Origin of the sequence: Paenibacillus sp. N3/727 (assembly GCF_022637315.1) — a bacterium.
Taxonomy (GTDB): domain Bacteria; phylum Bacillota; class Bacilli; order Paenibacillales; family Paenibacillaceae; genus Paenibacillus_AQ; species Paenibacillus_AQ uliginis.
Genome location: NZ_CP093336.1, coordinates 603379 through 661049 on the forward strand (window position 1 = coordinate 603379; position 57671 = coordinate 661049).

49 protein-coding genes, 1 pseudogene and 1 riboswitch (2 of these 51 only partly in view) are annotated in these 57671 nt (G+C 46.3%); of the genes and pseudogenes, 19 read left to right on the plus strand and 31 right to left on the minus strand.

The window, feature by feature from the left end; translation table 11 throughout:
* Nucleotides 1-1123, plus strand: the 3' portion of a protein-coding gene (locus MNQ98_RS02710) for an acyltransferase (protein WP_241931808.1). Its footprint begins 44 nt before the window's first position; 1123 of the gene's 1167 nt are visible here — the last part of the coding sequence; its start codon lies beyond the left edge, outside the window; it ends in the stop codon at nucleotides 1121-1123.
* 83 nt (nucleotides 1124-1206) lie between these two features.
* Here MNQ98_RS02710 and MNQ98_RS02715 read toward each other — a convergent pair whose 3' ends face one another.
* A complete protein-coding gene (locus tag MNQ98_RS02715) occupies nucleotides 1207-2184 on the minus strand; it encodes a ring-cleaving dioxygenase (RefSeq protein ID WP_241931809.1) in 978 nt (325 codons plus the stop codon).
* A gap of 222 nt (nucleotides 2185-2406) precedes the next feature.
* On the opposite strand from MNQ98_RS02715, the gene MNQ98_RS02720 reads away from it, so the two are divergent.
* A complete protein-coding gene (locus MNQ98_RS02720; RefSeq protein ID WP_241931810.1) occupies nucleotides 2407-3246 on the plus strand; it encodes an aldo/keto reductase in 840 nt (279 codons plus the stop codon).
* 83 nt (nucleotides 3247-3329) lie between these two features.
* Here the strand turns inward: MNQ98_RS02720 and MNQ98_RS02725 are convergent, their stop codons facing one another.
* From MNQ98_RS02725 to MNQ98_RS02730, 3 genes are all read right to left on the minus strand, one after another.
* Nucleotides 3330-4847 (minus strand): MDR family MFS transporter, encoded by a 1518-nt coding sequence (locus tag MNQ98_RS02725; RefSeq protein WP_241931811.1) that lies wholly within the window; start codon nucleotides 4845-4847, stop codon nucleotides 3330-3332.
* Nucleotides 4848-4961: 114 nt separating this feature from the next.
* Nucleotides 4962-5084, minus strand: a complete 123-nt coding sequence (locus MNQ98_RS29585; protein WP_277883722.1) for a hypothetical protein — start codon at nucleotides 5082-5084, stop codon at nucleotides 4962-4964.
* A 58-nt stretch (nucleotides 5085-5142) separates the two neighbouring features.
* Nucleotides 5143-5391, minus strand: coding sequence for a hypothetical protein (locus MNQ98_RS02730; RefSeq protein WP_241931812.1), 249 nt, complete (start codon nucleotides 5389-5391; stop codon nucleotides 5143-5145).
* 161 nt (nucleotides 5392-5552) lie between these two features.
* Between MNQ98_RS02730 and MNQ98_RS02735 the strand changes: the two genes are divergently transcribed.
* A complete protein-coding gene (locus MNQ98_RS02735; RefSeq protein WP_241931813.1) occupies nucleotides 5553-6902 on the plus strand; it encodes a Tle-like phospholipase domain-containing protein in 1350 nt (449 codons plus the stop codon).
* A 43-nt stretch (nucleotides 6903-6945) separates the two neighbouring features.
* On the plus strand, nucleotides 6946-7224 hold the full coding sequence (locus MNQ98_RS02740; RefSeq protein ID WP_241931814.1) for a WXG100 family type VII secretion target: 279 nt from the start codon (nucleotides 6946-6948) through the stop codon (nucleotides 7222-7224).
* 169 nt (nucleotides 7225-7393) lie between these two features.
* On the opposite strand, the gene MNQ98_RS02745 is transcribed toward MNQ98_RS02740, so the two are convergent.
* Nucleotides 7394-9859, minus strand: a complete 2466-nt coding sequence (locus MNQ98_RS02745; RefSeq protein WP_241931815.1) for a UvrD-helicase domain-containing protein — start codon at nucleotides 9857-9859, stop codon at nucleotides 7394-7396.
* Nucleotides 9860-10292: 433 nt separating this feature from the next.
* On the opposite strand from MNQ98_RS02745, the pseudogene MNQ98_RS02750 reads away from it, so the two are divergent.
* Nucleotides 10293-12442 (plus strand): annotated as a pseudogene (locus MNQ98_RS02750) (heavy metal translocating P-type ATPase).
* A gap of 175 nt (nucleotides 12443-12617) precedes the next feature.
* Here MNQ98_RS02750 and MNQ98_RS02755 read toward each other — a convergent pair.
* From MNQ98_RS02755 to MNQ98_RS02770, 4 genes are all read right to left on the minus strand, one after another.
* Entirely contained in the window at nucleotides 12618-13592 is a 975-nt protein-coding gene (locus MNQ98_RS02755; protein WP_241931816.1) for an aldo/keto reductase, read from the minus strand.
* Between the two features lie 80 nt (nucleotides 13593-13672).
* Entirely contained in the window at nucleotides 13673-14821 is a 1149-nt protein-coding gene (locus tag MNQ98_RS02760) for an ArnT family glycosyltransferase (RefSeq protein ID WP_241931817.1), read from the minus strand.
* Nucleotides 14822-14990: 169 nt separating this feature from the next.
* The gene (locus MNQ98_RS02765; RefSeq protein WP_241931818.1) at nucleotides 14991-16844 is read right to left on the minus strand and encodes a bifunctional diguanylate cyclase/phosphohydrolase; all 1854 of its coding nucleotides are present in this window, start codon (nucleotides 16842-16844) and stop codon (nucleotides 14991-14993) included.
* A gap of 256 nt (nucleotides 16845-17100) precedes the next feature.
* Nucleotides 17101-17721, minus strand: coding sequence for a DUF5317 domain-containing protein (locus MNQ98_RS02770; RefSeq protein ID WP_241931819.1), 621 nt, complete (start codon nucleotides 17719-17721; stop codon nucleotides 17101-17103).
* A 349-nt stretch (nucleotides 17722-18070) separates the two neighbouring features.
* Here MNQ98_RS02770 and MNQ98_RS02775 point away from each other — a divergent pair, with 349 nt between their 5' ends.
* The 4 genes from MNQ98_RS02775 to nfsA all read left to right on the plus strand — a co-directional run bounded on the left by MNQ98_RS02775 (nucleotide 18071) and on the right by nfsA (nucleotide 21057).
* On the plus strand, nucleotides 18071-18271 hold the full coding sequence (locus MNQ98_RS02775) for a copper ion binding protein (RefSeq protein ID WP_208916083.1): 201 nt from the start codon (nucleotides 18071-18073) through the stop codon (nucleotides 18269-18271).
* A 176-nt stretch (nucleotides 18272-18447) separates the two neighbouring features.
* Entirely contained in the window at nucleotides 18448-19620 is a 1173-nt protein-coding gene (locus MNQ98_RS02780; protein WP_241931820.1) for a YhgE/Pip domain-containing protein, read from the plus strand.
* A 94-nt stretch (nucleotides 19621-19714) separates the two neighbouring features.
* Nucleotides 19715-20317: a TetR family transcriptional regulator gene (locus MNQ98_RS02785; protein ID WP_241931821.1), complete on the plus strand. Its 603-nt coding sequence runs from the start codon at nucleotides 19715-19717 to the stop codon at nucleotides 20315-20317.
* Nucleotides 20314-21057 carry an oxygen-insensitive NADPH nitroreductase gene (gene nfsA / locus MNQ98_RS02790; protein WP_241931822.1) on the plus strand — a complete coding sequence of 248 codons (744 nt, stop codon included), beginning with the start codon at nucleotides 20314-20316 and terminating at the stop codon, nucleotides 21055-21057. Before MNQ98_RS02785 ends, nfsA begins: the two co-directional genes overlap by 4 nt.
* A gap of 157 nt (nucleotides 21058-21214) precedes the next feature.
* On the opposite strand, the gene MNQ98_RS02795 is transcribed toward nfsA, so the two are convergent.
* Complete coding sequence (locus tag MNQ98_RS02795; RefSeq protein WP_241931823.1) at nucleotides 21215-21358, minus strand: hypothetical protein; 144 nt, start codon at nucleotides 21356-21358, stop codon at nucleotides 21215-21217.
* Nucleotides 21359-21592: 234 nt separating this feature from the next.
* Between MNQ98_RS02795 and MNQ98_RS02800 the strand changes: the two genes are divergently transcribed.
* Complete coding sequence (locus MNQ98_RS02800) at nucleotides 21593-22345, plus strand: exodeoxyribonuclease III (RefSeq protein WP_241931824.1); 753 nt, start codon at nucleotides 21593-21595, stop codon at nucleotides 22343-22345.
* Nucleotides 22346-22386: 41 nt separating this feature from the next.
* Here MNQ98_RS02800 and MNQ98_RS02805 read toward each other — a convergent pair whose 3' ends face one another.
* Together MNQ98_RS02805 and MNQ98_RS02810 are read right to left on the minus strand one after the other, a co-directional pair.
* Nucleotides 22387-23850, minus strand: coding sequence for a sensor histidine kinase (locus MNQ98_RS02805; protein WP_241931825.1), 1464 nt, complete (start codon nucleotides 23848-23850; stop codon nucleotides 22387-22389).
* Entirely contained in the window at nucleotides 23835-24524 is a 690-nt protein-coding gene (locus MNQ98_RS02810) for a response regulator transcription factor (RefSeq protein ID WP_241931826.1), read from the minus strand. The genes MNQ98_RS02805 and MNQ98_RS02810 overlap by 16 nt, the downstream gene beginning before the upstream one ends.
* Nucleotides 24525-25363: 839 nt before the next feature.
* Between MNQ98_RS02810 and MNQ98_RS02815 the strand changes: the two genes are divergently transcribed.
* Nucleotides 25364-26575, plus strand: coding sequence for a DUF418 domain-containing protein (locus tag MNQ98_RS02815; RefSeq protein WP_241931827.1), 1212 nt, complete (start codon nucleotides 25364-25366; stop codon nucleotides 26573-26575).
* Between the two features lie 137 nt (nucleotides 26576-26712).
* Here the strand turns inward: MNQ98_RS02815 and MNQ98_RS02820 are convergent, their stop codons facing one another.
* The 6 genes from MNQ98_RS02820 to MNQ98_RS02845 all read right to left on the minus strand — a co-directional run bounded on the left by MNQ98_RS02820 (nucleotide 26713) and on the right by MNQ98_RS02845 (nucleotide 31339).
* On the minus strand, nucleotides 26713-27543 hold the full coding sequence (locus MNQ98_RS02820; RefSeq protein WP_241931828.1) for a TatD family hydrolase: 831 nt from the start codon (nucleotides 27541-27543) through the stop codon (nucleotides 26713-26715).
* Nucleotides 27544-27642: 99 nt separating this feature from the next.
* Nucleotides 27643-28446: an ABC transporter ATP-binding protein gene (locus MNQ98_RS02825; protein WP_241933824.1), complete on the minus strand. Its 804-nt coding sequence runs from the start codon at nucleotides 28444-28446 to the stop codon at nucleotides 27643-27645.
* A gap of 77 nt (nucleotides 28447-28523) precedes the next feature.
* Nucleotides 28524-29285: an ABC transporter permease gene (locus MNQ98_RS02830; RefSeq protein WP_241931829.1), complete on the minus strand. Its 762-nt coding sequence runs from the start codon at nucleotides 29283-29285 to the stop codon at nucleotides 28524-28526.
* On the minus strand, nucleotides 29282-29575 hold the full coding sequence (locus MNQ98_RS02835) for an MTH1187 family thiamine-binding protein (RefSeq protein WP_241931830.1): 294 nt from the start codon (nucleotides 29573-29575) through the stop codon (nucleotides 29282-29284). The genes MNQ98_RS02830 and MNQ98_RS02835 overlap by 4 nt, the downstream gene beginning before the upstream one ends.
* A 45-nt stretch (nucleotides 29576-29620) precedes the next feature.
* Entirely contained in the window at nucleotides 29621-30652 is a 1032-nt protein-coding gene (locus MNQ98_RS02840) for an ABC transporter substrate-binding protein (RefSeq protein WP_241931831.1), read from the minus strand.
* Nucleotides 30653-30755: 103 nt separating this feature from the next.
* Nucleotides 30756-30866, minus strand: a riboswitch (TPP riboswitch).
* Nucleotides 30867-30955: 89 nt separating this feature from the next.
* A complete protein-coding gene (locus MNQ98_RS02845; RefSeq protein ID WP_241931832.1) occupies nucleotides 30956-31339 on the minus strand; it encodes a VOC family protein in 384 nt (127 codons plus the stop codon).
* 377 nt (nucleotides 31340-31716) lie between these two features.
* Between MNQ98_RS02845 and MNQ98_RS02850 the strand changes: the two genes are divergently transcribed.
* Nucleotides 31717-33234: a GGDEF domain-containing protein gene (locus MNQ98_RS02850; RefSeq protein ID WP_241931833.1), complete on the plus strand. Its 1518-nt coding sequence runs from the start codon at nucleotides 31717-31719 to the stop codon at nucleotides 33232-33234.
* Nucleotides 33235-33318: 84 nt separating this feature from the next.
* Nucleotides 33319-34365: an EAL domain-containing protein gene (locus MNQ98_RS02855; RefSeq protein ID WP_241931834.1), complete on the plus strand. Its 1047-nt coding sequence runs from the start codon at nucleotides 33319-33321 to the stop codon at nucleotides 34363-34365.
* A 103-nt stretch (nucleotides 34366-34468) separates the two neighbouring features.
* On the opposite strand, the gene MNQ98_RS02860 is transcribed toward MNQ98_RS02855, so the two are convergent.
* The 3 genes from MNQ98_RS02860 to MNQ98_RS02870 form a co-directional block, all read right to left on the minus strand.
* On the minus strand, nucleotides 34469-36772 hold the full coding sequence (locus MNQ98_RS02860) for a glycoside hydrolase family 65 protein (protein ID WP_241931835.1): 2304 nt from the start codon (nucleotides 36770-36772) through the stop codon (nucleotides 34469-34471).
* Nucleotides 36773-36866: 94 nt separating this feature from the next.
* Nucleotides 36867-37517 carry a beta-phosphoglucomutase gene (gene pgmB / locus MNQ98_RS02865; RefSeq protein WP_241931836.1) on the minus strand — a complete coding sequence of 217 codons (651 nt, stop codon included), beginning with the start codon at nucleotides 37515-37517 and terminating at the stop codon, nucleotides 36867-36869.
* Between the two features lie 96 nt (nucleotides 37518-37613).
* Nucleotides 37614-38645 (minus strand): LacI family DNA-binding transcriptional regulator, encoded by a 1032-nt coding sequence (locus tag MNQ98_RS02870; RefSeq protein ID WP_241931837.1) that lies wholly within the window; start codon nucleotides 38643-38645, stop codon nucleotides 37614-37616.
* Between the two features lie 474 nt (nucleotides 38646-39119).
* Here MNQ98_RS02870 and MNQ98_RS02875 point away from each other — a divergent pair, with 474 nt between their 5' ends.
* Nucleotides 39120-40793 (plus strand): alpha-amylase family glycosyl hydrolase, encoded by a 1674-nt coding sequence (locus MNQ98_RS02875; protein ID WP_241931838.1) that lies wholly within the window; start codon nucleotides 39120-39122, stop codon nucleotides 40791-40793.
* A gap of 353 nt (nucleotides 40794-41146) precedes the next feature.
* On the opposite strand, the gene MNQ98_RS02880 is transcribed toward MNQ98_RS02875, so the two are convergent.
* The 7 genes from MNQ98_RS02880 to MNQ98_RS02910 form a co-directional block, all read right to left on the minus strand.
* Nucleotides 41147-41932: an endonuclease/exonuclease/phosphatase family protein gene (locus MNQ98_RS02880; protein WP_241931839.1), complete on the minus strand. Its 786-nt coding sequence runs from the start codon at nucleotides 41930-41932 to the stop codon at nucleotides 41147-41149.
* 18 nt (nucleotides 41933-41950) lie between these two features.
* A complete protein-coding gene (locus tag MNQ98_RS02885; RefSeq protein ID WP_241931840.1) occupies nucleotides 41951-42778 on the minus strand; it encodes a carbohydrate ABC transporter permease in 828 nt (275 codons plus the stop codon).
* Nucleotides 42775-43656 carry a carbohydrate ABC transporter permease gene (locus MNQ98_RS02890; RefSeq protein WP_241931841.1) on the minus strand — a complete coding sequence of 294 codons (882 nt, stop codon included), beginning with the start codon at nucleotides 43654-43656 and terminating at the stop codon, nucleotides 42775-42777. Before MNQ98_RS02890 ends, MNQ98_RS02885 begins: the two co-directional genes overlap by 4 nt.
* 81 nt (nucleotides 43657-43737) lie before the next feature.
* Entirely contained in the window at nucleotides 43738-45024 is a 1287-nt protein-coding gene (locus tag MNQ98_RS02895; protein WP_241931842.1) for an ABC transporter substrate-binding protein, read from the minus strand.
* Nucleotides 45025-45154: 130 nt separating this feature from the next.
* On the minus strand, nucleotides 45155-46675 hold the full coding sequence (locus MNQ98_RS02900; RefSeq protein WP_241931843.1) for a response regulator transcription factor: 1521 nt from the start codon (nucleotides 46673-46675) through the stop codon (nucleotides 45155-45157).
* Complete coding sequence (locus MNQ98_RS02905; protein ID WP_241931844.1) at nucleotides 46653-47375, minus strand: sensor histidine kinase; 723 nt, start codon at nucleotides 47373-47375, stop codon at nucleotides 46653-46655. Before MNQ98_RS02905 ends, MNQ98_RS02900 begins: the two co-directional genes overlap by 23 nt.
* A gap of 36 nt (nucleotides 47376-47411) precedes the next feature.
* On the minus strand, nucleotides 47412-48488 hold the full coding sequence (locus MNQ98_RS02910) for a hypothetical protein (protein ID WP_241931845.1): 1077 nt from the start codon (nucleotides 48486-48488) through the stop codon (nucleotides 47412-47414).
* Between the two features lie 183 nt (nucleotides 48489-48671).
* Between MNQ98_RS02910 and MNQ98_RS02915 the strand changes: the two genes are divergently transcribed.
* From MNQ98_RS02915 to MNQ98_RS02935, 5 genes are all read left to right on the plus strand, one after another.
* A complete protein-coding gene (locus MNQ98_RS02915) occupies nucleotides 48672-49346 on the plus strand; it encodes a response regulator transcription factor (RefSeq protein WP_241931846.1) in 675 nt (224 codons plus the stop codon).
* Nucleotides 49343-50743 (plus strand): sensor histidine kinase, encoded by a 1401-nt coding sequence (locus MNQ98_RS02920; protein ID WP_241931847.1) that lies wholly within the window; start codon nucleotides 49343-49345, stop codon nucleotides 50741-50743. The genes MNQ98_RS02915 and MNQ98_RS02920 overlap by 4 nt, the downstream gene beginning before the upstream one ends.
* A 70-nt stretch (nucleotides 50744-50813) precedes the next feature.
* Nucleotides 50814-51728 carry an ABC transporter ATP-binding protein gene (locus MNQ98_RS02925; protein WP_241931848.1) on the plus strand — a complete coding sequence of 305 codons (915 nt, stop codon included), beginning with the start codon at nucleotides 50814-50816 and terminating at the stop codon, nucleotides 51726-51728.
* A complete protein-coding gene (locus MNQ98_RS02930; RefSeq protein ID WP_241931849.1) occupies nucleotides 51725-52441 on the plus strand; it encodes an ABC transporter permease in 717 nt (238 codons plus the stop codon). Before MNQ98_RS02925 ends, MNQ98_RS02930 begins: the two co-directional genes overlap by 4 nt.
* A 1-nt stretch (nucleotide 52442) precedes the next feature.
* Nucleotides 52443-53171 carry an ABC transporter permease gene (locus MNQ98_RS02935; protein WP_241931850.1) on the plus strand — a complete coding sequence of 243 codons (729 nt, stop codon included), beginning with the start codon at nucleotides 52443-52445 and terminating at the stop codon, nucleotides 53169-53171.
* A 111-nt stretch (nucleotides 53172-53282) separates the two neighbouring features.
* Here the strand turns inward: MNQ98_RS02935 and MNQ98_RS02940 are convergent, their stop codons facing one another.
* The 3 genes from MNQ98_RS02940 to MNQ98_RS02950 form a co-directional block, all read right to left on the minus strand.
* Complete coding sequence (locus MNQ98_RS02940) at nucleotides 53283-54200, minus strand: DMT family transporter (RefSeq protein ID WP_241931851.1); 918 nt, start codon at nucleotides 54198-54200, stop codon at nucleotides 53283-53285.
* Between the two features lie 309 nt (nucleotides 54201-54509).
* Nucleotides 54510-56258 carry an alpha-glycosidase gene (locus tag MNQ98_RS02945; protein WP_241931852.1) on the minus strand — a complete coding sequence of 583 codons (1749 nt, stop codon included), beginning with the start codon at nucleotides 56256-56258 and terminating at the stop codon, nucleotides 54510-54512.
* A 178-nt stretch (nucleotides 56259-56436) separates the two neighbouring features.
* On the minus strand, nucleotides 56437-57671 hold the 3' portion of the coding sequence (locus MNQ98_RS02950; RefSeq protein ID WP_241933825.1) for a CoA-disulfide reductase. 415 nt of this gene lie beyond the right edge of the window; the window shows 1235 of its 1650 coding nt (coding positions 416-1650); its start codon lies off the right edge, out of view; the stop codon is at nucleotides 56437-56439.

The window sequence follows — 57671 nt, forward strand, 5'->3', positions numbered from 1 at the left end:
GGTTAGAGCTATGGCGATCATCGGCGTTCTGTCAGTACACGCTACATCATTCGCAACAATTGCGATGAAGGAATCAAATTTTTATTTAGCGTACAATTTTTTTAACATTTTCATGAAGATAGGTACACCGGTATTTTTGTTCTTGAGCAGCTTCGTGTTGTTCTATAGTTATTATTCTCGTCCGTTGGACAAGAAGCTGATCAGTAACTTTTATAAAAAGAGATTACAATTTATTTTAGTTCCGTATGTATTATTTTCGGTGTTTTACTTCTTAATATCACATTTTACGTATTATCGAGATCGTTCTCTGGAAGAGACCATTGAGAAGTTTGTGGTTCAGTTGTTTACCGGCAAAGCCCATACGCATTTGTACTTTATATTCATTAGTGTTCAATTTTATTTGATGTTTCCGTTATTTTTATGGCTATTCAAACGTAAACCTAATCTTGCAAAATGGGCCGTACCTACGGGGTTTGTGATGCAATATGCCTTTATCATTCTGAATAAATATTACTTATTTACTGGAAGACCTAGCAGCTGGGCATTGCACTATATGTCTTACTTCATGCTTGGGGCAGTTCTAGGAATCTATTATCCTAAGCTGAAGGTATGGTTCCAGATCCAAAAGGAAAATGTGACGGCAGCCCGCCTTACGGGTTGGATTATGTTGTGGGTGATATGGCTGTCAGCATCCCTTGGACATGTGTATATTTATCATACCGCCCGCTTGAATGGTGCAAAGTATGATTCTCTGTTGTACCACTTTCTCTGGAATATACAGACGATTACGGCTGGACTTGTGGCCATCCAGTTATCTCATATATTGCTCCGGCATGCATGGCCATGGCTAACGAAATTTATGACAAGGCTTGGAGAGCTGTCGTTCGGTATTTATCTCATTCATCCGTATTTTTTGTTTATATACCGGAGATTCCCGCCGGAGACAGGCTTTTCACCTCTCATTCATCTGTGGTACTTGGGAGGATTCGTGCTTGCCCTTGCAGCATCCTGGATTGTCGTATCTTTGACCGTGCGCTGGTTGCCGATGTCTTGGGTCGTATTTGGCAAAGTTCCTCCGGCGAGGCGGAAATCACGCGTATCTGAAACAATAGTCTCTACTTAGCTTCTCAGAAAAGTGCAAAAGCATGCCACCCGAAGATTCATCTTTGGGTGGCATGCTTGGTTTTGTAGTCCAGAATGTGCTGTTTATTCCTTCACTAATGGTTTCGTGCTGCGCACCGTATCAATCGGCCGCACCATACTCTCAATCTCCTCCCGCTTCGATTCCAGGAATGGAGGCAGAGATAATTTCTCGCCAAGTGTTTCATACGGCTCATCCCCCATAAATCCTGGTCCATCGGTAGCGAACTCAAACAATATTTGCGGCGCAACTCTTGCATACAATGATTCGAAGAAATAGCGGTCTACATATCCTGAGTTATGAAGCTGGAAGCTGTCCAGACGATTAATCCACTCCTTCAGTACAGACCGGTCTTCCACGCGGAAGGCTGCATGGTGAACCGTACCAAAGCCCTGCCGTGCTCTAGGAAGAACAGCATTATATTCAACGATGACCTGCGCCCCGTTGCCCCCTTCACCTACCTCGAACAGATGGAGGGAGCCCGCTTTGTCGATCTCGTTAAACAACAGCACTTTCTCCATGATCTCTTTGAAGTTTTCAAAATTGGACACCCGTACGAAGACTGGACCTAATCCCGTAATCGCATACTCTAAAGGCACCGGCCCATTCTGCCATGGTGTACCGGACGCTACACCTTCATTGTGTTCATCCGAGATGAGCTGGTAATGCTGGTCATCGAAATCAACGAAGGACAGCGTCTTTTTCCCAAACAGCTCTTTAATCCCATGGTGCTTAACATTCAGTCGGTCAAATCGCTTCACCCAATAATCTAATGCGGCATCACTTGGCACACGGAACGAAGTCTTGGATATCTCATCGGTACCATGAATCCCCTTCGGAATGCCCGGGAAGTCAAAAAACGTCATATCTGTGCCTGCACTACCCTTATCATCAGCGAAGAATAAATGATACGTCTGTATATCATCCTGGTTTACGGTCTTCTTAACCAGCCTCATGCCGAGAACATAGGTGAAGAATTCATAGTTTTTCTCCGCACTGCTGGTGATTGCTGTTACATGGTGTATTCCTTTTAATCCATTCATTGGTTAATCCTCCACATCCATTATTTATAAAGTGTTTACGTGGCAACTGAAATTTATTATTCTCATATTAAATATCTTTAAGTTAAGATAATAATAACACGCTGTTACATTGCCGTCAATCTGAAGGTCTGACTAACATTGAGCCTCTTCCAAGGAATTGCTATACTATAACTACGGCCTGAAAAACCGTAAGAAGTTTACATAAATTCAGGAGGGATTCGTATGACAAATCCGGCAAATCAAGCTTTTACCGATGGGCCTACGTTGCATGACGGTATCAAAATGCCTTGGCTGGGCCTCGGCGTATACAAGACCCAAGAAGGCGAAGAAGTCATTCAATCCGTAAAATCGGCCATTGCAGCCGGCTACCGCAGCATCGATACAGCGGCTATATATGGCAATGAGGAAGGCGTGGGACAAGCCATCAGCGAGTGCGGCGTGCCCCGTGAAGAGTTGTTTATTACAACGAAAGTTTGGAATGAAGACCAAGGCTACGAATCAACGCTTAAGGCGTTTGAAACAAGCCGTAAGAAGCTTGGACTCGACATGCTCGATCTGTACCTCGTTCACTGGCCTGGTAAAGATAAATATAAAGAAACGTGGAAGGCACTGATTCATCTGCAAAAAGAAGGTCTCGTGCGCTCCATCGGCGTCAGCAACTTCCATATTCACCATCTGCGTGACATTATTGAAGATTCCGGTGTGGTGCCAACCGTTAACCAGGTGGAATTGCATCCTCTGAACAACCAGAAGGAACTGCTTCAATACGCGCGTGAGAACAACATCGTTCTGGAAGCATGGAGCCCGTTGATGCAAGGTCATCTCGACCAACCGGCTATTGCCAAAATCGCTGAGAAATATGGCAAGACGCCAGCCCAAGTTGTGCTTCGGTGGGATCTCCAGAATGGCATCATCGTTATTCCGAAGTCCGTGAAGGAGCATCGTATCCGTGAAAATGCCGATATTTTCGATTTCGAGCTGTCGGCTGAGGATATGTCAGCGATTGATGGTCTGAATGAGAACAAGCGCTTTGGTCCGAACCCGGATGAGTTCCTGTTCTAGATCTGTTTAACTGTATTTAAAAAGGCAAGATCCCAGCACTCTGCTGAAGGATCTTGCCTTTTGTTGTATAACATAACTTATTACTACCCTCTAGCTTGCTCCGGAGTCTTCGGTTTCACGACAACCCGTTCATTGCCCATCATGAGTACAAAGACAAAGGCCAGTACTGCCGGCACGAGAGCCCACGTAAATGATTGGGAGATGGAGTCAGCCAGTGATGAAATGGCATGCTCACGTATAGCAGGAGGCATTTTGTCCAAGACATCGGATGAAAGAGCGGCGTCTGCATCGAACGATACACCTGCGGGTGCGTTTTCACCAGTCATTCCGGCTGCCAGCTTATCGGTGAACACGTTACGCTGGATGATACCAAAGATTGTAATACCGACGGTCATCCCGAGAGCGCGAAGAAAGGAATTTGTCGACGTTGCCGCTCCCCTTTGGCGGACATCGAAATTATGAATGGAAGCCATGCTGAGTACCGAGAAGGAGAATCCAACCCCGACTCCAGTAAGAATCATGAATAGGGTAAGCATCGTTCTGGACGTCTCCGGCGACAGTGTGCTTAAGCTGAAAATACCGGCAATAAAGCAGATGGAAGAGACAATCATAATATTGCGGAAGGACGTTTTGGTTGTCATTATCCCGCCAATCTGGCTCCCAAACACACTCCCGACCATCATTGGCATAAGAATCAGGCCAGAGTTCGTCGCTGTGCCTCCGTAAACACCGGACACAAAGATCGGGATATACACGGTTGCGACAATGAAAGCTGCGCCATAACATAACGCTACGGCGTTACTGGAGGCAAATAGCCGTTTTTGGAACATTTTAAACGAAATAATCGGCTCTTCCGCCTTGGACTCGGTAATGAGGAAAATGAAGAGAAGGACCAGAAATCCAACGAAAAGACTGATAATCTGTGGCGAATCCCATGCATAAGTTTTTCCGCCGAGCTCCAGACCGAACATAAGGCAGATAACGGCACCGACAAGAGTGGCCGCACCAGTCCAGTCGATTTTTTGCTTCACATGGGACAGCGTCTCTTTATAGGCAGTAAGGATGAATATAAAGGAAACAATGCCAAGCGGCAGATTGACGTAGAATACCCATTCCCAGCCGATATTGTCCGTAATAAACGCGCCGAGTAGCGGACCCATAATGCTGGAAGTGCCGAATACCGCCCCGAGAAGTCCCGTCATTTTGCCCCGTTTCTCCGGTGGAAATAAATCGAATACGATGGTAAACGCAATTGGCATAAGGGCGCCGCCACCGATACCCTGAATGGCCCGGAAAATAATGAGCTGCAGCATTGTGTCAGCCATACCGCATAGCATGGAACCTGCCAGAAAGACGACCAGACCGAAAATGTAAAACCGTTTGCGGCCATACATATCTGAAAGCTTGCCGAAGATCGGTGTGCCTGCCATGACAGCAACCATATATGCCGAGGTTACCCACACGATCTGATCAAAACCACCGAGGTCTTTTACGATAGTGTACATGGCCGTAGCCACAATGGTGTTATCCATTGCCGACATGAGAATGCCGAGGAGCAGTCCGGCTACCACGAGCTTGATGTTGCTTTTCTGAGCATTCATGAAATGGGAGCTCCTTTTCTATGTATATTTTTGTATAAACAGTGGTTCTATTTTAGCCTCAACGGACCGGTAATAGCAAGAGAAATGAGGGAAGATATGGAATTGAAAAGCGTATTAACTATTCATCTGGGGAGAATCCGGATGAAGCTGCATGAATTCGATCCGGTTGCCATCGGGATCCTTGGCCCCATCTTTGCCGTCCATACCAAAAAACCAGCCGCCTGCGTCAAACGACATAGGCACAGCTGGCTTGAAGGCGGGGCTCAGGACTCAGACAAAGGATGCGAAATCCGGCCTATTTTTTAGGGGGTAAGTCTTCCGGCACACTTGCCGCTTCAATCGTGTAGTCGTCATAATTAACAAGAATAAAGACTTGTTCTTCTTCATTATTTTTGATATGCCCGTTAAAGCCTACGGTGTGCGCAAGGTCAGGCGGTGATAGTTTATGCTTCGTAAACTCCACTTCAACCCCGTATTTCTCGTGAAAATACGCTTCGGCAGCTTCCTGCGTTAAACGCAGCGTCTCTTTTTCCTGATCTGTCATTCGATTACAACCTCCTAAAATGAGCAGAATCATTCCGACTAGCAGCAGATATGTAAATAAAGACCTTTTTCTCATTTTTTCTCCTTATCATATCCTAATGATTACCATTCATATTATAATTGATAATAATGATTCCTTACTATGGTAAAAAGGGTGGAATTATGGGCGATAAATATATCTCGGATAAAATATACAACAAAGCCTCCCAGATTGCTTACAATGAGGTACCTCCCGGAAAGCTTACCGAAGACGGCCTGGAAGGATGGAGTGTGGTAGAGCCTGACGGTGCCGATCTGCACCGCTTTTCCGGCTTTGATGCCTTGGTGCTCCGTAACGATACGACAGATCAGGTGATTATTGCTTACCGTGGAACAGAAGCAGGCGGCATGAGTATAGGAAAAGTGAAGGATATTTATACGGATGCCGTGGATGTTGTGGGCGGCCGGCCGAAGGATTTGGAGAATAGTCTGGATCATCCCTGGAAAACGCTGTGGAATGACGGACCTGTCAAGTTGGTCAGTGATAAAATTCAATACGAGAACAACCAGTTTCATCAAGCAGAAGAGCTGTATGATGCGGTCAAGAAAGCTTATCCCAATTCGGATATCTCATTAACCGGACATTCTTTGGGAGGAGGTCTGGCACAGTATGTTGCGGCGCGGCAGGATCTGCCGGCGGTAACCTACAGTGCGCCGAGCACGCTGAATTCGCTGTCGGATGAGCTTGTGGCCAAGGTGGAGCATGGGGACTTTGACAATCAAATCATTAACTATGTTCATCCTAGTGATTCTGTTGGTGCCGGTGGTCTGGAGGAATATGACCGACATATCGGATCGACCTATTATCTGGGAACCAACTTTGAAACGGCCAACGCAAAATACAACCAGATTTTGAACGTTCCGATTCCGCTGCGCGGAACGGGTCTTTTGGGAGTGGTCATGCCTTATTACAATCTGGAGATTGATACCGGAAAATATTATATCGGCGATCTTCGGCGTTTTTACGACTCTGTCTTAAATGGCGAAACCAATTACCATTCCCCCTCCCAGTATAAGTTTAATGGGGATGGAAATCTGAAAGGACCGCTAGTGAACCGGTTAAGTGGAGAGACACTGGACGGATCTCCGCGTGGAGCGGCGTATGCTGCAACAATGGCCGCTTTGGCGAGTCTGATAAACTTCGGGGGTAATAGTCTGAAAGCGATGTTGGCTAACGGATTGCCTGGAAGCGGCGGGGCACACGGTTTGATTCAGCTGACACCAGCCGAATTGCTTGAGGCTGCGAAACAGATGCGTCAGAGTGCCGAAGGTTTTTCCAGTGACAGCCGCAGTGCGGTTCAATTTATTGAAAACAACATCCGTACTAGTGAGAGTCGTTCCCTGACGCCTATTGCTGAGAATACAAGCGTAAGCCTACACGGTATTCAGCAGTGGTACGAAGCGGCCATGCTGGAAATTGCGGACTATATCGACCGGAAGGCACAGGATTTCATTCTGGCCGATGAGGCGTAAAAGAAGGCGTGATCATAAACAAGCAGGCGGGAGTTGAGGGCTAATGAGTCGAATTTCGGTACAGGTTGAAGATTTAAGAAGGGCCATCCAGCAGTGTGAACAGCTTCGGCAGCGATTGCTGCAGCAGGTTGCAACGGTAAAAGGCATCTCTGCCCGCCTGCAGGAATGGAAAGGGAAATCTGCTGAAGAGCTCCGCATGAAGATGGAACGTTTCGTACAAGGAGCCAACGCAAAAATCAGTGAGCTAGAACAGCGTATTCGGGAGTTAGAGGCCTATATCAGCAGAATGTTGGAAGCTGACAGGAACCTAGGCTGGGGATGATGGAAGAGGGGAAAGATTCCAGATTGAAAAGTTTTAAATTGGATGAAAATGGATATATAAAAAGAAGCGGTTCTCAGATTTGAGGACCGCTTCTTTTTTGAAGTTTCAGAAAATGAATATAATCGCCTGAGGTTCATCATAACAAGAGACGCAATTAACCTATACTGTCTTACCGCCTACCTTCAGGAACAGTGGCCTCTTTCATCCCCGTTTTCATAGGAGATCCACATAACGGACATTTCTTAACATTCTTCGTTCCGGATTTACCGGAATCCAATCGCTGCCAGCCCTTGCAGCCTGTGCCGGTACAGAGCCATGCGTGCACGGACTCGGTATGGACGGCTGATACCTGTGCTTCCTTATTGCCGGAAGGGCCGGATTCAACCGTTACACGAAGACGCTCACTCATTGAACGGGTGCCTGAACGGTCGCTAGGTCTACGGGACGAGCCAGGCCCTGAGGCTGTCCCTCTGCCCGAACCAGCACTGCGAGCAGAGCTTTCTCTGCCTGCTCCTCTCCAGTCTCCACGGGAGCCAGAGGTTCCATCTTTGTGTTTCTTCTCATTTAGGGTCGGGATTGAGGATTGGAACACACTTTGAAGGAAGCGGGACACCTCCACCTTCCGGCCACGGTAGTAAGCCGGAGAGCTAATGATCAGCTCGTCTCTGGCGCGGGTGACAGCAACATATGCCAATCTCCGTTCTTCTTCCAGCGCGTCGGTCCCTTTTTCCTGCCTGGAGGTAAGCGGATGGTTGTCGTCCATATGCTCCGCCTCGAGAGAAGACGTATGCGGTAGAATGCCCTCGGAAGCCCCGATCAGGCAGACTGACGGGAATTCCAGCCCTTTCGCTTTATGGATCGTCATCAGTTTCACGGCATCAGCTGAGTCATCCTTTTTCCGTGCAGCCATTTCTCGGTGGACTTCAATTAGTCGGTCCACGAAGCCAATAAAGGATGCCATATCCTTAAACCGTTTGGCTGAAGCCTCCAGTTCGTCGAGCCCCTCCTGAATAAACTCCTTGTGCATCGTCAGATCCTGCGTGTTGTCGGCTTCTAAGTATTTGTCGTAGAAACGCAACCGGATTTCGCGGACGGCATCTGCCGGTTCCAGGGCTTTCAGTGATTTAATCATTTTTGACCGTTCCCGGATTTGCTCGATCTGAAAATCTTTAAGTCCGGGATAGGAGATCAGGTGGGAAAGAGGTCCTTTCTTGGGCCGTGGGGCGTCTTTTTCACGGATAAAGGACATGCCTTTGTCCCGGTTGATGTACAGCGTATTCAGCATGCCTTCCATCGCCTTGAAATCCCGGCGGTCGAGTGAAAGACGAAGGTGGTCCATGACCGGCTTGACCATCCACTGCTCGTAGAACAGATCTCCTTGCTCATAATGAATAAACGGTATTTCCTTCATGACAAGCTGCTCGAACACCGCCCGGCTGTTATTGGACGTACGGTAAAGTATCGCATAATCGCTGTAGCTCTTCTTACCCTCGCTTACTTCTCCGGTGATATGCTTTAGCAACAGCTCGGCTTCCTCATCAGGATCGCCGGGCCGTAGATACAGCGGAACGTTTCCGCTCTTGCGGGTGGACTGAAGCTTCTTGATGCGCCGGCGTTTGTTCTCACGTATGATCTCGTTGCCCAGGCCGACGATACTGGAGAGGGAACGGTAATTGACGTCGAGTGTCACGACTTTGGCGCCAGGAAACGTCTGATCGAACTCCAAAATAAACTCATTTCGCGCTCCGTTAAAACTGTAGATCGTCTGGTCGTCATCTCCGACAACCATCAGGTTGGCGTGAGGACGCACGATCATTTTCAGCAGTTCATAAGGAAGAAGTCCGGTATCCTGGAACTCGTCCACCATGACATAGCGGTAGCGCCGCTGCAGAGACGAGAGCAGTCTGTCTTCCGAAGTCAGCAGGCGGTAGGACAGCACGAGAATATCGTCAAAATCCATCTGGCCGTTCTCTTCCTTCCACGCTTCATAACGGGCAAAAATCTGTCTCTGTTCAATTTCCGCCGGCGTGCGAACCGGAAGCTCATCCAGACCGGTCATATTCATGCGGTAGGCGGACCATAGCGACAGCAGCGTCTCTGCTTCGTAGCCATCCTGAAGCCCCATTTCCCGCAAAATTCTCTTTATAATAAACTGCTGATGTCTTGAATTGCTCAGAATTTCCTGCCGGAATCCGCGCGTCCGTAGCAAGTATAGGAAAAAGGAGTGAAACGTCCTGGCAGTCACCTTCGCACTTTCCTTAGGGTGGAGGTCTGGCAGACTCATAATCCGCTCTTTCATCTCCGCTGCTGCCTTTGAAGAAAACGTAACAAGCAGGATGGAGGCGGGATCGGATTTGCCGACGGCCATCAAGTATCCTGCACGGCTAACGAGGACGGACGTTTTGCCGGACCCTGCCCCCGCCAAGGTCAGAAGGGGGCCGTCTGTGTGCCTAACGGCCTCGATTTGAGCCCGGTTCAGATATAACCCCTGCGACTCCAAACTGCGGAAAAAAGCCGCATCTGCGGCTTGGTCGCCCACCAGCTCCCGGCTGCTTCTGGAAGAGGCGAGCTCGGCGAACGGGAGATCCTTGCGGTCACTTCCGAAAGGGCGTTTATAAAAAGGTATGGATGTCATATAACTCACCAATCGCAATTGAAATAATAGTGCCTACCCAGTTTACCGGATTACTGGCGCCGTGGCAAAGGAAATACACTCCCGCGGGGCTGTAAACCCCTTTGTAACCAAACCTCAATATGAAAAGAAGCGTTCTCCAATAGCAAAATACCTTCGCGATCCCCGAGGGATTGGGTAGAAGAAGCGCTCGAAAGGGACCGGAAAGCGAGAGAGGAGCGGGAGGCTAAAGGTGGCAAGGGAATCCTTTAATGGAGGCTTCGGAAATAGTTCGAAGTCTTTTTTTTATGGTCAAATAAACTATACCTACCTATAGTATACAACGTCAGATCCTAACTATGTTAATTTTACACTTGCATAAAACGAGACTTTACAATATATTAGTATATGAACAGTTTCTCATATATAAATATAATATAATTTGGAGGTAATTATTATGAAAAAAGCATTTAAATTAGATGGACTGGACTGCGCAAACTGTGCTGCTAAGTTGGAAAGAGCGGTCGCAAAAATTGATGATGTTACCAAAGCAAGCGTAAACTTCATGAGCAGTAAGCTAGTGCTTGAAGCAGCTGACGACAAATTTGATAGTGTTGTGGAACAAGCTAAAGCTACGATCAGAAAAATCGAACCAGGTGTTGTAATAAAAGCTTAGTCATAAGCAGTAATATCAGTGGCTGTGGGTTTAACCACGGCCACTGATATTATGCAAGTAGATGGAGTGGAGGTTAAATTATGAGAGAGAAAAAACGGTTAATCCGTACCATTACAGCCTTAATTTTATTTTTTGCTACAATGATATTACCTATTAATGATTCGTGGAAACTTTGGGTGTACCTCGTCATCTACCTGATCGCAGGTGGTGATGTTGTACTGAAAGCTCTTAAGAACATTTTGCGCGGAAAAGTATTTGATGAAAACTTCTTAATGAGTATTGCAACAATTGGTGCATTTATTATTGGAGAGTATCCTGAAGGCGTTGCAGTCATGTTGTTCTACCAAGTAGGTGAATTGTTCCAATCATACGCTGTTGATAAATCACGTAAATCGATCGCTGGGTTAATGGATATTCGTCCTGATTATGCCAATGTACAACGAAACGGAAAACTGGTAAAAGTCGACCCAGAAGAAGTAGCTATAGGCGATATTATTGTAGTAAAAGCCGGTGAGAAAGTTCCACTTGATGGTAAAATCATTGATGGTATATCGATGGTAGACACATCTGCTTTAACAGGCGAATCTGTGCCGCGTGAGGTATCTACAGACAATGATATTTTAAGTGGTTTTATTAATTTAAATGGTGTATTAACGATAAAAGTGACTAAAGAATACGGAGAATCTACGGTCGCCAAAATTCTTGATTTGGTGGAAAATGCCAGCAATGAAAAAGCAACCACTGAAAACTTTATTACTAAATTTGCTAAATACTACACTCCGATTGTAGTCATAGTTGCAGCACTGCTCGCCGTTATTCCACCACTCGTTATTAGCGGAGCTACATTTAGTGATTGGGTATACAGAGCATTAGTATTCTTAGTTATTTCCTGCCCATGTGCATTAGTTATTTCCGTTCCATTAAGTTTCTTCGGAGGTATCGGTGGTGCCTCAAAAGTTGGTGTGTTAGTTAAGGGCGGAAATTATCTGCAAGCATTAGCTGATACCGAAATTATTGTATTTGACAAAACAGGTACCTTAACTAAAGGAACATTCAACGTAACCGATATTCAACCTAAAGGAATGTCAAAAGACGAATTGTTGGAAATTACTGCTTATGCCGAAAGCTACTCCAATCACCCTATTTCAATGTCGCTTAAGCAAGCTTACGGACGACCGATTGATAACTCAAGATTAGCCGATGCTGAGGAAATTTCAGGACATGGTGTTAAGGCATTTTTTGATGGTCAATCCGTTATGGCGGGCAATGCTAAGCTGATGCAACGAGAAAACATACGGTACTATAAAGGTGAAATCATAGGAACTGTAGTTCATGTCGCTGTAAATGGAGACTATGCAGGTTATATTACGATTTCCGATGAGATCAAAGAAGATTCGCAGCAAGCCATCAGAGATTTGAAAGCAAATAAAATTCGCAAAACAGTAATGCTGACAGGTGATAGTAAAGCGGTAGGTCTTAAAGTAGCGGATCAGCTCGGATTAGATGCAGCATATACAGAACTACTTCCGGGTGACAAAGTTGATAAATTAGAACAATTGCTCAGTGAAAAATCAGCAAAAGGCACACTTGCCTTTGTCGGTGACGGTATTAACGATGCCCCTGTGCTAGCAAGAGCTGATATCGGTATTGCCATGGGGGGACTAGGTTCTGATGCTGCAATTGAAGCGGCAGATGTTGTCATCATGACGGATGAGCCTTCAAAAATCGCCACAGTCGTAAAAATATCACGCAAAACATTAAGAATCGTTAAACAAAATATCATTTTTGCTTTAACCGTAAAATTTGCTGTTCTTATTCTAGGCGCATTTGGAATCGCAAGTATGTGGTCAGCCGTATTTGCAGACGTTGGTGTATCCGTTCTTGCTATACTTAATGCGATCAGAATGTTAAATGTCAAAAATATTACGTAATAAATCGGATCGATATTAACGCCATTATTAAAAAACAAGAGAGCCTCCATCTTTATGGAAGTTCTCTTGTTTTTTCTGTGCTATATTTGACCGGACTGAAGTGCAGAAAACGCATGTGGACGACCGATGCCATGCGAGTCGTACTCGTGTATTGGGAGCTTCACGCGGTGAGAATTTAAGGTAGTGCGACTCCACGGGAGCTGACATACAGCGAATACCATTCTTCACGGGTGAGCTCCACAAGCTCGGCACCGCTGCAAGCACGGATACGATCCGGATTCTTGGTGCCGATGACCGGCTGAATCCCTGTTGGATGTTTCATGAGCCAGGCAAGCAAGATGGCTTCAGCAGTTGTCTCTTTCTCATTGGCTAATCGCTTCACCAATGCAGCTGTCTCCTGAATGGATTCCGGCAAGTCCTGAACCGGACGGCCCGTGTACACGCCCTGGGCAAGCGGACTCCAAGCCTGGATTTGAATCTTGTTCATCTGGCAGTATTCAAGCGTTCCCTCAGGGAACATGTTCTCTTTGGCGTCATCGCGGTTCACATGAACGCCAGCATCGAGCCATCCGATATGTTGCAGGCTCATCTGCAGCTGGTTCACGATAAACGGCTCATTGGTATAAGCCTGAAGCAGAGCAATCTGTCCGGCTGTCATGTTGGACACTCCGAAATTCCGAACTTTGCCTGATGCCTTCAGCGTTTCCAGCGCCACAGCCACTTCTTCGGGGTCCATCAATGGATCCGGACGGTGCAGCAACAGAATATCCAGATATTCTACACCCAACCGCTGGAGCGATCCGTTTACGCTGGACAAAATATGTTCTTTGGAAAAGTCATATCGACCGGGTATTCCGTTAGGCTCCGCAAATCGGATCCCACATTTGGATTGGATAATGATCTGCTCCCGAAGGTCTGGACGTTCCTTTAGAACTTGTCCGAAGACACTCTCAGCCTTGCCCCGGGTGTAGATATCCGCGTGATCAAACATATTGATTCCAGCAGCCAGTGCGGCATCTACCGCATCGTGAGCTTGGCGGACATGTTCTTCGGTAATCGGACTATCATCCCAACCTCCGCCGAGTCCCATACATCCCAGCACAAGTCGGCTAGCCGGTATGTTCCGGCGGCTTAATGGCATAATTGACATTGGATGAAATCCCTCCTATATGTAATAAATGCAATATGATGTGATTTCATTGTAGCACGTTGTCTTTGTGAAATATATTTTTACCTTACATATTTCCGCTGGCGAGACGACCCTCTGTGGAGACTGGATTTATGGGCGTATATGACGGCCTTATTTGTTAGAAATGCAGTGTATAGAAGAAGAAAAACCCCGTATGGAAAACCCGTTCCATCCAGGCTGGGGACGAGCCAGTCAGCCGCTATGAAATACAGAAGAGTTAGCAGTGCAGGAAGCTGTCTCTTTAACCGGTATTTCCAGACGGACCAGACAAGGCCAACGACGCCAGCATACAGCAAAATCAGACGCACAAAATCTAAAGCAGATTGAACGACCCTCCGGGCTTCTTCATTACCAAAACGTCCGGCGTATTTCGTAGAGAGTCCGCCGAATATACTACGGTACAAGTGGGCCAACGGATTTCCTTCGATGAAGCGGGCATCCAGCCAGAGCGGTGCGATATTCCATGGGCCTGGAAGGTACATCAGCTTCTCAAAGATCGGTATGCTGAGCCACCAAGGCGACATGACCAGAAGATATCCGATTGTTATCAGCAGAGTTCCGCTGATGATGACTCGCCATGGACTGTAGTATTTCCACCAGAGGATGACAAAGACAATCGGATATAGCAGAGCTTGCAGGTTGAAGTAGGCCACGAGGGCTGTAAGCACACCTGCGGCAGTATACCAGCCCGCCTGCTTGAACTCGAGCGCTCCGATCACGGCGCACACGAGCATCAGCATGAGCATCTGCATTGTCGTATCCGGTAGTATGAGGCGGACAATGCCATAGGCTGGCCAATAAAGAGCATATATGAGACATGATAATAGTGCTGTTGATGTATTAAACATATATCTGGACAGAACAAACACCAAATAGACGGAGAAGGCGTGAAAAAGGGCTTGGATGAGGCGATATGCCGTGAAAGCATGTCCTTCATCCCCGAACAGCTTTGTCAGCCCGGCAATCATAAGCGGTACACCCGGCATAACGACAGATGAACCGTCTGCATCATCAGGATGGCTGATCATAGCCGCACTGGTTATATATTTTTGCTCCATTTCAATAATGGCGCCCTGTGGCCCGTTCTTGCCGCCGGCAATGATTAACAGACACGACATGAGGAATACCCCGGCGATTATCGCGAGCAACAGTTTTCGATTCATACGACTCAAGGACCAGATGGAAAACAAATTGTCCACTCCACTCTATGTGTTTTAATCTAATATCTCATCCTCTATATTAAATAAAACCTAATCAAATAAAAAGACTCCGTTGTAACCGGAGCCTTACAGCGGATACTCTCTTTATACCTGTTTTTGGTACGTATCAAACCTAGGGAGGAGATCAGTGGAGGAAGATTCATGTCTCGAATCCAGCGGCAGGCTGTTGTTGCTCCAGCATACGCTGCTGCATGTAGCCAATAAACAGCTCAACCAGCTCAGGATCGAACTGGCTTCCGGCACATCTTCTCAACTCGGCAATGCCTTCTTCGTAGGTTTTGGTCTTTTGGTAAGGCCGTTCCGTTGTCATCGCATCAAAAGAATCTATGATCGTGAGCATACGACACAATCTTGGAATTTGGCTGCCCTTGAATCCATGTGGATATCCGCCCCCGTCATACCGTTCGTGGTGAAGCTCGATATACGGTACCAGCTCTATAAGTTTTTCATTCGTTTCGGCAATCCGTTTTCCCCAGCTGACGTGGCGTTTTACCGTTTCCCATTCACCAGGAGTGAGCTTATCCTTCTTATTTAATATTCCCCAAGGAATTTCCAGCTTTCCAATGTCATGAATGAGTGCACCGAGCACAAAAGTACGTCTTTCTGTGCATTCCAGACCGAGTACTTCGCTCATATCAACGGCGTACCGGAAGACGCGCTTGGAATGCTTGAAGGTGTCCACATCTTTATAAAGAAATAACTTCAACTGCTGCTCAATATCGCGTACATCTTCTGCAAAATCAATTTCATACTCCTGGACTGAACCGCTGCCGTATACATGTACGTTGTTCTTTCCCTGCTTCTTGGCGTAATAAAGTGCCTGGTCCGCGAGGTCGACCATCTGTGCTTTATCATGGATGTCATCCCGGGAGTTGGCAATTCCCGCTGAGAAGGAGAGACAACCGGCAGGAAAAATTTCGACCCCTTCAAAATAAGTATCATTCAGCTTTTTACGGAGGCGGTTTATAAAATGGCGAGCTTTTTTCTCATCATAACCCGGCATCAGGATTGTAAATTCCTCACCCCCAAAACGGGAGGCGATAACCTCTGCAGGATCACATTCAGTTTTCAGAAAATTGCCCAGAAATGCGAGCAGCATGTCTCCTTTCAGGTGACCGAACTGATCGTTGTATTTTTTGAAATCGTCTATGTCAATCATCGCTAGGGACAGTGAGGTTTCCGCTGCCTTCGATTTTTCAATTTCTGTATCCAATAAGTTCTCAAAATAACTGTGGTTGAATAACCCGGTACGCTGATCCTTGATCGCTTTTTCCTGAATTTCGTTGTACATCGTGAACAGCTGCTTAAACGAATAGGAGAGCATTGTACTAAGCGCAATGAACAATGCTAAGCCAAATACGCCATTGCTTGAGATGAGGATAGACAAGGCAAGAGAAAGGATAAGGGTACTAAGATATACAACGATAATATCTTTGAAAAATTCCTTCAAAGCTTCAAATAGCGTACTTTTCATCAGAATAACATAGTAGAAACCAATCAATAACACGTTTATTGAAAAATAAACAGACAGGGCTATCACATATGAAATGATGTTTTCGTTTTGGATGGGCCCGATTTCTCCTCCTGATGCAGAGAATACGATTGAAGAGCCGGTAATCATCAAGACGTATATAGAAAAGTTGACGAGGTTTTTCCAAAATGGAGTTTTACGGTTATAAAGTGATAGGATGATTAAAGTCAACAGACAGACGGATAAAGCAAACGGGGCACCATAGATGAAGACACAAGCTAAATAGACCGATGAGTCCATAGATTGTCCATTTCCTTGTGGAGGAAGGCGAAAGGTAAAGTGATCTAAAATTAATGTGGCGCCGACGAGAGCATATAACCAAATCCAATTATTTAGGGAATAGTTTAGGAAGTCCGCCTGATTGATAAAGATAAAGACGGTGATTCCAATGATAGGTATGATTAAGAAGTACCATTGGCGTGCATTTAACTTCATGGTGCGAGCCCGTTTCAACATGGACATAAATTATTTTCTCCTTGGCTAACAATGATGGTATCTCCACATTTTAAGGTATAATACAGCACAAAACAACGAGGATATATAAAAGAACTGGCTATGAATAGCCAGTTCTTTTATATCACAATTAAACGAATTTGAAACCAGAGGTCAGTGCTACGAGTACGGACGCTACGATTACAGCGTTGAAAACAATGCGGGAATATTTAACTTGTTCTGTTTTTTTCATGTATTTCCCCCCCTTTCAAGGCATTTGATGTATTTAAACTTTTTGTGGTTCTACATGGTCAGAAGTTTCTAATTGTTCATCACTAGATTTAGAGGCTTTCCTGTGGCCATTACTCATCAAATGTACAATATACATAAAAATGCCTATGTTCATCACGATATCGCCGATGCTGATGGCTTGGGTTCTCGGATAAGGTGCAGACAGTGGGATAATATCACCAAGGAATGGAAGTGCGGTTGAGTCATCAAGCAAGAAGTGCTTGGTTATGATAGCTCCTTCTTTAAGCATATCCACATAATAAGGATCCAGCACCGAAGCTGCTTGAAGCGATACCGGCATTCTGCCGCCATTGACGGCCATAACAAGGAAGTTAAGAAACACACCTGCTAAGATAATGCCAAAACCTCTCTGATCGCGGTTCATCCATAGGAACAGCATGCCTACTATATAGATGGTCATAAACACATAACTGCTTGCCGCTGCCAGTATATCGGAGTTTTCCTGGAATCTGAAGATGATCAGTTGGATGATCAGCAGCACCGGAAAGATCCAGCCGCCCTTCAGCCGAATTTTACTGAACTGAAGCAAGCCGTGACGAATGCCTCCCCGAATCAGCCCGACAATCAGACCAATGATAATGCCGTCAAAAACCATAGCTGTTTCCTACTTTCCTGTTTCGTCAATTCCTTTAAATTACATATTCGACGTAAAAATGGAAATTCCTTCTCTACTTCTCGAAAAAAAGAAAAAGTTGTATAACAAGGGAATTTATTGGTCTATCTCAACAATTATAGATTATTATACCAGCAAAATTAGAGGTTTTGTATCACAATTCGGGGAGCTGCAACAAAATATTTTTGAGGAAATTCCATTATAGCTACTAAAAGAAAACAACCTTTACATACTTATGGGGGGTATAGTACAATGCGGGTATATTTACTGTTAATAAACTCATTAAATAACCGGCACATCAGCCGGCACAACAGCCAAGGAGGAATTACGAATGAAACAAGTTACTATGAACGTCGAAGGCATGTCTTGCAACCACTGTGTGAATTCAATTGAAGGTGCTTTGAAAAACGCGGGTTTGTCCGGTAAAGTGGATCTGGCTTCCAACACGGTGACCGTGGAATATGACGAAACGAAGGCAACTGTGGAACAAATTAAAGAAACAATCGAAGAACAAGGATATGATGTCGTTTAACCATTAAATATTTATCCAAAACCGTCAGGCTGCATAATACAGCCTGGCGGTTTTTTGTCGTATTAATTGGGCTTTTTCAATATCTATTGACAATTACCGGAAACCGACCTATGATTTAAACGATTGTTTAATTAAACGTTTGTTTAAGAAATTTAATTGTAGGGGAGAGATGGAATGTGTTCAAAGGTGTATTCATTTTATTGAAAAGGCCGCAAATGATGTTGGGCATCGCTACAGCTCTAGCATTTCAGATTATATTTAGTGTCATTTGGATGACGGGGTATCAGGGGGCAAATGAACGGATAGGGGATTTTCGCATTGCGATTGTTAATGAAGACAAGATTATGGGAGTTCAGGTTCTTCAGAAATTGCAGAAAAGTCTTCCATTTGAAATCAGTAATGCTAATCAGGATACAGCAAGACAGCAACTCATAAACCGTGAGGTGCAAATGGTGATGACCATTCCTGCCGATTTCACGGCAGATCTGCAAAATCCAGCAGCGCAAGCTAATCTGCTGTATGAGATCAATGAATCCAATCCTGCGCTTGTGAAGAGTGTAATGGATAGTGCGGCAGCAGCGATCACTGGAACCGTCGACCGTGAGGCTTCGGCTGCAGGTATCCAAAATGTGCTAGAGCGTTCATCGATTCCTTCAGAACAGGCTTCGGTTGCAGCAGCAAGCTTGGCGGAACGGGTAAAGTCTGAAATCAGCTACATCTATCCTGTGGATGGATTGAATAATCAGATGGTTCCGATGATGATGGTCCTTTCTTCTTTTGTAGGGGCCATGATTATGGGAATGAATATGCAGCAGGTATCTTTGACACTTGGTAACGACATCACCAAATGGCAGGCTTTTACGGCACGGACGATAATCAATATCGTCTCTGCTCTTGTGATCTCCTTGCTGGGCTCATCGCTGGTTATGGCATTGGGCGGACAGTCTGCTGAAGGATTTATGACCCTTTGGTTGTTCCAGAGTCTGATCGTGTGGGTGTTTCTTGTGTTTTCCCAAATGTTCCTTATTTTTTTTGGAATGGGGGGCATGTTGTTTAATATTACGCTTTTATCCTTGCAGCTAGTTACCTCGGGGGCGATGATTCCAAGACAGATGCTTGGTGCAGGCTTTCAGACTACGGGAGATTTGCTTCCTGCCACCTATGCTGTTGAAGGTCTGATGAACATTTTATTCGGCGGCGTCCATCTAGGGAAAGACTTACTTGGGCTTGCAGTGACAGCTATTATCTCTCTTGTCATTTCAGCAGCAGTTACAGCTCTAAGAAAAAACCGGCACTCTAGTCGAAGCGGTGAATCCGCACAGCATATCCCAACGCTGACCTCTGCTTGAACGTAACCTTTCACTTATTGCTGTTTTCCGCACCTTGCGCTGTCCAGGCTGAAGTTCCATAATAGATGGAAGAACGTTTAAAGGGGACAGTCGGATGGAACAGGAACAGCCTGAGCTGGATGTGAAAACGCGAATATTAATGTCTGCCAAAAAGCTGTTTGCCAAGCAAGGGTTTGAAGGAACTTCCGTTCGGCAAATATGCGATGATGCCTCCGTCAATATCGCGCTTGTATCCTATCATTTTGGTGGCAAAGACAAGATGTTTACAGCGATTTTTGAACAGTTATTTCCGGGCTATGATATGGATCAATATAAGGAACGCATGGATGAGCCGGTGAGCGGTCTTGCTTTTGCTATCCATGAGATCGTAAAGTATACGCTAATTGATACAGAGCTAAGCGATATCGTTCAGCAAGAGCTGACGATGCGCACGCCACGCAAAGAGGTTGTACTGTCTTTTTTACGTCCCGTATGGAGTACGGTAAAGCAGCTGCTGGATCGTGGAAAGTCCCAGGGTAAGTTTCATTTTGAATCGTCAGGGGAGGCATTGCTCATGGTAATGGGTGTGTGTTTATCTCATAAATTGATGATTAACAACGAGCCTTTGCTAGGGTTTAAAGATGCTGATCCGGAGCTTATTTCACAGCAAGCGATACAATTTATATTCAGAGGACTGGGAGTTGAGGATACCAAGTGAATGAAACATTATCTCTGTTGATGAATCACCGATCCATCCGTAAATATACGGACAGGAAGGTTACCGAGGAACAGCTGGAGATGATCATCGCGGCGGGGCAGATGGCTTCCAGTTCTAGCAGTGTGCAGGCATACAGCGTCATTGCCGTAACAGATCCGGAGTCGAAGCGGGCTTTGTCCGCTTTAGCCGGTAATCAGGCATATATTGTAGAGTGTCCGGTTTTTCTCGTATGGTGTGCAGATTTATATCGTTTGCAAAAAGTGAGTGAGGCGCATTTGGGCGATCAACCGAGTTATGTGGATTCGACTGAAAATTTCATCGTGGCGACAGTAGATGCCGCGCTGGCTGCACAAAATGCTGCGGTTGCTGCGGAATCAATGGGCCTCGGGATCGTATATATCGGCGGAGTACGGAACCACATCGCGAAATTTGCGGAACAGCTGAAATTGCCGGAACTTGTGTATCCGGTGTTCGGCATGTGTGTCGGCTATCCGGATCAGGATCCAGGTATTCGCCCTCGTCTGCCCCTTGAAGGAGTGCTTCACCATGGAACTTACGATAAGGCGAGAGCCGTGGAGGAAGTTAAAACCTACGATAACACGTATGCGGAATACATGCGTGCCCGGAGCGGCGGTAAACCTGCAGCAGCTTGGTCACAGTTTATGGCGAAACGTCTATCGGAGCCGGTGCGCCTTCATATGAAGGATTTTTTGCAGAGCAAGGGATTCATGAAGCGGTAGAGATAACCGCGACCGATTTTGGCGTATCGATTATCGATTGTGTCCGCTCGACTGGCGGAATGATTCGTATTCGAAGCGTCTTACAACAAACATAGGGGCGTCCCAGGTCAATGGACCTTTTGGGAGAGCCCCGTTTTGTTATAGGTAGCTGTTCCGGTTACTTTTCCTCCCGGCAGTGCTCCTCGGTAGCAGAAGTGAATTCCGCTTCGTTATGGGATGCGAGCTTGTCTCCGTACTGATCCAATCTATCCGGGCTGCTTGATGGCCCGTCTTTTTTCGGTTTGTTATTTCTTCCTGTCATGATCAAGGTCCTCCTTCGGTGGGCTGATTGCTTTAAATTGAAGCTTACAGCGGAAATACCGCCAACCTTTATGTTGTTACTGTTCACGCCTGACTATTCATATAAATATGTATTTTTAAGGTAGGACAGGTGAGATTGTCAGCATGGGACACCCATGATAAGATAATAGAATTTGTGAGACTCATAGGATCATAGAATTTCTTCTATATATATATTCGATTGGAGGTTAAGATTTTGAAGTTGGTATCCTGGAATGTCAACGGCTTGCGGGCCTGTGTAACCAAAGGCTTTATCGATTATTTTAAACAGGCTGATGCCGATATATTTTGCGTGCAAGAAACGAAGCTGCAGGAAGGGCAGATTGAGCTTGATCTTGGCCCTGAATATGATCAATACTGGAACTATGCTGTAAAGAAAGGCTATTCCGGAACGGCTGTATTCACCAAAATACCACCTTTGTCTGTTCGGTACGGCATTGAAGAGGATAACGAGCCGGAAGGAAGAATCATCACACTAGAATTTGAGAACTTTTATCTCGTGAATGTATATACACCGAACGCGAAGCGTGATCTTAGCCGATTGGATTACAGAATCGAATGGGAGGAGCGGTTTCGCCGCTATTTACTGCAGCTGGATGAACTCAAGCCAGTTATCGTATGCGGGGATATGAATGTAGCGCATCAGGAGATCGATTTGAAAAATGCGAAGGCCAATATGGGCAACTCCGGTTTTACTCTGGAAGAGCGGGGGAAGATGACGGATCTGCTGGCAGCTGGATTTATTGATACCTTCCGCCTTTTGTACCCAGACCGCACGGATGTGTATAGCTGGTGGTCTTATATGGCGAAGGTGAGAGAGCGGAATATCGGCTGGCGTATCGATTATTTTCTGGTGTCCGCCCGTTTGGAAGAGAAGGTGAAGGATGCAGAAATCGACTGCCATGTGATGGGAAGTGATCATTGTCCGGTTTCGCTGAGCTTAAGTTAATAAACCAAAATCCATGGCAATCATGCCATGGATTTTTTTGATTATTTTTTAATAGGAAATGTAAATCGTACGGTGGCCCCGGCATGAAGGTTGTTTTCTGCGATAATATGCCCGCCGTGATGCTGGACCAACAATTTTGCGATATACAATCCAAGTCCGGAATGACCTTTTTGTCTTACGGATCGGGCATGCCCTTGATAGAATTGCTCAAACACTTGCTCCAGATCTTGTTTATGAAATCCTGTTCCATTATCGGTTATGGCCATGGAGACCTGCTGTTCAGTCACCTCCACACTCCATAGGATTCTACCTAAATCCGGGGTATATCGGATGCTATTAGCAACAAGGTTGTCCAAGACCTGAATGATCCGATAAGGATCAAAGGAGATGTCCGAATTGGCACTGCGCCTATCAGTTAGTTCCGTTTGAAAGGTAATATTTTTTTCTCTGCATAAGGCCACATATTCAGCCTCTTTATCATCAATGAATTCATCTATATCCATAGGGATGGGATTTAGTTGAAAGGACACTTTTTCGATTTCTGAAATTGTGTTCATATCCTGAAGAAGATTAGATGCCCGATTTGTGTTGCGTTTGATCACTTGAAGGTATTGAGGGAGTCGTTCCTCACGGATGTCCCCGTTCATCTGCATAAGGCCCTCCACATGCCCCTGAATAATCGTTAGCGGTGTGCGTAAATCGTGAGCTAGTGCGGCAAACATCGTGCTTCTCTCTTGCTCCAGCTTCCATTCCCGTTCAATGGATTGTTCAAGCTCCTGGCGCATTTCTTCAAAAGCAAACGTAAGTTGATTCACTTCGGCTATGGAGGATTTCTCGGTCATGGAGAAATGCAAATCCCGTTCCTTAATACGCTCAGCTCCGTGTAATAACTGCTGTAAAGGAGTGTTTATCTTTCGACTAAACCGTCTTCCGAAAATGTAAGTAAAGATGATGATATACAGAAAAGGCGACAGAAAAAAGGTTAGAAATCCGAAGGTGACCAAGGGGGAGAACATTGGATTTGCCGTTGTTACCTTGAGTGAATACCCTAGCAAAAGTGCTCCTAATAGATCTCCCTGATCGGATTGAACAGGAATATATCTAATGACTTGATTTATTCCAGAGAATGTTTGATTTAAGCGTTCAAGGATATCGTTTTTGTTCAACGACTCATGGAACTCCAGATCTCCATACAGGAATTCACCGGATAAAGAGACTACACGATAGGACATTCCTTCAGAAGGAATGAGCCTTTCCAATGCCGGTTGTCCCTGCTTGCTGATGACGGAATCTCCCTCCATTCGCACATACTCTGAAATTACGGGGATCTGCCCTTCGTAATGATTAGCTGGCAATAGGATAGCATGGTTAATGGAGTAGATGATTAACAGAACTAGCAGTCCCCATGTGACGAGTGTCACCAGTAAGCTGCACAAGATGATCAAGGAGAAGTGGCGGGCAAACGTGCTTTTGATCGAACGCTGTTTGGTCATTTCACGTCCCATTTGTAACCAATACCCCAAACCGTCTGAATATAGTTCTTGTCTTGAGCATACGCAGCCAGCTTAGCCCGTATTTTTTTGATATGCTCTGTTACAGTCGAGTCGTCTCCTTCTGCGTCAAAACCCCAGACTTTTTCATAAATTTGTTCCCGTGAAAAAACCTGTCCTTGATGCAAGGACAGCAGCTCTACAATCATAAATTCCTTGTTCGTGAGGGCAATGTTCTGCCCGTTATAGCTTACAGAATGGCCTTTGCAATCGATCACCAGGGACTGAAAACGCAACATTCCTTGTTCCCTCTGTGTGTGCACTCGCTTTTCCCGCCGCAGATGGGCATGAATTCTAGCTTTTAATTCGGCCAGACTGAAGGGCTTTAACAAATAGTCATCACCGCCAGCCGCCAGGCCCTGAATTCGATCCGTTTCACTTTGGCAGGCACTTAAAAATACAATGGGACAATCGGTGAATTCCCGCAGCCGCTCACAAACCTCAATGCCATTCATTTCAGGCATCATGACATCAAGAATAATAAGTGTAGGCATAAGCCTGCTCTGTATAAGAGCCTCTTGTCCGCTTCCTGCGGTTAATACTTCATAGCCTTCAAGCTCAAGGGCATCTTTTATAAAACTAATAATTTCTTCTTCATCATCAACCAAAAGAATCGTTTCCTTCGACATATAAATCCTCCAAGACATAGCGATCAATAAAAAAAGCCTACTTAAAACATAGTGCTGACAATTGTAGCAGTCTATATGATTTATGACACATCAGTACTTGAATGAACTCCCTTACGCGTGGCGACTACTCATATTATCCAACAGGACTTAGTGTACGGTGGCGGTAGACGACTGACTGTCAACATGTTTTAACCTCACCAGTGTTGTATAAGGTACAACAAAATCCCGCGATAGAGCGGCGAAGGACGGATTGTTGCACTCAGTACAACAATAGGGATAGGGAATCGCTTATCTAGCTCTTTCCAGAGGGATTGTTGTAGAATCTACAACAATTTCAGTAGTTTCAGGTATTCTGCCCGTCCAATGATGTAAAAAATACAACAATACTCAACATTACTCATCCTATCATGCTCTCGTATCGTAATTTCCAACGTTTCGTAATAAAACTTGCCAGTCGAACGGTTCATCAGTGCTTTCGTTGCAATAATCAGCGTCTCAATACGATCCATGTTTGAGCATTGCAGCAGCCCTTTTAGGCGTTAGACATTTCATAAATTCATATAGAATGCTGCAATTATTCCATTTAATTATCGTTAACTTTGGCGGTGAGCCTAAAAAATAGCATACACGTAATTTCTAAAGAAAGAATAAAGAAATCTGGGTAACCAGAAAGAATGATCTGCATTCACTCAATTGCAGCGTAGCGTTATGTAACGACGTCGAGATAGTATGCAAAGGCATCTATTGTTAATCAAGAGTACAGACGGTTATATTAAAACTTTATACTTTCTTTATTATTGTACCTTAACCTGAAGGCACAATGATAAGGAGGTACGAACATGGCAACCGTTCAGCATCAAAGAATTACACTCATTGATAGTTTAAGAGGTTTTGCTTTATTCGGTATATTTTTGGCGAATATTAGTTTTTTTACGACGTCGTTACAAACGATTTCTTTTGGGGTCGAGTTATGGTCAGGGCGGTACAATGAGATCTTTTTACTGTTTCGCGGCATTGTTATTGATGGGAAATTCATGTTGATTTTTTCCTTTTTATTTGGCTTTGGTATGGTGCTGTTACAGGAGAGCAGCCTGGCAAAAGGCAGGAAATTCACCCCAATCTATATACGGAGACTAATTGCCTTACTTTTGTTTGGTGTCATTCATGGGATATTTATTTGGTATGGAGATATCCTGACACACTACGCAATTCTAGGCTTTTTATTATTACTTTTTCAGCGCTGTAAACCGAAAACACTCTTGATCTGGTCACTGTCTCTGTTATTGATAGTTCCGGTTCTTCTTACTGGAGCCAGTCTGATTTCTTCTACAGGAGGGAATGCATTTGAACCTTTTAGTAAAGCGGATGCTCATCAGATGGGCGTTTATTTTCAAGAAAGGGACGCCGCGATCTATGGAGAGGGCACTTATCAGCAGATTATCGTTCAACGACTAAATGATTACATATCGTCTCTCTTTAATATGCTGGTCTTCTACCCGCAAATATTAGGGATGTTTTTAATGGGGGCCTATTTCTGTAAACGTCGAATACTACACGAAGTACGGGAGAACCGTAGGATCATTATGAGGCTGATCATTTTGGGAAGTAGTGCGGGTCTTGCTCTTCAACTCATCATGGTATTAATAGAGGGACTGCCATCTTGGGGTGAAGCTCTGGCATTGTTTGTTGGTGCGCCTATGCTGACTTTAGCTTATATTGGCATATTTGCTTTGGTTTATCAGAAGAGAGCTTGGCAGAACGTGCTTCACATTTTTTCTTATCCGGGAAAAATGGCCTTTACCAACTATCTTCTTCAATCGATCCTTTGTGGCTTAATCTTTTACAGCTACGGTCTTGGATGGTATGGAACGATCGAGCCAATTTGGCAGATGCTGCTGGTCATTATCATCTTTGCACTACAGATTGTATTCAGTAAAATATGGCTAAAACGTCTTCCGTTAGGACCCTTTGAATATATTTGGCGTCTGTTTACATATTGGGGAAATCCGGTGAAAAAGGGACAAAGGTTCAATAACCAGCTAACAAAATAGCTTAGGTTTTATTCACTCCATGATAAAGGGGCTGCCAAGTGTAACTTTTGGTTCAGCCCCTTTTATTCCTATATCTATGTTAGTGGAGTTACGCTCTGACTATCGCATTTGACCGTCAGGCAATCAGCTCTTTAGATCTACCTCATACGATAAAACCGCCGGGCATTGTCATACAAAATACGGCGTGCCTCCATCAGACTGAAGCCTTGAATATCGGCCCAGGCTGATGCGACGTCGGTGGTCATGCGAGGGTGTGTTACCTGGCCTTGAAACGGTCCTTCGAACGGCCATGGCCCATCCGTTTCGGACATAACCTGACCGGCGGGGTACAGGCGCGCCAGTTCACGAATTTCCTGCTCGTAGAGCAGGTCCGGGGTGAACGAAATGCAGTAGCCCGCATCAGCCATCCGCTGGATCGTTCCCAGCGACCCTTTGAACCAGTGAAAGTGAGCTGATGTTACGCTATGTTTCTCCAGCAGGTCACAGGCGATATCAGCGTCCTCGTAGACGGCATGAAGGATGACCGGCTTGTCATGCTTTTTGGCAAATATAATGAACCGCTCCAGCAAGTCCTCGTAAGGGCGGTTGTCCCAATCCTTACCGTTGGATTGTGCTTCGATCCGGGAATAGTAAGGAAGCCCGACTTCTCCCACAGCGATCATCTCATCCAGATGGCTTTCCATAAAGGCGAATAGGGAGTCAATATCGGCTGGAGACGGCATTTGTTGTTCAGGGTGATAGCCAAAGGCGGGTTTCACGCGGTCAACAAATCGGAGTGCCAGTTCGAGATTGCGCTGGCAAGATTCCAGATGCATGGATACGGAGATAACGGATTCCACACCGTATCCGGGCAGGCTTTCAACAATGGAAAGCTGCTGATCTATTGGATATGTATCCAGATGGATGTGAGCATCGATCAGGGGATAATTCAAGGAATCCATATCCGGTATTGTATGAACAGATGCCATTTTTTCATCTCCTTATCTTATACAGCCGTATTCCCGCTGTGGCCGACCTCTGTCATGCAAAGCCACACGCACGGTGAGAGCTGCGCGCGGCGCAAAAGTTCAGCGCTTCCGCAGTTCTTCACGCATCATAGCAGAAATTTCGTGTTTCAAGTCCAAGAAAGCCGGATCTGACAGAATATTTTCCCGACGGGGACGAGGGAAAGGCACCTCGATTTTTTGCAAAATGGAGGCAGGACGGCTCGACATGACGTACACCGTATCAGACAGAAGCAGCGCTTCTTCAATATGGTGTGTAATCATCAGAACGGAGCGACGATGCTCCTCCCATATATCGAGCAGCCAGCGCTGCATGTCGCTGCGGGTCAGCGCGTCGAGTGCGCTGAACGGCTCATCCAGGCACATCACCTCCTGCGGGCTCATCATCGCTCTCAGAAAAGCGGTCCGTTGCTGCATGCCGCCTGATAGTGTGTGCGGATAAGCCTTTTCAAATCCGGTAAGTCCCGCCCGTTCAATCCAGAGGCGCGTTTCCTCCAGTGCTTGTACCTTGGGCATACCGGCGAGTTCACGTGGAAGGAGCACGTTGTCCTCGACCGTGCGCCATGGGAAAAGGGCAGGTTGCTGTGGCATATAGGCGATCAAGCCCTTTTGCCCGGTTACATCTGCGCTGTCCATCCAGATGCTGCCGGCGTCCGGCGCAGTTAGCCCGCCTATAATGTGAAACAGCGTGCTCTTCCCGCTGCCGGATGGTCCGATGATGGAGACGAATTGTCTAGGTTGTACGGCTAGTGAAAGACCATCCAGTACCCGGACCTCCTGTTTGCGATCCCGGAATGACTTAGTGATACCACGTGCTTCCAGCACAGGCGGAGAGGAGAGCTCATTCGAGTTTTCAGGATGATCCATTTGGTGTTGTTGGCTCGCAGGGTTTAATTTGACCTTCACCTGAAAACACCTCCCTTATTTGTAAATTGGTGCGAAGATTATTTTTCCTGCTTCGGATTCCAGCGGGTGAGCCGTTGCTCCAGCAGAGTTATGAGCGCAACCATGAGCAGGCTTAACAAGACAATGATAAAAATAGCGACAAAAACGCGGTCCGTACGGTATGCGGATTTCTGCAGCATCATGAAATATCCGATTCCTTTGTCCGAGCCGATCCACTCCCCAATCACCGCACCCATGACCGAATACGTAGCGGCAATCCGGACGCCAGAGAAGATGGAGGGGAGGGCATGAGGTAGCTCCAGCTTGCGGAACGTCTGCCATTTGCTTGCACCAGCCATCTCCATGTAATTCATCATCGTCCGGTCAGTACGAGCAAGACCATCCATGGCTGAGACGGCGACCGGAAAGAAGCACACGAGTGTAATGACAATAACCTTAGGTAAGATTCCAAACCCGAACCAGATCATGAGCAGTGGAGCCAGCGCAATTGTCGGCACATTTTGGCTTACGACGAGAAGCGGGTATAGTGCGGTTTTCATCCAAGGGACCAGATGGAGAAGTAGCGCGATAACCAGACCGACAGTTGTTCCGATGGCGAAGCCAATCAGTGTCAGCTGCAGGGTGGCAAGTATATGTCCGAGCAGATCTTCGGCTCCGGCAGCGGCTTCCCTGACGATGTCCGAAGGCGGAGGTAGGATCCAATCTTCCACATGGAACAAGGAGACAGCCAGCTGCCACACTGTTAAAAAGAAGAGGACCGCCACAAAGGGCGGCCATAGACGATTCCACCAAATCCTCATGGACGATATTTCTCAGTCAGCCGGTCCATGCTGATTCCTTCAGGATTTTGCGCGATTTTCACTTGGGATATGACGCTCGGACAACCAGCCTGGAAAAGTGCTTCGTGCATATCATTCACAATCTTCAGCAGCTCTGGCAGTTCTCCTTCCAGTGTCGTTTCCAGCGCGTTCACCTCATATTTGACGCCTGATTCCTGAATGACTTTGATCGCTACGTCTACATAAGGTATGCTATCCCGACCGTCGGGCGTCTTGGGAATCACTTGAATGCTGAGCAGTGTACTTGCCATGGTCCATTCCATCCTTTCGTTATATCGGATCTATGGTTCTGCGATTTATGGGCTATCCGGTAAAAAATCGTTCGTGAACGCGCTGCTTGCTTCGAGCGGCTTATCCAGCAGTTTACGTTCAAACATCCAATCAGCATAGCCCTTCCATACGCTTTCTTTCTGTTCTCCCCAGCGGGGAGCATCGTCTTGATAGAGCGGGCTGAGCCACTTCTGGCTAGCCAGCACCAGATCTTTGTCCAACTCGGGTACCGCCTTGGAGAGGAGTGCAGCTGCTTCTTCCGGCTGTTTAATGGCGTAGTCATAGCCTTTAGCCGTGGCGCGCATGAACGCTTTTACCAGTTCCGGATCTTCATTGATCATTTTCTCGCTCGTGACCAGTACAGGTGTATAATAATCCAGCGCTTCTGAATAGTCTTTTACATAAATCATATCCAGTTTCTCTCCGCGAAGCTCGGCTTCAATACCGGTCCAAGCATAAAAGATCCAGGCAAAATCAATATCGCGCTTCACGGCAGTGAAATAATCCGCATCTCCCATATTAATCATTTTTACCTTGCTTACGTCGGCATTATCCTTCTCCATGATCGATTTCATCACAGCCTCTTCTACAGGGGAACCCCAGCCGCCGTAAGATTTTCCTTCAAAATCGGCTGCTTTTTTAATATTCCGGTCAACCGGAGCGGCAAACCCGGACGTATTGTGCTGGATCACGGCTGCGATCGAAACGAGCGGCACGCCTTGAGTCCGTGCCAGAGTGACACTTTCCTGGTAGCTGACACCGAAGTCAGCCTTGCCTGAGGCGACCAGAGCATCACTGCCACCAGCACCAGGCTGTATGATCTTGACGTTGAGCCCTTCCTCCTCGTAATATCCAAGATCTTTTGCAGCGTAAAGCCCTGTATGGTTCGTGTTTGCCGACCAGTCCAGCATGACCTGAACGTCCCGCAGCTCAGCAGCAGGTTTGTTCGAATCACTAGCTCCTTCATTGTTCGGTTTTTCTTTGTTTCCGCATCCGGCAACGACAAGCAGCACCGTGCAGAGTATGACCAAGGACATCCATCTTTTATTCCGTACCATGTTCTCTCTCCTTCTGAACAATTACTTCTACTTACCTAATCACAAAAAAAGCGTCCCGAAATTCGGGACGCATACGAGCGCAAAGGTTGATAGCGGTATAAAGAGACCGCTAGATACACATTCCTACGCTGGCATTACCCAGATCAGGTATAAGGGTCAGTATGTTAAGGTATACAATCTCAGCCGGCCAATTCCAGCACCCCGGTTCTTATGAAGTTGTTCACATAATTTATGATTAACTACGTGTATTATAGTCCGGCGTTCAACATCTGTCCAGTGAAGGCCTGAAAGCTATGGATATCCTCAGCGCTGGAAAAATTCAATATTCTCCCCTTCGGGACCGTGAATAAAGAAGTAGCGATGCCCGTTTGGCAGAGTAACGATTTCTTCATCTAAATGCGGTACATTCAGAGCTTTTACCCGGGCGTATTCTTCTTCAATGTTGTCTGTGCTTACAGCAAAGTGATGTACCGTCCCTTCAGCCGGAAGGGAATCGCTGTACCCTTGAATAAGCTCGACTTCGGTCTCATCTGCACCGTGAAAGCCGAGGAATGCCAGCTCTATGACTCCGTTCGTATGTGTAAGCCGTCCTTTTAGCTCAAGTCCGACAACTTCCGTATAAAATGCAAGCGTCTTATCCAGGTCCCGCACCACAATACCTACATGATCCAGTCGTCTCTGTGACATCCTTTAGGCACTCCTTTAAAATGAAAGTTTAAGAAATTAAAAGAATCATAGCATTTAATTCCTAGTTGTCAAGTGGGGTTACACGAATTTCATATGAAGCATGTAAGCTACCAAACTGATAAGAGTTAGGCCCGCGGCAGCAACGGCAAGCATCCAAGGGGGTGATTAACCGTCGGCGTCGGGTCTTTTTATGGTTTCATTATACTGTAAAAGGGAGAAGATCTTCCACAGGTAGGTTCAAATCTTACACTTTTGCGTTCTATTCTTTACTTCCTGGTGGGTAAAAAGTATCATTACAATAGATAAATATCATAATTCTTTAGGCCTACTACATACATCATGTCTACACAAGCTAACCTTTTACAGGGGGAACGCTTATGAACTGGAATATAGCACGAATGGCACCGCTGAGGCTGGCGGTCATATATTTGTTTGTTCAATTTATGGTTGTGCTTTGGGTTCCGGAAGCCGTGGCTGTTCAGAGGGTCCTGACAGTTATCGCGCCGCTCACCGCTTCAGGATACCTCGCTTTAGCTGCCTTGCGGCATATGGGATCGCTGCGGATTTTTTGGCTGTTGGTCATGCTGGGGCTGATCTGCGAAGGCTTAGCCCAGTTCGTATGGGCATATCCGATATGGACCAAGGGAGAATATCTGGCTGAACTGAGCGCCGCGGATTGGCTCTGGACCATGGAGATGGTGTTGTTTACCACAGGGCTAGTCTATTTGTTCGGACACGAACAAGGACTGCTTAGAGGTCTGCGGTTTATGTTTGATATCGTTATTATATTTATCGTCTTTATTACGGTAAGTTGGGAATATCTCTTGAAGCCTCAACTGCAGGGTTACCTCCTAGAAGGAGAAGGGACCTTGCTCTGGGTAAACCTGATGTATCCAGTGTGCGGCATTATACTGATATTTTTCACACTTGTCTTGTATGCTAATGCCAAGCAAGTTCAGGCAATGGTTGCAGTGTATCTTTGTTTTGGTGGCTTGGCTTTTGTAATCGGTAATCTATTTTATTTAGTTACTGTCGATTTGGTGGGGGCTGTTCCGAACCCTTATTTGGATCTGCTCTGGACAACAGCTGTGTTCCTTATCGGAATGGCGGGCGTACGTTCGGTTTCTGGAATGCGGGAAAAGGACATCGTGAAGGACAAGCAGCCTGCATTTGGGACGTTTTTGGTAAAGTATCTGCTGCCGTACGGTGTTCTCGGGTGGCTTTTTTATCTGATCACGGAGCGATTCGAGGGATGGAGCGGACTGTTTACAGGCTTGTCGCTTAGCGTATTGTTTATTCTGGTTCGTCAGGTGCTCATCCAATTGGAAAATGACCGGCTGATGGAGCGTCTGCACGTCAGCTTGAAGCAAAGTGAGTATCTCGCCCATCATGACGATCTCACAGGCTTGTACAACCGTCGTTATTTCAATACCCAACTGATGGAGAGCATTGAGGATGCTGACCAAAAGGGGAGTAGGCTGGGTCTGCTGTATATGGACCTGAACCAGTTTAAATCCGTGAATGACAGCTACGGTCACCGGACCGGTGATCTGCTTATCCAAATGGTAGCACGAAGACTGTGTTCCTTGGACAGCGGACGAATGATTGTTTCCCGTCTGGGCGGGGACGAATTTACCGTTATGGTCTATCCTGCCGTGGACGATAGAGAACTGGCGGAACTAGCTGACCAGATTAGCGCGCTCTTGAGTAAGCCCTATGAGCTGGAGGGAGTCGAGATCCAGACGGGGGCTAGCATTGGACTCGCGGTATATCCGGATCATGCCGCGAATGATCAGGAGTTGATCGGACGAGCTGATTCTGCGATGTATGCAGCCAAGGAAAATGGGGTAGACTGGCAATTTTATGCCCAATCTTCACCTACAGTTTCATCATAAAAATGTTAAAAATTGCAAAGATTTTGTAAGCTATATGCCGATAAGAAGTATAGATAGTGAGTGAGTTTGCTGAGGAGGACAATCATGTTTTGCAATAACTGCAGCACCATTGAACCGATTGAGGACCAGGGAACCATTCATATACGTCCGGTATTTGCCGAGCTGATTTTGATGTTCCGTGAGAACGGCCGTGCTGTGGAAGAGACACCGGAAAGCTGTGCCGTCCATTACAGTGATCGTGAGGAAATGCTCTTCTTAATGCAGCTTATGCAAGATCTTCCCCCGTTCATCCGGCAGCAATTGAACTTTTACGTGACTGGAGGAGCTGTACCGGATGTTCAGCATAAGTGGATACCACTACGTGAATTTGAGGAACGCATGAAGCATTTTGATGTTGTTAACATGATTTTGGAAAAGCAGTTTACGAGTTTTATGCAGCCGATTGTGGACGGTTCTGAACAGATTGTAGCTTATGAGTTTTTGTTGCGTTCGAGCGAGAACGGCGTGCCGTTTCAGCCCTATGAGCTGTTTGAAACTGCGCGTAAGACAGGGCTGCATTCGTTCTTGGATCGTGCAGCCAGAATATCAGCAATTGAGACGAGTGCTCTTTGGCTACCGAAGGGTGTTAAGCGTTTTGTGAACTTTTTGCCCTCTTCCATATATAATCCGGAATTTTGTCTCACTCATACCTTTGATACGATTGAACGGCTGTCGCTTGAACCGACGGATTTTGTGTTTGAGGTGGTTGAGACAGAGCGTATGGATGATGTGAAGCATCTTCAATCCATATTTGAGGTGTACCGACGAAATGGGATCTCCGTAGCGATGGATGATGTTGGAGCCGGCTATTCCACGCTCGAACAGATGATCAGGCTGAAGCCGGATTATGTGAAGATCGACCGGAGTCTAATTGACCATTGTGATGTGAACCCGGCGCAGCAAAAACAGCTGTTGACCATTACGGACATCGCCCATGATTTTGGTGCGAAGGTGCTGGCTGAAGGCATTGAACGACGTGAAGAATTTGAATTTTGCTGCGGAATCGGCATAGAGCTGGCCCAAGGTTATTTGTTCGGAAAGCCGGACAGCCGCCCGCCACGTGACTATGAACGCAGTTTGATATGTTCGTAAGGGACGATGTGAGGCGCAGATATTCTACAAAAATAAAAAGGGTACCGTCTTTGAGACAGTACCCTTATTCTTATACCCGTCAGACTTCATTTTGTATATCTAATTATCTGGCCACTTTTACGTCACCCATACCGCTGATGGTGTGCTCTTTGCCGTTTAGACTGATAACAGCTGGAATATCAGTCTCGTTCAAGACGATAATTTCCTTGTCTGTAACGTTCACCTTCAGGCGGGAGCCACGGAACATAACCTTAAAGGAGAAAGAAGTCCAGTGTCCAGGAACAAACGGATTCAGGTGTAGCACACCGTCTTTGACGCGCAGACCGCCGAAACCGTGAACAACAGACATCCAGGTGCCCGCCATGCTGGTCGTATGGCAGCCGTCTTCCGTATCATTGTTATAGTTGTCCAGATCGAGACGTGAGGTCCGAAGGTACATTTCATACGCTTTCTCCTGGTATCCCAGTTCGCATGCGAGAATGGAATGCACGCAAGGGGAGAGAGAGGACTCGTGCACGGTGAACGGCTCGTAGAAATCAAAGTTGCGTTTCTTGGTGTCCAGATCATAACGGTCACCCAGGAAGAACAATCCTTGCAGCACGTCGGCTTGCTTAATGTAAACCGAACGTAGGATGCGGTCCCATGACCAGTTTTGGTTCAGTGGGAGATGCTTCGGATCCAAGTCTTTAACCTGTACAAGCTCTTTGTCAAGGAAGCCGTCCTGCTGCAGGAAGATACCGCGCTCAGTGTCCACTGGATAGTACATTTTATTAATAATGTCCTGCCATTTTGTCGTTTCTTCTTCCTGAAGATTCAACTTGCCAACCAGCTCCGTATAACGCTCTGGCTCGTTTTGCTCCAGATAGTTCAGCACATCCAGTGTATATTCCATCGTCCAGCAAGCGATCCGGTTCGTGTACCAGTTGTTGTTAACGTTGTTCTCGTACTCGTTCGGGCCAGTCACACCAAGCATTACATATTGGTCCTTGGCAGGAACGTAGTTGACACGCTGTTCCCAGAAGCGGGATATTTCCGCAAGCACTTCAAGACCGTATTGACCGAGGTAAGCGAAGTCACCGGTGTAATTCACATAGTTGTAGATGGCATAAGCAATGGCCCCGTTACGGTGAATTTCTTCAAACGTGATTTCCCACTCGTTGTGGCATTCCTCACCATTCATCGTCACCATCGGATACAGTGCGCCTTTAGTGAATCCGAGCTTTTTCGCGTTTTCCTTTGCCTTCTCCAGATGCTTGTAACGGTAAATGAGCAGGTTACGGGAGATACTGGAGTCCGCTGTGCTCAAGTAGAATGGGAGGCAATAGGCTTCTGTATCCCAGTAGGTGCTACCGCCGTATTTCTCACCTGTGAATCCTTTAGGCCCGATGTTCAGGCGGTCGTCCTCACCGCTGTACGTTTGGTTCAGCTGGAAAATATTAAAGCGGATCGCCTGTTGTGCAGCAACGTCACCTTCGATGACGATGTCGCTTTCTTTCCATTTGTCACTCCAAGCAGTCGCTTGTTCACTAAGAAGTGCATTGAATCCTGCCTGTACGGCTGTATTCAACACCTCGCGGGCAGCTTCGACCAATTGACCAAGGCCATGGTTACGGGAAGTAACGTTTGCGACATATTTATAAAGTGATACTTCTTCGCCTTCGTTAACTTGAACGGATACCCGGTTTCCAACGAATTTTTCCCGTTCAATGATCTCAGCATCCAGATTCAGCTTCTCACCGTTTTTCAAAATCTCGTAGAACATAGCTGAGGTGATATGGAAGTCGAGCTTTTTGGTTTTAATCGTCAATGCTCCTGTACCTTGACCCGCTTCTTTGAACACCTCCAGCCAAAACTTCTCGTCATAGTTAGAGTCTTTATTCTTCACATCGCCGTCGAGGTATGGTGTGAAGGTAAGCTCACCTGAGAAATTCAGAGGTGCTACAGAGTAGCGGATGCTCCCGATCTCATGACGGACGATGCTGACGAAACGAACGGCTTCAATCTTCAGTTCCTTGCCGTCTTCCATGACCGCTGTAAAGCTGCGGGACAGATAGCCTTCTTTCATATTAAGTACGCGTACAAAATCTTTCACGGTACATTTCGCCAAATCCAACGATGTGCCATTAACGTCAACATCAATGCCGATCCAGTTGGTGCTGTTAAGCACCTTGGCAAAATATTCGGGATATCCGTTCTTCCACCAGCCTACACGTGTTTTATCTGGATAATAAACACCGGCCATGTAGCTACCTTGCAGGGAACTTCCGCTGTACTGCTCTTCAAAGTTAGCACGCTGGCCCATAAAGCCATTACCGATACTAAAAACACTCTCAGAAATTTCATGGTTATGCGGATCGAATCCTTCTTCAATAATTGACCATTCATCAAGTTTTAAATATTGCTTCACAATCACCGGCTCCTTTTGTTTAGGTATGAAAGCTTGCAAAAATATGAATTATGCCCTTTGAAACGGGAGGCTATGCGCGTAAATCGCCGCTATCCTACAGTTCCTTTAGGCTGTTAAACGAGAAATTTGCCAGAGTGGGTACGACCAGATTGGCGCGTCCTAGCGTCTGCGGTGAACCAATGCCTACACTTCGCATCCCGGCACGGATGGCGGCTTCAACACCGGCTTCCGCATCCTCGAATACGACGCATTCGGCTGGTGTAATCCCGAGCTCCTGAGCGCCGAGGAGGAATACCTCCGGATCAGGCTTTGCGCTTTGCGTTTTAGTACCATCGATAATGGCATCAAAATACGGCGTGAGACCCGTATTATTCAGAATGAGCATCGCATTTTTGCTGGCGGACCCAAGCGCAACCTTGATGCCCTGCGACTTCAGTTCCTTCACGAATTCAAGGGCGCCCGGCAAAATTTCAGAGGCGTCCATTTTAGAAATATAATCGACATACCAAGCATTTTTTTTCGAGGCCAGCTCAAGCTTGGTTTCTTCGTCTAGCTTCACCCCGCCGATTTCAAGCAAGATGTCCAGAGAAGCCATGCGGCTGACGCCTTTCAAACGCTCGTTATCCTCTTCCGTGAACGTAAAGCCCAGCTCTTCAGCGAGCTGTTTCCAAGCGATAAAGTGGTATTTGGCAGTGTCCACAAGGACACCATCCAGATCAAACAAACAGGCATTAATTGTAGTCATAAGGGATCCTCCCATTTAAGTGCAAACGTTTGTACTATGCTGAAAAAATAAAGGAAGCACATGACATGCTTCTTTTATTTAATTACCGTGTTGTTCCTACTTAGGCCTGGAATACATAGAAGATTCACGAATCATTAACCGGTGCGGAATAATATAACGGTTCGGCAGCGCGGTTTCGCCATCATGGCGGATGCTTTGAATCAGCGCCTGTGAGGCGGTATATCCCAGATTGTAAATACCAATATCCACACTGCTCAGCGGTGGCGTTGATAATTCAGTAATTGAAATGTTGTTAAAGCTAATAATTGACACGTCTTCAGGTACTTTGTATCCCAATTCGTGTAAGCCGCGGAGCACTCCGAACGATACGATATCGTCCACAATGACAAGAGCAGTTGGGCGTTCCGGTAGATTCATAAAGAAGGACATGGCACGGTACCCGCTATCCTGTAAAAACTCGCCTTCTACAATCCATTCATTGCGCATTTCAAGTCCCGATTCAGCCAAGGCCTGAGCATATCCCTTCATCCGGTCTTGCGATACGACCAGATTGGGCGGACCACTGACAAAACCGACTCGTTCATGGCCGAGGGAAATGAGATGTTTGGTTGCATCGTATGCGGCCTGCACGTTGTCGGTATCCACGGACAGCAGATCAGGATATTTATCGCTTCTTCCCACGAGCACGAAAGGGTAATTGTGAGACTTCAGAAACTCCACTACAGGATCTTCCTGTCGTGAATACAGCAAAATGGCTCCATCTACGCGTCGCCCGTTAAGCAGGCGCGATACGGCTTCGACTTCTTCCTTCTCATTACCACCAGAGCTGATGAGCACGTCATAGCCCGATCGATTCGCTTGGGTAACGATCCCCCGGATTAATTCCATAAAAAACAGGTTAAGGAACAACTCTTCAGCCGGTTTAGGAAGAATGACACAGATGCTTTCGGTCGTCTTTGAGACGAGGCTCTTAGCCATTATATTGGGGTGGTAACCCATTTCCTCCATGATTTCCTTGACCTTACGTGAAGTCTCTCGACTGATTCTGGGATGATTGGAGAGAACTCTGGACACGGTGGAGGGGGATACGCCCGCTTTTTTCGCTACATCTTTTATCGTTACAGACATAAAAAACCTCCAGTGGAACCGTTTGCTTTTTTTCGAAATATTAAAGAACCGATATGCTTCGCTTGGTAGAAATGACAATAAACTAGTGTCTTTTAAACGGTTTCACACTGTTATCTTATCTCTAAACAGGACCCTTGTAAATACGTATCGAAGACAGTAGGAGTACAAATTCACAAACTTTTCAAAAAATGAAGGCAGCGTTAGAAAAGCGGAGAAATGCTTTTATTATCGCTGTTTAAAAGCTAAAAACCGCTAAATCTGAACTAGTGCAAACGATTTAACAAATTAGCCGTGTAGGTTATGATGGAATAAATAAGAAAGCGGCTACATAGATGATTGAACACCGTTTGTTGGCTTTTATTACAATTATAACCGCTGTATTCCTTGTTTTTAATTCAAAATTGATCAAACGTTTGCATTTATTCTGTGTAGTGTTGGGATTTGAGATTGATGACGATGGAAAGGGAGATGATTATGAAGAGTTCAAAAAAAGTACATATACGGAAAATGACAGCTTGGCTTGCAAGTGCTGCGCTCCTTGGTGGACTGTTGTCTGGTTGTGGCAGTGGAGAAAAGCTTGAAGCTAGGGAGACTCCAGTTCCTATCACGGAACCGGCACCGGTACAGTCACAGGCGGAAGTTGACGAGCAGCCTTCGGATGTTTATTACGAAATTTTTGTTCGTTCATTTTACGATTCTGACGGTGATGGGATCGGCGATTTGAATGGTGTGACAGAGAAGTTGGATTATCTGAATGACGGGAATCCTGAAACGACAGATGATCTCGGTGTGACGGGGATCTGGCTTATGCCTATTAATCCATCGCCTTCGTACCACGGGTATGACGTAACTGACTACCGCGAGATTCATCCGGATTACGGAACGATGGAGGACTTCAAAAACCTGTTGGCGGAGGCCGACAAACGTGGAATTAAAGTGATCATGGACTTGGTCGTGAATCATTCCAGCACGGAGCATCCGTGGTTTGTAGAGGCTGCTTCGGATAAGGAGTCTGCTAAGCGGGATTGGTACCTGTGGGCAGAGGATCAGGGAAAGGAGCCGTCCGGTTCCAGTGCCGCCGGGAGCGGAAATCCGTGGCATGAGAAGAACGGCGCCCATTATATGGGCACTTTCTGGGGCGGCATGCCCGACTTGAACTTTGACAACCCGGCTGTTCGAGAAGAAATGAAGGATATCGGGGAATTTTGGCTAGAGCAGGGAGTCGACGGATTTCGACTGGATGCAGCAAAGCATATTTATGAGGATCTAGCTTCCGATAAATCCGAAGCAACAACAGCTAAAAATGTCGCTTGGTGGCAGGAATTCCGGAGCAGCATGAACGAGATCAATCCCGATGCATATATCGTTGGCGAGGTATGGGAGAATGCGGTCAGCTCTATCGCTCCGTATCTCGATAAAGCGTTTGACTCAGGCTTTAACTTCGGTCTGGGAGAGAAGATGATCAGTGCCGCTCAGAACGGAAAGGACAACAATCTAGCCTTTACTCTGGAACGTACGTACAACTTGTTCAGCAAAGTGTCCAATGGGGCGTTCACAGATGCTGTATTTTTAACGAACCACGATCAGAACCGAGTCATGACACAGCTGAACAACAACGTGGATCAGGCCAAAATGACGGCAGGTATTCTTCTGACGATGCCGGGAAATCCGTTTATATATTACGGCGAGGAAATTGGAATGCAGGGAGGTAAACCCGATGAGCAGATTCGGGAGCCAATGATCTGGTCGAATACGGGCAGCGATCAGGGTCAAACGACCTGGGAAGCGTTGAAATATAACAAGGGTGACCGTACTCAGGGTGTGGAGCAGCAGCTGGAAGATCCGGATTCATTGTTGTCCCGCTACCGCACACTGATTCAGTGGCGCAATGAGATGCCAGCTTTGCGGAACGGAACCATTATTTCGTTTACATCTGGCGACGAACAGGTGATGGCCTATGTAAGGCGCACGAAGGAAAAACAGGCGCTTGTCGTCCATAACCTGTCTGATGTTGAGAAAACGGTCGATTTGGCGGCGAAGAGCGGCAAGCCAACCTTCTCCATGCTTTTCAAAACGACGGGGGATGCAGCCGTTTTGAACGGAAGCAAGCTTACTTTGCCGCCATATACGACGGTTGTTTTGGAATAGTTTGAGTTTCTTATATATAAGTTGAACTAAAGATTCTTAGCCTGAGCATCACTACGAATGTGGATTATTCTTCCGGTCGCTATTGCCCCCAGATTTCTTTTATATATTTATATAAATGTTGAAATCCGGGGACAGTTTATGCTTCCGATGCGAGCTTTCCTGTGGAAAGCTTTCGGGCGAACGCTTTGCTTCTCCAGAATAATTCCGGTCTGGGCGAGATAAAGCTCGACCGCCTCCAGACTAAGGTTTGGAATATAAGGGCCTCGCAGGAGTCAACAAAACGTTTCTTCGATGGCATGAGAGCCTGAATATATCGTTCCGTCTTAGAAAGAATTTGTATTCTTAGTACTTAATCATGAACGCGCAGGCCTCCAATTGACGGAAATGGGATAGTGGTCTGAAGGATAACCACCGTCAATCTGATCGCGATATATATGGATCTCCGTCATTTCGATATCCGGCGTAGCAAAGATATAGTCGATCGGCTCACCGTCTTGACCTCCCTTGAAATCATGGAATGTACAGCCGACCGGCTCGCTGAGAAGGGTATAGGCGTTCTGCAGCTGCTGCCCTAAAGTAGTGATTTCTGGCTGTTCTGGAGAAGCATTAAAGTCTCCCATGAGAATGACGGGAATCTGGTCCTCTTCACGATACTGCTGAATTTTTTCGAGCACCAGCTGTGCGCTTTTTTGCCTTGCAATCAGACCCATATGGTCAAAGTGTGTGTTAAGGACATAAAATTGGAAATCGGAAATCCTCTTGCTCTGGAAGCAAACCCAGGTGCAAATGCGGGGAAGACTGCTGTCCCAGCTGATACTTCCAGGCTCGTCACTTGTTTCGGACAGCCAGAATTGTCCATGTCTTAATGGTGTTAATTCAGCATGTTTGTAATAGATGGCACAGTATTCATCGTTCGGGTGGTTATCCTCTCCGAGGCGGCCGCTTCCAATTCGATAATAGTCAGGCAAAGCTTCATCTAAATCCTTCAGCATAGCGGAAGTACCCTCTTGCGTACCAAAGATATCAGGAGCGGAGGCTCCAATGATGGCAGCCGCGCGATGCTTGCGATAAGGCCATGCATTAGTGCCGTCTGTAGGAACATTTACACGTAAGTTGAATGTCATAGCGGTTATACTCATTGTTTATCCATCCCATCTCTATTTAATAGACCCTTCGGTCAATCCACCAATAATATACTTTTGCGTAAAAACGTACACGATTGCAATTGGAGCCATGGACAGCGAGAATGCTGCGAAAGCCAGAGTATAATCAAAACTGCTTTCGGTTTTAAAATTGTAAATAAACAGCGGCAATGTCCAAAAATCAGGATGACGGTTAAGCATAATAAGCGGTAGCTGGAAGTCGTTCCAGATCCATAGACTATTCAATATTAGTATAGTGGCGATAATTGGAAGCATCAATGGATAAATAATTCGGCTGAACGTCAGCCAGACGCCACAGCCATCGATCTTTGAAGCTTGATCAAGTTCGAGTGGAATATTTTTAAGAAAGCCGACACATAGAAACAATCCCTGTGAAAACGATAAGGTTACATACATGATAATCAATCCGGGCTGATTAAGAAGTTCCAAATTGCCCATATGTCTGTATATTGGCAGCATAATGGCTTGAAAAGGGACAAAAATTCCCATAAGAATGATGGTGTATACCCATTTGTAGTACAGTTTGTTTGTGTTACGAGAGATTGCATAGGACACCATGGGAATAGCGATCAGCATAAACAGCAGGGATACGATCGTAATAAAGGCGGAATTTTGAACCATTCCCCAGAAGTTGGCCTTGTTGATAACCGAAATAAAATTATCAAGATACAGGCTGGATGGAGGTGAGAAAAAATTCGTTGTCGTCTCAGCCCGTGTCTTCATGGCAATCGAGAGAGTCAGGTAGATCGGAGCCAATATAAACAACGCACCGATTCCCAGAAAAGCATAGCTGACTATTTTAAACGGCAACCGTGTCTTCATTGCTGTCCGACCTCCTTTCTAGATAGAAGCTTAATCTGTATAAACGAGATGATGCCAATGAGTATAAATACATAGATTGCTTCTGCTGTCCCGTAGCCAAACTTCATCTCACTCATGCCATGCTGGTATATGAGGAAGCCCAGGGATTCCGTTGATTGGGAGGGTCCGCCGTTCGTCATAGCCACGATGTAATCGAACACCGTAAGACCACCCTTAATGGCAAGTACCACGTTGACGGTTAGCATCGGAATCAGGAACGGAATCGTGATCGAGAAAAATCGTTGCACAGGCGTTGCCCCGTCTATGACGGAAGCTTCGATAATATCCTTCGGCACATTGGATAAGCCAGCAATAAAGATGACCATCGGAATGGCAAAGCCTTGCCAGATATTAGTCAGAGCAATTCCAAAGATTGCTGTGTCCGGATTTCCAAGCAAATTGCGGGATAGCCATTCGATACCGAGCTGTTCACCAATCGGCGGAAACAATGAGTAAAAGAACTGGTTAAACATCAAACCGACTGTAATCATGCTCAACACAGCGGGGAAGAAATAAATGGATCGGAACAAACCACGGAATTTCAGGGACTGGCTCAGCAGCAAGGCCAGAATGAGCGCCACACTGAGCTTTCCAATCACGACAATAACGGTATACAGCATGGTGAAGGTAAGCCCGTTCAAGAAACGTTTATCCTGCAAAATGTCTATGTAATTTTGTAATCCGACCATGTCATAGGAAAGTGAAAATCCGTCCCAATTCGTCAAGCTATAGTAGAACCCGATAAAGACCGGTGCTAAAAAGAATAAGCAATACAGTAGTACCGCAGGTAAGGTCAGCAGGAAAAATACAGTGCCCGGCTTAAAGCCTCGAATGTTCATAATCGACCTCCATCAAGCAAAAGAGGCGGAAATCCTGGAGTGATTCCTCATAACCAAGGTCTTTCCGCCTCATTGGCATTGTTATTGATTAAACTTGTTGAAAAATATCGTATCGAGTGTTTTCAGATACTGGTCAACGTCTTTGGTTAGGAACATTTCTTGAGTTGCTTTGCCCACTTCGGCATTCATTCCTGGCGGCCAGAGTCGCTCGATGGTCGGGTATACCTTGCCGTCCGATATAAGCTGTGTCAGCGAACTAATCTCCGGGAGGCCAGTCTGTACATCCTTGATACCGGAAGGATATCCGGCGATGCTCAAATAGGTTTCTACGTTTTCCTTTGAGGACATGAACTCAATGAACTTTTTGGCCTCTTCTTTGTTTTTTCCATCGGCAGGAATACCAATAGCCGTATCTACCGAAACCTGTGTTTTCAAATCTGCAGCATTTTCGGTAGGGAGTGGGAACATTGCGAATTTCAAATCGGGACTTGACTCTTTAATTTCTTTAATTGCCCAAGTACCTGTGAACCACATGGCTGTTTTACCGTTTGCGAAATCACGAAGCGCGTCATCATAGCCGGTCCCCATATTATCTTTTTGTCCATACTCGCGCAGGGCTAGAAGTTTTTCTGCGAAAGGTTTGAAAGCCGGGTTGTCTGTAATATGCGCTTTACCATTCATGACATCATCAAGGAATGATTCAACGTCCGGTATCGTTTGCCCCATTTTATAGACGACTTCCTGACGGATACCGTTGAAATCTTTATCGTGAAAGTAGAACGGTGTAATGCCAGCATCCTGAAGCTTCTTTGCAGTCTCCATCAGCTCCGAGTAAGTTGTAGGAATCTGAAGGTTCTGACTTTCGAAAATGTCCTTGTTATAATACATGCCGAGTGTTGCTACTCCGATCGGAACCATGTAATTTTTGCCGTTGATTTTACTCAAATCCGCAATGGCAGGCTGTACGTTAGCCATCAGTGGATCATTGGTAAGGTCGATCACACGACCTTCCTTTGCCATTTTCTGAAAAATAGAGTTATGGGGATAATGGGTGAAGACGGCAGGGGCATCATTGGTAGAGACCCTCATCGTCCATACATTCTCCGGATTAGGAACATTGTTTTGTTCGACCGTTATGCCCGGGTTGGCCTGTTCAAATTTCGTTATGAGTTCGTTGACAACATTAACGGCCTCCGGTTTCATTTGAAAGTACTCAATCTTGACGGGTGCTCCTCCGGAATTAGCATCACTGCTGTTCGGCGCGTTGTCTGCTGCGTTCTTCGAGCCTCCACCAGAGCAGCCGGCTGCCGTCAACAGTGCAAGGGAGACTAGTGCTGCCATTCCGCTTTTCAAAAACCCCTTTTTCATTATTTCAGCTCCTTTTGAGTAAGTATGTAACGTGCACGGGTTCATTGTAGCAAGCGGTCAGCAGCTGAAAATAGGAGAGAACTGACTGTATGAATAGGATAAAACTGTTCTTTATTCGTTCCTTGGCTTCTCAATAATTTTTAGGATTTTTCTCGCTTCTGGATTTTCCTGGCGTTGCACCGTAAACCTTTCTGTACATCTGGATGAAATAAGAGTAATCATTAAAGCCGACTTCGCTTGCCACTGTAGCAATCGGCAAATGATAGGATGTGCTCTCAAGCAACTTTTTGGCTTTGTCCATCCGAATGGATAAAAGATATTGGGTAAATCCCATTCCACATTTTCGTTTAAATAACCGGCTAAGATAGCTTGGATCGACGAAATAACGATGCTTCGCAAGATCGTCAAGAACGATTCGATTTTTGTAATTGGCCTCGACAAAGTCTTTAATGTCCTGAACGATATCTCTCTTGGCTTCGCTTCGTTTCAATTGCTCAATAACCGTGCTTAGCTTCGCGATTAAATCTTCACCGGCTTCGTGGATGGAAGTGAACTCGAACAGGTTCCGCTGTTCTATGTAGGAAGATGCGGTCTCGCTGTTGGCACGGCCGATAAGGGTGTTGATCATATTTACAGCGGCAGCAAGCGAGTCTTGAACCATATGAACCGAGAACTGCTTTTTAGCGGAGTCGGCAAGCCAGGAGCGAATCATGCCGGCCATTTCAGTGACTTGATGGTTGATCGCTTTTTGGTTGAATACGCCAGTCCATTCCTGAATTAGTGCAGCATCATAGTGATACACATTGCCAATGTGCTCGATCCTTACAGTTTTGCCGTGGCCATGCACGAAACTTTGCAGCGCCGCAAGTTTGGCTTCCTTCAGGGATACGTCCAGCTGCCGCAGATCGGTTAGAGCAGAACTAATTCCGATGGCAGCGCAGGACTCTCCTGTAATGTCGGTCAACTTCCGATTAATTCTGTCACAGAGTGAATGGACGCTGTCATGCAGTCCCTGACCTGATGCTGTTTTGGAGCGAATCCAAGCAATCAGAAGCTGTGGCTGGAATTTATCGGTCATGATAAATGTTTGTAGGTTGTTTCGCAGGAATACTTCCTTTGCGATGGTCGTTAGTTCCCTGTACTGGGATGGGTGATGCAGAAATACCATTGTGTGAGATTCATAGTTCCCGCTGCCCAATGCAGCCTCCAAAGCCGGAAGGTTGCGACCTGCTTCTTCGTAGAAGCAGGCTGACATGGCAAATTCAAGCGACGTTTCTTGCCGATCTGCGACACGCTCTTTAATTTGCTTCAGTAAAGGGGTTAGCTCTTGCCGATCTACGGGCTTCAACAAATAGTTCTCCACTTTATATTGAATCGCTTCGCGCGCGTAAGTGAAGTCATCATAACCGCTAATAATCGTTACAAGTGTCGAAGGGTGATTCTTTCGAATATGTGCGGCTAACTGAATACCATCCATCCCTGGCATGCGAATGTCTGTTATCAGTAAGTCAGGAACTTCTTCATCAATGATTTTTAGGGCAGTAGTGCCATCCTCAGCTTCTATGACAAGTGTGCTTGCATCCCAATCTTGTATCATCTGAACGATCGCTTTTCTGGCGAAAAACTCATCATCTGCTACTAAAATTTTCATGTGTGCTAATCTCCTTGTTGAACGGAATATGCATCATAATCGTTGTACCTGCTTGCTCTTCACTGATGACATTCATCCAGCAGCTTGCACCGTAAAAATGCTTGATCCGGGCGTAAACATTCCTCATCCCAAAGTTTCGGTCAAGATCCTCTACCAGTGCGTACTCATCCTGCTTCAGCATTGCCCTCAGTTCAGTCAGCTTCTCTTCCGGAATGCCAATTCCATTATCATAGACGGAAATATAAAGAAACTGTCTACGCCGCTTGATGGTTAGACGAAGCACACCGGTGCCGCCTTTCGGTTCCAACCCATGGTAGAAGGAGTTTTCGATAATCGGTTGTATTAAAAATTTGATGATTTTGCAATCCAGAACATCGTCATCGATGTCGTATTCTACCTGGAACTTGTTAAAGAAACGAATTTGTTGAATTTGAATATAGTGCTCAACCTGCTCAAGCTCTTTTCCGACCGTGACCACATCTCCATACTTGATGTTATAGCGATAAATGCTGGATAAGCTTTTGGTCATGGTGGATATGTGATCCATGCGATGAAGTTCTGATATGGAATGTATGGCATTTAACGTGTTGTATAAAAAATGCGGATTAATTTGCGACTGAAGCATTTTAAGCTCTGCTTTCTTCTGCAGGCTGCTTGCCATAATTTCCGATTCGCGGCTAGTCTTTATTCGATAAATCATGGCATTGTAGCTGTTGATGAGCCTTCCGATTTCATCCTACCGGTTACTTTGGATAACGGTATGGGCCAAGTGCTCTGAATCAACGATTTTCATTGATCCGCTAAGCTTTAATATCGGATGGATGAAATATCTGTGGAAAAAGAATGCGAGTGCCAATGCTGCTATGAGTGCCAAAATGCTAATGAACACATAGTTCAATGTATTGCTTAGAAAGGTGTCTGTTATTTGTGCAACAGGGATATAATGGATGACTGTCCAACCGGTTACCGTATTGATCGTGCTGCTGATCAGATAGGGTTGTCCATTCCAGTTCATTCGCATAATTTGATAGTTTCCTGCTGTATGATTGGAGACGCGGGATGTAAATTGTTGGGATTGTTCTGGACTTAAGTGACTCAGTGTTCCATCTGAGGTATAGACCATCGTATCCCCTGACAGAATCATGGTTCCGAGCTTTAATCCGTCATTTGAAATACCGCCGAGCATATTTTCAACGGCTTTATCGTAGATATCAACTTTTGCATATCCTTCTTGGGCGTTATTCACGTTCAAGTCCGATAAATAGCGTACGATGGAAATACGATGGTTGGTACGCTCTTTCGCATTTGCATCTTCCGAGATATGTACTACAAAATGATTGTTTTGGAGGCGGCTGGGGCCGATTTCTTCAACCGTTTTTACGATTTCAATCGCCTTTTCTGGTTTGCTGCCGTATACGCTTCCATTAGGGGCGAGTGCGGAGATCATAGCGATATTCCCGTTAATGAGTACAAGCTGTTCCATGGAGGTATGCATGTAGTTAGCATCATCAATGTACACTTTTTCCGTAGCACGCTTTGACTTTTCCAGAATGGCGCTCAGTTTGAAATTCGTTAAATAAAAGAAAGAGTAGCGGGCTTGATTGGTAAAAAAGTCGTTGATGCTTACATGTGTCCGACTGTCCAATTGCTTCAATATTTCCTCATAGTCGGAGTTGGTTTGCTTGTATAACTGCATGCCGGAGATGAACATGGCAGATATGACCGGTACAACGATAATGAGCACGTAAGTCAATACAAGCTTGCTTCGAAAAGTCGATCTGTGGAACTTCCGGAGTAGGTACGGTTGCGGCATGAGATCACCTCTCTTTAATGTCGATGTTGTGATTTTCCGTGTATTTGCGGTAATCAGCTTCATTATTTGTCATAATGGACGTCATTTCAATCCGTTTTGTGTAAAAACGGGATACAGGCACTTTTTTCATACATGTTATAATGCAAGACATAGATTGAGATGGAATAGAAAGGAAGATCAGTTGTGAGTGCAACGTTGTTATATATCGAGGATGATCGGGAAATCGGTGAATGGGTAAACGGTTTTTTGAAGGATAAAGGTTACGGTGTCGTTTGGCTCACGGGTGGGGAAAAGGCAGTGGAGTCGGCGTCATCGTGCAGTCTGGCGATTTTGGATGTCATGCTGCCCGGACTTGACGGCTTCACAGTTGGCCAACGTCTTAAACGGGCATACCCCGGTATGCCGATTTTGATGCTATCGGCCCGTACGTCGATTGACGATAAGCTTGAAGGACTGCAGTTCGCAGATGATTACTTGACGAAGCCGTTTCACCCCGATGAATTGGCGGCAAGAATAGAGGTTCTACTTCGCCGTTCTGCTGTAAATTCTGCGGAGCCGGCGGTGCTTAAGCATTTAACCGTATATGAGGATGAGAACCGGATTGTGAATCAGGAGACAGAAGAGGAGATCATGTTGACAGGCAAGCAGTTTCAGATCTTTATGTATTTGTTCCGGCATCAGGGAAGGGTGATGACGAAGGAGCAGATCTATGAAGCGGTCTGGGGAGAGTCCTATATCGAAGGGGACAAAACGCTGATGGTCCATATCCGATATCTCCGCGAGAAGCTGGAAAAAGACCCCGCATCACCGGAAGTTATTGAGACGGTTCGGGGGCTGGGTTACCGGGTGAGAGTATGAAATGGCGGAATAAAGAGAGGAAGAAGGGAAGGTTTCGCAACTCGTTAACCTCCCGGTATTTGCTCATTATTTTGATTGCGATGATTTTTATGCCGATCATGTTTCCACTGGCCACGGTATTTTTTTGGTTTGTAAATGATACCGTGTTGAATAATGAGCCGACTCCTCCAGGTAAGTACGCCAATGGAAAGGTTTTGGAGGGAATGTGGCATCAGGAAGCAGCGAAGCTTGGCGGACAATCTCCAGAGCGGATCAATGAACGTCTCCGGGAGATTAGGCAGGAATACCCTGAAACTTCAATCTTCTGGGTTGACGCCAGTAGCCGGACCCAGCTGGAGCTTCCCGGCGGACAAGAGATTCCGGAGCAGTGGAGTTCGGAGCATAGCGTACAATTTATGAAACAGTCTGTCGGGACGGATCCGTTCACAACTGTAGCGTTGATCGGCGGCAAAAAAGATGGCGGACAGGGCTTTATGGTGATGCAGCTACCCCGAAGTTATATTAATGAACCGGATCCGATGGGTAGTCGAACTGCCATTTATATCTTATTTATGCTAACCATGTTCATTATGTTTATTCTCATATCATGGATGTTTTTTGTGCGTATCCGCAAACGACTGCTGCATCTGCGTGATGCCATGACTTCCCCGGGAGAGACGGGAATCCCTACCCAGATCCAGCTTAACAAACCAGATGAAATCGGACAGCTGGAAGAGGCTTATAACCATATGGTGGATCAGCTGGAGAAGGGGCGTCAGCGGGAGAAGGAAGAAGAGGAGCTGAGAAAATCGCTCATTGCTAATCTGTCGCATGACTTGCGAACGCCGCTGACGGTGATACGGAGTCATATTTTTTCGATGGGGAACGAGCCGTTAAGTGATACGGGAAAAGAGTCGCTAACACTGATGGAATCGAAGATCGGTGATGTGGGTGGTCTGATCGATAACCTGCTGTCATACAGCCTGCTCACTAGCGGGCGTGCCGAGCTGAATCCGGAGCTGTCCGATGTGCTGCGTTTGGTTCGCGAGAGTGCGGCAGGATGGTATCCGTTGTGGGAAAAAGAAGGGATCGAAGCAGATATTGATCTTCAAGATGAGCCGGTAATCTGGCCGATCGATGTGCTGTGGTTCAAGCGTATTTTGGACAATTTGTTTCAAAATGTGGTCCGTCATGCGAAGTCGGGACAATACATCGGCATTTATTCGAAGGAGCTGCCTGGTAAGGGGATGGCTATCATCGTGTCCGACAAAGGTCCAGGCATGGGCGGAGGATCGTTCGATAAAGGGGCCGGGATTGGGCTGGCTGTTGTAGATTACCTGACCAGAGAAATGGGAATTGATGTCCAAGTTCAATCCTCTCCCGAGGGGACGTCAATTACGCTGTCACGCAAAATTTAAACTTTTTTTAAACTCAAGGGCGACCTGGATTTAACCTTCGGGGTTTAAAGTTAATTCCGAGGTGATAATCGTGAGTGAATTAGTCATTCAAACAAAAGGGTTATACAAAACATACCGCAATCGCGCGGCCGTCGATAATTTGAATCTTGAAATTGTAAAAGGCGATATTTATGGATTTCTGGGACCGAATGGAGCAGGAAAAACAACCACGATACGGATGCTGCTTGGGTTGATCAAGCCGACGAAGGGATCGATTCATCTGTTCGGCAAGGATTTGACGAAAGAAAAAATGAATATTTTACGCCGCACAGGCTCGCTCGTGGAGTATCCATCGTATTACGGGCATTTGACCGCGGTTGAGAATTTGGAGACATTGCGGCGGATTATCGGAGGTCCGAAATCCCGGATTTCTGAAGTTCTGGATATTGTAGGTTTGACGAAGGAAGCGAAACGTCCGGTGAAGGGTTATTCCCTCGGTATGAAGCAGCGACTTGGTATTGCGGCTGCCCTGCTTGGAAATCCAGAGCTGCTAATTCTGGATGAGCCGACGAACGGACTCGATCCTTCAGGGATTCAGGAAATCCGTGAGCTGATTAAAAATATGCCGAAGCAGCACGGGATCACTGTGCTGGTCTCAAGCCACCTGCTTAGTGAAGTGGAACAGATGGCGGGCCGGGTAGGGATTATCCGAGAGGGACAGATGGTGTTTCAGGATACGATCCAAAACCTGGTGTCCCAGTCTTCGAGTGGATTCCGCTTGTCTGTATCAGAGCCGGAGCTTGCTATGGGGCTGGCGTTCGATATGGGGTGTGACGGGAAGCTTCAGGGCCAATTGCTGGAACTGGAACCTATGCAGGATGACAAGGTCGCTTTACTCGTGAAACGGCTGGTCGAGAATCAACATGCGGTTTACCGTGTTGAAGAGAAGCGAAAGTCGCTGGAGGATATCTTCATGGAAATCGTCGGAAAGGGGAGCGTACAATGATGGTCCGCGCACTGTCCGCCGATTTCCTGAAAATTCGCGGTAAAGGCATCTGGCTTCTTGCCTTGATCGCCCCGATCGGACTCATTGCCATGCAGGCCTTGAATTTTGGACTTCGGTACGACTACTTGATGAAAGTATACGTAGCTGATCCTTGGGGCGGATTGATCGAGAATATTTTAATGTTTGTGCCCATCGCCATTATTCTTGGGATAACGCTAGTGTGTTCACTTGTGGCGAATGTCGAGAATCAGCTCAGTTCATGGAAGCAGCTGCTTGCACTACCAATCACACGAACTGCTGTATTTAGTGCCAAATTTGTGATGGTGTTATTGGTCTTGTGCGTGTCTTGTATTTTGCTGAGTGTCGGGACACCCGTACTTGGGTTTGCCCTAGGAATGGATATGCAAAACATACCGTACGGAGATCTTATACGCCTCGGGTTTGTTCCGCTTATGGGCGCCATTCCGCTTCTGGCCCTGCAGTTGTGGTTATCACTGACCACGAAAAATCAGGGGATAGCTGTAAGCTTTGGGGTTACAGCTTCGGTTGTCTCGTTGTTCGCCCTTAAGTTTCCTGACTGGATGCCTTTGAAGTGGCCTCTGATGGCATACATCGGTCCCGGACAGACCAAAGTGATCAGCGCTGGTCTTCTGCTCGGTGCCGTTATTACACTGGCCGGACTGATTCATTTCAATCGAAGGGATGTGAACTAATATGGCATCCTACTTTCGAGCTTTATCTTCCGAATGGTTGAAATTGTCCAGCCCTATCCTATGGCTTCAGATCATTCTGAGCCCGGCGCTTGCTCTTCTGATCGGAATTACCCAAGGAAATTCCTTGATGCCATGGCACGTTTTAGTTGCCTTGATGGCCAGTATGCATGCTCTGCTGTTTCTTCCGATCCTGACCGGGATGCTGGGCGCCATGGTCTGTCGATATGAGCATTCTGGTGGCGGCTGGAAGCAGCTACTTGTCATGCCGATTTCACGCGGAGCCGTATATTTCGCTAAGTTTTCCATCGTTGGTCTTATACTGGCTGCTACACAGCTGCTGTTTCTGGGGGCTGTTCTTGTCACAGGATTGTTCCACGGCATTAAGGAGCCCTTACCATGGGACATGATAGCGACAAGCTTGCTTGGCGGCTGGGCAGCCTGCCTGCCTTTGGCGGCACTTCAGTTGGCTGTATCCACAGCCTGGAGCAGCTTTGCAGCACCGCTAGCACTGAATGTTGTATTCACGATTCCGAATATCCTTGTGGCGAATTCGGCAACATACGCCCCGTACTATCCATGGGCACAGCCGCTGCTAGCAATGATGCCATCTGGTGAAGAAGGATTCGGAGCTTTTTCGGTACCTTTTCAAACGTTAATGCCTGTCGTAATTGGTGGATTTCTGATCTTCTTTATCGGAGGGCTAGTCTATTTCCGGCGTAAGGAAGTGTAGGGGCGATGTCCTTATAAGCATCGATCAGAAAAAGGGGGCGTCCCTAAAGGTCTATTGACCTGGGACACCCCCTTTTTAAATCATATGCAGCTTCACAACGGCATTGTTAATTTAAGCATCATAAGAGACTACATCTCTATCTCTGATAGGCTTCGTAGTTTTCTTACCTTGATAATTAACGAAGAAAATACTGACTACGATCAGAATCAAGCCGACAAGCAGCGTGTACGTAAACGGCTCATTCATAAACACCGTTCCCGTCAGTACTGCGATCAGTGGGACAAGAAATGTAAAGGATGCGACCTTGCTCGCATCACCTGCATTAATCAGCTTGTAGTAAATGACAAAAGCAACCGGAATGCCAAACGTAGCGCCAAAACCGAGACCCAGCAGGTAATCGGCGTTCCAGATAATGCTGGACCAGCTCTCCACTATGGTTCCGATGCTTGTCAGTATACCTCCTCCAATGACGAACTGCAGGGCAACCATCCACATGGAGTCAACATGCGAACTTTCCTTTTTGACATAGATGACGCCAAGCGCCCAGCTTACAGCTGACAACAGAGCCAGAAAGACGCCGAAGAAGGAGATGTTACCTGTTAAGCCGTCGGCGCTTACCGATAGGATGCCGACGAAGCCGATAATAAGACCTAGAACTTTGACGATTGACATTTTCTCTCCGAGCCACAACCAGGCAAATAGCCCAATAAGTACGGGTTGGAAATATACTAAGACGGAGAAGAGGCCGCCCGGCAAATACAGCAGCCCTACCGTTTGAATGCCGTAGAAACAGGCCGCATTGAGCAAGGCTGATATAATGTATCGATGCCAATTCTGGCGCCATTTGATCTTTCTCCAGCTTGGCAGCAAAATCAAGGCTAACAGCAGGCCTCCAAGCAGAGAACGCATGCCGGCAAAAAGAAGCGGCGGTGTACTGGTCAGTGCCATCTTATAAATGGACCAGGACAAGCCCCAGATCAAGACAAGGCATGCAATGGATAAAGCAGTCTTTGGTACAACCTTTTTCAAGTGGAGTGAACCCCTTTCATAATTTGGCTGGAACTCATCCACCACGATATGTTTAAATCGATTTTGCCAGAGTCTATACCTGATGTCATGACACATAAATAACTTTTCGGTATCATTACTTAGGTGAATTCCAATGCATAATGAGTGACCATTATATCACTTCGAAGATATGAATGTTATGGATATATTTATCCAACGCAGCTTATGGACTCTTATGTACAGATATAAAAAGGGAAGCCATATTTAACGTGCTTAATATGTGCTTCCCTTAATTATTTATAGAGTTTAGTTTAGTGATTAGTAGTTATATTATCGAGCAGCCTTAAGCAGTGCAAACCCGTAAGCCGGCAGCTTAACCGTAAGCTGTCCCTTCACGGCCTGGATGGAATCTCCGTTCCAGAGGTTACTCCATTCCTGCTCAAGGACTGGTACTGTAATCGACTGGGCAGCTTTATCATTGTTCATGAGCACAACGATACTTTCGTTGTCGTCTTCGCGCAAGTAACCCAGTTTTCCACCTTGATTCTCTGCAGTCAGGAAGTTAAACGTTCCGGTGCGGAGAGCGGTATGCTCTTTACGCAATTTGATGATTGTCTGATAGAAGGTGAACAGTTCTTTGTCCTGCTTGTCTTCATTCCATTCCATACACTTGCGGCAGCCCGGATCGTGCCCGCCATCCATGCCGATTTCATCACCATAGTAGATGCAAGGGGTTCCGGAGTATGTGAATTGGAACAGTGATGCGAGTTTCATCAGACGCTTGTCGCCATTGGCAAGTGTTAGCAATCGTGCCGTATCGTGGCTGTCTAGCAGGTTGAAGGCCACTTCACTGGCCTGGCGTGGATATCCTGCCAGCTGCTTGCCGAGCATAAAGGAGAATTTCTCAGCATCCACTGTGCGGTTAATGAAGAAATCAAGCACCGCGTTGGTAAACGGATAATTCATAACCGCATCGAACTGGTCGCCTTCCAGCCAGATGGAGGATTCATGCCACACTTCACCCAGAATATAAGCATCCGGGTTCGCTTTTTTTACGACCTGACGGAACTCACGCCAGAATTGGTGGCCAACCTCGTTCGCCACATCGAGACGCCATCCGTCGATGCCGGTTTCTTTAATCCAGTATTCCGCCATTTTCAACAAATATTGTTTCACTTCCGGATTTTCCGTATTCAGCTTCGGCATAAGAGGCTCGAACGCAAAAGTGTCGTAGGTCGGAATTCCGTCAACTACCTCAAGCGGAAGGGAGCGGACATAGAACCAGTCTTTATATTTGGAGTTCTCGCCGTTCTTTTGAACATCCACAAACGGAGCAAAAGTTCTGCCGGAGTGATTAAATACAGCATCCAAAACAACACGAATTCCACGTTCATGACATAAATCCACAAGCTTTTTCAGTGTATCCTTGTCACCAAACTGCGGATCAATTTCCATGTAATCCTCAGTATCGTACTTGTGATTCGTAGTAGCAGTGAACAGCGGTGTGAAATAAATAGCGTTGATGCCAAGCTCGATTAGATGGTCCAGGTGGTCGATGACACCTTGAATATCTCCGCCGAAGAAGTTGCTTGGTGTCGGGTCTGTGCTGCCCCATGGCAGAGTGCCTTTAGGATCGTTGCTCGGATCGCCGTTCGCAAAACGTTCAGGGAAAATCTGATAGAACACAGCATCCTTTACCCAATCTGGCGTTGTAAACACATCCACCGGATTGATGAACGGATATTCAAACAGGCGGTCTGGATTGGCTGGTGGCTCCTCAAGGAAACCATACTCCGTCATCCAGCGCTTCTCGCGTCCACTCTGGAGCAGGAAACCGTATTTCAGGCGGCGGTATGGCGGCTGGGCTTCACCCTCCCAATAGTCAAACATCTCATCAGAAGAGAGCTTGACCATCGGTATGTACTCCATCGTCTGATCCCACAAATATTTATCTCCAGCTAGAGCGTAAACTTCGGTGATGTCGTCTTTTTTCGTGCGAATGCGAAGATGGATCGTGCGGCCATCATAAGCATAAGACCAGTTTTTGCGCGGACGATGATAAATAGCTTCTAAGAACATGAAGAAGTCCTCCTTTAAATTAAAAAAAGGTACACCCAGGACTAAGTATTAGCCGAGGTTGTACCTTTTAAAAGATAACATTGCCTTTAAATTATAAGTTTAATAAAAATATACCACGGGTCTTTGCGGGAAACAAGTGAATGAATGATGACGTATGAACACGCGCCGATAGATATTCTTACTGCCGGAACACGGAAGAGTAGGTTTTCCAGCCGCCATCGAGATTTTTCACGCTGAATCCATTTTCGGCCAAAATGCGGGATGCCAGATATCCGCGAAGTCCGACTTGGCAAGATACGTATAACGTTTCATTCTTCGGAAGTTCCTCCAGACGACTGCGAAGATCGTTCAGCGGAATATTGATGGAACCTTCAATATAGCCAGCTTTACATTCCCCGGGCTCGCGGACATCGATCAGGGTTCCACCGCGCTTTATCAACTCATCGATTTCATGCCACTGCACAGTTTCAACACTGCCCTCCATCATATTCGATGCCACGTAACCTGCGTAATTAACCGGATCTTTGGCGGAAGAATAAGGAGGGGCATAGGACAGCTCCAGTTCAGTCAGATCATATACGTCCAGCTTACCTTTGATTGCTGTGGCAATTACATCAATCCGCTTGTCGACACCGTCTTGTCCAACCGCTTGCGCTCCGTAAATTTGTCCGTTATCCGGATTGAAGAGCAGTTTCAAAGAGATGGGATAGGCTCCAGGGTAATAGCTTGCATGAGAGCTTGGATGAATATGAATAGCCTGGTAAGGCATATTAAGCTGTTTGAGTCTTTTTTCATTGCTGCCGGTAGCAGCCACGGTCAGATCAAATACTTTAGCAATGGAAGTGCCGAGCGTTCCTTTGTAGGATACGTTCTTTCCGTAAATATGATCCGCCACCATGCGTCCTTGTCGGTTGGCAGGGCCAGCCAGTGGAATCATTGCTGGGCTCTGGTGAATATAATCGGACACCTCCACTGCGTCACCGATGGCATAGATACTCTCGTCATTGGTCTGCATATATTCATTTACTTTAATGCCGCCGCGCTCACCAACATCCAGCCCTGCATCGATGGCCAGCCCATTCTCGGGGCGAACACCGATGGACAAAATGATCATATCCGTGGACACTTTCGTTCCACTGGATAGTTCAATCGTTTTACCGTGATCAGCCAGCGCTTGAACACCGTCTTCAAGAATGAGGGTAACCCCTTTTTCCTTCAGATGGGTATGGACTATAGAAGCCATTTCATAATCGAGAGGTGCCATCACCTGGTTAGCCATCTCGATAATTGTTACCTTGACGCCGCGATCAGCCAAGTTTTCTGCCATTTCCAGACCGATAAATCCGCCCCCAACCACGACGGCTTGAGCAGGTCTTCGCACGTCCACAAATTGCTTGATCCGATCTGTGTCAG

What these genes read in the sequence shown, in the direction of transcription:
- MNQ98_RS02715 (WP_241931809.1), bottom strand. Translation starts at nt 2,184, where the DNA reads ATGAATGGATTAAAAGGAATACACCATGTAACAGCAATCACCAGCAGT.
- MNQ98_RS02720 (WP_241931810.1), top strand. Translation starts at nt 2,407, where the DNA reads ATGACAAATCCGGCAAATCAAGCTTTTACCGATGGGCCTACGTTGCAT.
- MNQ98_RS02725 (WP_241931811.1), bottom strand. Translation starts at nt 4,847, where the DNA reads ATGAATGCTCAGAAAAGCAACATCAAGCTCGTGGTAGCCGGACTGCTC.
- MNQ98_RS29585 (WP_277883722.1), bottom strand. Translation starts at nt 5,084, where the DNA reads ATGTCGTTTGACGCAGGCGGCTGGTTTTTTGGTATGGACGGCAAAGAT.
- MNQ98_RS02730 (WP_241931812.1), bottom strand. Translation starts at nt 5,391, where the DNA reads ATGACAGATCAGGAAAAAGAGACGCTGCGTTTAACGCAGGAAGCTGCC.
- MNQ98_RS02735 (WP_241931813.1), top strand. Translation starts at nt 5,553, where the DNA reads ATGGGCGATAAATATATCTCGGATAAAATATACAACAAAGCCTCCCAG.
- MNQ98_RS02740 (WP_241931814.1), top strand. Translation starts at nt 6,946, where the DNA reads ATGAGTCGAATTTCGGTACAGGTTGAAGATTTAAGAAGGGCCATCCAG.
- MNQ98_RS02745 (WP_241931815.1), bottom strand. Translation starts at nt 9,859, where the DNA reads ATGACATCCATACCTTTTTATAAACGCCCTTTCGGAAGTGACCGCAAG.
- MNQ98_RS02755 (WP_241931816.1), bottom strand. Translation starts at nt 13,592, where the DNA reads ATGTCAATTATGCCATTAAGCCGCCGGAACATACCGGCTAGCCGACTT.
- MNQ98_RS02765 (WP_241931818.1), bottom strand. Translation starts at nt 16,844, where the DNA reads ATGTCCATGTTGAAACGGGCTCGCACCATGAAGTTAAATGCACGCCAA.
- MNQ98_RS02770 (WP_241931819.1), bottom strand. Translation starts at nt 17,721, where the DNA reads ATGGTTTTTGACGGCATTATCATTGGTCTGATTGTCGGGCTGATTCGG.
- MNQ98_RS02775 (WP_208916083.1), top strand. Translation starts at nt 18,071, where the DNA reads ATGAAACAAGTTACTATGAACGTCGAAGGCATGTCTTGCAACCACTGT.
- MNQ98_RS02785 (WP_241931821.1), top strand. Translation starts at nt 19,715, where the DNA reads ATGGAACAGGAACAGCCTGAGCTGGATGTGAAAACGCGAATATTAATG.
- MNQ98_RS02795 (WP_241931823.1), bottom strand. Translation starts at nt 21,358, where the DNA reads ATGACAGGAAGAAATAACAAACCGAAAAAAGACGGGCCATCAAGCAGC.
- MNQ98_RS02805 (WP_241931825.1), bottom strand. Translation starts at nt 23,850, where the DNA reads ATGGGACGTGAAATGACCAAACAGCGTTCGATCAAAAGCACGTTTGCC.
- MNQ98_RS02810 (WP_241931826.1), bottom strand. Translation starts at nt 24,524, where the DNA reads ATGTCGAAGGAAACGATTCTTTTGGTTGATGATGAAGAAGAAATTATT.
- MNQ98_RS02815 (WP_241931827.1), top strand. Translation starts at nt 25,364, where the DNA reads ATGGCAACCGTTCAGCATCAAAGAATTACACTCATTGATAGTTTAAGA.
- MNQ98_RS02820 (WP_241931828.1), bottom strand. Translation starts at nt 27,543, where the DNA reads ATGGCATCTGTTCATACAATACCGGATATGGATTCCTTGAATTATCCC.
- MNQ98_RS02825 (WP_241933824.1), bottom strand. Translation starts at nt 28,446, where the DNA reads ATGGATCATCCTGAAAACTCGAATGAGCTCTCCTCTCCGCCTGTGCTG.
- MNQ98_RS02830 (WP_241931829.1), bottom strand. Translation starts at nt 29,285, where the DNA reads ATGAGGATTTGGTGGAATCGTCTATGGCCGCCCTTTGTGGCGGTCCTC.
- MNQ98_RS02835 (WP_241931830.1), bottom strand. Translation starts at nt 29,575, where the DNA reads ATGGCAAGTACACTGCTCAGCATTCAAGTGATTCCCAAGACGCCCGAC.
- MNQ98_RS02840 (WP_241931831.1), bottom strand. Translation starts at nt 30,652, where the DNA reads ATGGTACGGAATAAAAGATGGATGTCCTTGGTCATACTCTGCACGGTG.
- MNQ98_RS02845 (WP_241931832.1), bottom strand. Translation starts at nt 31,339, where the DNA reads ATGTCACAGAGACGACTGGATCATGTAGGTATTGTGGTGCGGGACCTG.
- MNQ98_RS02850 (WP_241931833.1), top strand. Translation starts at nt 31,717, where the DNA reads ATGAACTGGAATATAGCACGAATGGCACCGCTGAGGCTGGCGGTCATA.
- MNQ98_RS02855 (WP_241931834.1), top strand. Translation starts at nt 33,319, where the DNA reads ATGTTTTGCAATAACTGCAGCACCATTGAACCGATTGAGGACCAGGGA.
- pgmB (WP_241931836.1), bottom strand. Translation starts at nt 37,517, where the DNA reads ATGACTACAATTAATGCCTGTTTGTTTGATCTGGATGGTGTCCTTGTG.
- MNQ98_RS02870 (WP_241931837.1), bottom strand. Translation starts at nt 38,645, where the DNA reads ATGTCTGTAACGATAAAAGATGTAGCGAAAAAAGCGGGCGTATCCCCC.
- MNQ98_RS02875 (WP_241931838.1), top strand. Translation starts at nt 39,120, where the DNA reads ATGAAGAGTTCAAAAAAAGTACATATACGGAAAATGACAGCTTGGCTT.
- MNQ98_RS02880 (WP_241931839.1), bottom strand. Translation starts at nt 41,932, where the DNA reads ATGAGTATAACCGCTATGACATTCAACTTACGTGTAAATGTTCCTACA.
- MNQ98_RS02885 (WP_241931840.1), bottom strand. Translation starts at nt 42,778, where the DNA reads ATGAAGACACGGTTGCCGTTTAAAATAGTCAGCTATGCTTTTCTGGGA.
- MNQ98_RS02890 (WP_241931841.1), bottom strand. Translation starts at nt 43,656, where the DNA reads ATGAACATTCGAGGCTTTAAGCCGGGCACTGTATTTTTCCTGCTGACC.
- MNQ98_RS02895 (WP_241931842.1), bottom strand. Translation starts at nt 45,024, where the DNA reads ATGAAAAAGGGGTTTTTGAAAAGCGGAATGGCAGCACTAGTCTCCCTT.
- MNQ98_RS02900 (WP_241931843.1), bottom strand. Translation starts at nt 46,675, where the DNA reads ATGAAAATTTTAGTAGCAGATGATGAGTTTTTCGCCAGAAAAGCGATC.
- MNQ98_RS02905 (WP_241931844.1), bottom strand. Translation starts at nt 47,375, where the DNA reads ATGATTTATCGAATAAAGACTAGCCGCGAATCGGAAATTATGGCAAGC.
- MNQ98_RS02910 (WP_241931845.1), bottom strand. Translation starts at nt 48,488, where the DNA reads ATGCCGCAACCGTACCTACTCCGGAAGTTCCACAGATCGACTTTTCGA.
- MNQ98_RS02920 (WP_241931847.1), top strand. Translation starts at nt 49,343, where the DNA reads ATGAAATGGCGGAATAAAGAGAGGAAGAAGGGAAGGTTTCGCAACTCG.
- MNQ98_RS02930 (WP_241931849.1), top strand. Translation starts at nt 51,725, where the DNA reads ATGATGGTCCGCGCACTGTCCGCCGATTTCCTGAAAATTCGCGGTAAA.
- MNQ98_RS02935 (WP_241931850.1), top strand. Translation starts at nt 52,443, where the DNA reads ATGGCATCCTACTTTCGAGCTTTATCTTCCGAATGGTTGAAATTGTCC.
- MNQ98_RS02945 (WP_241931852.1), bottom strand. Translation starts at nt 56,258, where the DNA reads ATGTTCTTAGAAGCTATTTATCATCGTCCGCGCAAAAACTGGTCTTAT.